The organism is Acuticoccus sp. I52.16.1, assembly GCF_022865125.1.
In the GTDB taxonomy this organism is placed as follows: domain Bacteria; phylum Pseudomonadota; class Alphaproteobacteria; order Rhizobiales; family Amorphaceae; genus Acuticoccus.
The window spans coordinates 1-50,674 of record NZ_CP094831.1; the positions used below are offsets into that span (position 1 = coordinate 1).

Below are 50,674 nucleotides of genomic sequence, written 5' to 3' on the forward strand. Positions count from 1 at the left end.
CGATGCGCACGGTCGACGAGGTGCGCGTCGCGCTGGGCGAACTCGCCCCCGCCGAGGCCGAAGAGCTCAACGCCAACCTCCTCGACCAGGTGCCGCTGCGCCGCGTCGGCGACACGCAGACCGTCCTCGTGCTCGCCGCCCTCGACCGCGCCCTCCCGCTCGACGTCGTCGCCGAGACCGAGCCGGCCGACGGCGAGCGCCTGAGGTCGCTGCTGATCGGCCTCGACGGGGCGTGGTCGGACGGGGGCGAGGTCGGCGAGCCGGACGGGCGCGCCGCGCGCCGCATGCGCTTCGGCAGCCGCAACGACGCCGCCTCCCGCGTGCAGCTGTGCGCCGTGCAACTGCGTCTCGCCGTCCCCGGCACCATCCGCCTCACCCGCCTCGCCATCGAACCGGCGGCCTGAGGATGGGAGCGCCTCCGGTCGCGGCGAGGGCGCCGCACAGATCAGGATCCGAGCGATGATCGACGACGCGCTGAGCATCGATGGCGTGCTGCTGCGCTTCGGCGGCGAGGATACGCTGCTGGGCATCATCGACCTGGTGCGCCGCGCCCCCTCGCCGAACGCCGTCACCGCCATCCGCCGCGAGATCGCCCGCCGCATCGCCACCGGCGACGACGTCGCCACCTACCGCGCCGTCGACGCGCTGCTCGGCTACGAGGCGGGCAGCGTCAAGGCGCCGGTGCTGGTCGCCGCGCTCGCCGAGAGCGTGCGCGGGGACAGCCTGCGCGGCGGCCTCGCCGCCTATCCGCCCTACAACGTGCTCGCCTATGTCGGCGCCAACCTTCCCTCGGTCCACGACGCCACCTTCCGCGCGCTGATGCTGGAGGCGACGGCGCGCAACCCCGAGCTCGCCCTCTCCGCCCCGGTCTGGGCCGGGCCCGAGGAGCGCGGCCCCGCCTACGGCCTGCTGCTCGGCCACGTGAAGCGGGACGGGCTGACGGCGCGCGCGGCGATGGCGCTGCTGCGCCTCGCCCGGCGCATCTCCGACGGCGTCTTCGCCACCACCTTCAACGCGCTGTGGCTGATGATCCCGGCCTCCGACCCGGCCAGCGCCGAGGTGATCGAGGCGCTGGGCGTCGCCCTCCTGGAGGCCGGCGCCCAGGAGAGCGGGCTCGCCGGCATGCTGACGGCGGCGCGCGAGCGGGCGCCCACCCCGGCGCTGACCTACACCTGCGCCATCATCGACACCCGCTGCGAGCGCCTCGAGGCCGCCGCCCGCGCCTTCCGCAGCCTCGAGGGGGACGCCGCGTTCGGCGCCAAGGCGCGCATCGCGGCGAGCCGGATCGACCTGCTGCTCGCCTATCGCGGCTTCGCCAAGGCCTCGCCTCGGCGCCAGCGCACCGAGCTGGCCGGCCTCCTCGCCACCGCCGCGGCGGCCGAGGCGCCGGTGCCGCAACCGCTGGCGCTGGCGCTCGGCATCGTCGCCCTGCGGGCCGAGATGCTGGAGGTGCTGCCGGAGCTGAAGGCCGTCGCCGCCAAGACCGAAGGCGGCGCCGAGGCGCTCGCCGGTGCCCTCGCCGAGGCCTTCGAGGAGGAGCTGCGCCACCCCGCCGCCAAGCCGGAGAAGCTGCCCGCCGGCGTCGAGGCGCGGCTGAAGCGCATCTGCGCCGGTTTCCGCCGCGCCGGCCGTGGCCACGCCGCCTACATGCTGCGCACGCTGCTGGGCGCGCCCGACGGCGTCCAGAACCCGGTCGAGGCGCTCGACCATTACTTCGCCGCCGTCACCGCCGGCGACCTGATGGAGGGCCGCCCCGGCCTCGCCCCGATCACCCGCCTCTATGCCGACACCCTCGCCGGGGTGAGCTGGCCGACGAGCCCGGCAGGCCTGCCGTGGCCCTACTACGAGCTGCCCAACCTCTCGGGCGCGCGAAACGACTGGCCGCGCATCTCGATCATCGTGCCCTCGTTCAACCAGCGCCAGTACGTCGAGGAGACGATCCTCTCGATCCTCCATCAGGGCTATCCGAACCTGCAGATCATCGTCTACGACGCGGTCTCGACCGACGGCACGACCGAGATCCTGGAGCGCTACCGCGAGGCCTTCGACATCCTCGTCGTGGAGCCGGACGCGGGCCAGTCGGACGCCATCAACAAGGGCATGGCCCGCGCCGACGGCGACCTGCTCTACTGGCTCAACACCGACGACATGCTCGCCCCCGGCGCGCTCCACGCCGTCGGCGCCACCTACGCCGAGACCGGCTCGGACGTCATCGCCGGCTACTGCATCGAGACCACCAACCGGATGATGCGCCTCCTCAACCTGCCGCAGGCCGAGGAGCGGGACTTCACCCCCGACCAGATCACCGACCTGTTCGGCCGCTGGCTGAAGGGCGATTACTTCTACCAGCCGGAAGTCTTCTTCACGAAATCCATCTGGGACCGGGCCGGCGGCGCCGTGCGCCAGGACGCGCACTTCGCCATGGACTTCGAGTTCTGGCTGCGCTGCACCCGGCTGGGTGCCACCTACACCCGCGTGCGCGCCCCCATCGCCTTCTTCCGCAAGCACGCCGAGCAGAAGACCGACGACCTGCCCGACTGCATCGACGAGCAGGCCGGCATGATCGTCGAGAGCGGCTTCGCCGAGACGCTGCCCGAGCGGCGCGCCGCCGTCGCCCGCCTCGCCCAGCGCTTCGCCGAGACCGGCACCCGCGTCGCCGTCGTCTCCAAGCGCTATTCGAAGATCTTCGCCGCCAACGTCCACACCGAGCTCGACACCCACGAGACGCGCTACCAGGTCGAGTTCTACGACAGTCCCGAGGCGTTCGACCCCGCCCAGGCCGACCTGATCATCAACCTGTGCCACGTCCTCGCCGACTATTCGGACACGCTGCGCTACCGCCATCGCGGCTTCCAGGGCCCGATCGTCGGCTGGTTCTGGGACAACCATCACACCTATTTCGAGAACGCGCACGCCGCCCGCGTCGCCGACTTCGTGTGCCCCAGCCACGTGCTCTTCGCCGACTATCTGCGCAATCGCGACGCCGTCTTCATGGAGACGGTGCCCTTGTGCGTCACCCAGTGGACCGCGCGCAACGCCCGCACGCTCTACCGGCGCTGGGGCCTGTCGGCGCGCGACGACCGCCTCTACGGCGGGTTCGTGCGCTACAACATGGGCTCCAAGCGCAACCAGCTGGTGCTCGACCTCATCGGCACCGACCGGCCGCACGCGCTCTATCTGCTCGACGAGATGAACCTCGCCCCCTACTTCGGCAAAAGCGCCGGCGAGCGCTTCGCCGACTGGTGCCGCTACAAGACCTCGCTGTGCCTGCCGCTGCGCAACGACCTGTCGCAGCGCTTCTTCGACGCCTGGCTGACCGGGCAGATCCCGGTGGTGCCGCGCGGCCTGGTGCCGGCGCTGGAATTCCTCGGCGCGGACGCCCTCGAGCGCCACGTCGCCGTCTTCGAGGACTACAGCCCCGACGCCGTCCACGCCGCCCATGCCGAGGCGCTGGAGAAGTTCGACGCCGCCGGCCAGGCCGGCGCCGACGCGCGCCACGCCCTCGCCCGCGACCACCACATGTTCGCCAACCGCGTCAGCGAGATCATCGACAAGGTGCTCGCCGCGGCCGGCTGACCCGCCTCGCCTCGCCCCCTCCCGTGCCGCGTCCCGGCGCGGACACGATGCCGCGTCCCGGCGCGGCAAGGCCGGAGGCAGACACGATGCCGCGGCCCGGCCCGCCGCCGGCAGGCAGCAACGCCCGCCACGCGCGCCGAGTCCGCCGGGAATGCGGGAAACTTTCGTTTGGGATTGGGATAATTCCAGACTATGACGGCGCGATGTAGAAGTATTCAAAATCCATAATACTTGCCGAGACTTGATTGATCTTCCCCGGACCCTTACACGAAGACGGACGGCCCTGAAGGATCGGCGCGACGCCCTCCCCGACCGGCCGCCTTCGCGACGTCCCGGACGGGTTTTCATGATCGTTTGCCACTGCAACATCATCAAGCGGACCGAGATCCGCGAGGCCGTGCGCAGCATCCTCGCCGCCGATCCCTCCGGCCGGCTGGAACCCCAGTACGTCTATCGCGAGCTGCAAAAGCGCGGTCGCTGCTGCTCCTGCTTCCCCCTCGTCTCGTCGATCGTCGAGGAGATGCTGCAGGAGGCCATGCACGAGATCGAGAACCCGGTGTTCGGCGCCCGCGCCCCCAGCGCCGCCGTCCGCGGCGCCTGACGGCCCGTCCGCCGGCCTCCCGCACGTCCGCCTCACGCCCACGGGTCGCGGCCGAAGCCCCTCAGTTTCTTGAATTACTCTAAATAAAATGTGTTGACGGGCCCCCTCGCGAGCCGGCATCACACCCCTTCGACGATGCGGCCAATCAGGGGGCAGGAATGAAGGGCAAGCCAATCGTGATCGAGCGCCTCAACCAGGCGCTGTTTCTGGAACTCGGTGCGGTCAACCAGTACTGGTTGCACTACCGCCTCGCCGAGGACTGGGGCCTGGGCAAGCTCGCCGACAAGGAGCGCGCCGAGTCGATCGAGGAGATGCACCACGCGGACAAGCTGGTGCAGCGCATCATCTTCCTCGAAGGCCACCCCAACCTGCAGACGGTCGCCCCGCTGCGCATCGGCACCAACGTGCGCGAAGTGCTGGAGGCCGACCTCGCCGGCGAGTACGAGGCGCAGAAGACCTACGCCGAGTCCCGCGAGATCTGCGACAAGGAAGGCGACTACGTCTCCAAGGAGCTGTTCGACCAGCTGCTGATGGACGAAGAGGGCCACATCGACTTCCTCGAGACCCAGCTCGACCTCCTCAACAAGATCGGCGACGAGCGCTACATGCTCCTCAACGCCAAGTCCGCGGACGAGGCCGAATAGAGCGCCCGCCGGCGGCGAGGCCCCGCGGGGTCGTCGCCGACCGGCCGGGGCCCGCGGGCACCCCGATCGACGGATTCGATCCTTCGAGGAGCCCGAGGGAGAAGGGCGCTAGAGCACGTTCAATGAACTTGCGTTCGCCGCCCGCGCTCCAGACGTTTGGTATGCGCGCGTTCCGGGCGGAAAACCGGCTCCACTTTTCCTGAACGCGCTCTAGGCGTCGGGGAAGCCGGCGAGGCGGTCCAGGCGCGCGACGACGCCCGGGTAGCGGTCCAGGAAGGCGAGCTCGGCGTCGATGCCGGCGCGGAAGGCCTCCAGGTCGCGGGACTCCAGAAAAGCGCGGTAGAGCAGCGTCAGCTGGTCCCGCGCCGGGCTCAGCTCGGTCGACAGCACCGGCTGGCAGCAGAACTCCGCCCGTCCCGTGCGCCGCGCCACATAGGCCGAGACCGTGTCCGCGTCCGCCCCGTCGAGGCACAACAGGTCGTCCGCGCTCCGGGCCAGCGGCAGCATCCCCTGCACGTAGCGCGCCCACAGGACCCGCGCGAAGTCGAGCCCGAACCCGTCCCGGCGCGACAGGCTCTCGGCCACCCGCGTCGGGTCGCGCAGCACCAGGAGGTGGGTCGGCGCCACGCCCATCCGCGCCGCCGCCCGCTGCCACACCGGCACCGTGCGGCAGATGCGGGGATCCTTCAGCACCCACCCCGCCCCGTTGCCGATCGGCGCGGTCTCGCCCTCCGCCTCGCCGCCCTCCGCCTCGCGCCCGCCGGCGTCGAGCGCCACCAGCAAGTGCTGCAGCGTCCGGGCGTGATGGTCGATGAAGGCGGCGCTGCGGGTCTCCAGGCCGGTGGGGCCGAGCGCCGACCAGCTGAGGCCGAGGCGCGACAGGAGGTCGTTGTGCCAAGCGACCAGCTCCAGCGGCTCGTAGTGGCCCTCCGGGTTGGAGCGTGCCGACCCGGCCATCGGCGTCCCCGGCACGACGAAGCCGTTGCGCACCATCTGCCGCGCCAGGAAGCTGGTGCCGGAGCGGTGCATGCCCACCACCAGCGTCATCGGCGCGCGCGGCGCCTGGTGCGGCAGCGCCTCGGGACGCTGCGCGGTGATCTGCGCCAGCACCTTGGCCCCGTCGGTCGGGCGCTGGTTGTCCTCGCTGCGCAGCGTCGCGATCATGGAATCCAGCGCCGTCGGCTGCATCAGCCGCGGCAGCGTGCCGAGGTAGACCGGCGGCCGCTCGGGCGCCAGCACGAAGGGCCGCCCCGTCTCCTGCTCGAAGGCGGCCTTCAGCGTCTCGCCCGCCCCGCGCACCTTGGCCGACGTCGTCGTGCCGCCGTGGTGCTGGTGGAAGGTCGCCTCGCCCAGCGGCACGACCAGCGGCCGCCCCTGCTCCGACAGGACGCGGGTGTAGAAGTCGCAGTTGGCGAGCCCCCCGCCCGGCAGCGTGATCGCCTCGTCGTAGCCGCCGAGCGCCTCGAACAGCTCGCGCGGCACCATCAGCGCGCACGACTCGGCCATCGGCCCGAACCAGCCGCGCCGGCTGGACCCGGCCCAGCACGAGACGTTGAAGAGCTGCGGCGGGCGGTTGGGGAAGTCGATGCTCTCCAGCAGGCCGTCCTCGATCGCGGCGCTGTGGGTGCCGTCCGGCACCGCCACCTGCTGCGGCCGGCGGCCGAGGTGGCGCCCGTGCACCGCCATCACCGCCCGCTGACTGATGCGGATCGTCTGGCGGGCTCGCTGCAGGATGCCCGCCGAGAGGATGCGCGCCCCGTCCACGCAGATGAGGACGTGCGTGCCTCGCGTGCGCCGAACCGCCCGGTTGATGGCCACCGGGAGGGGGAAGTTCTCGCTCTCCAGCGTGTAGCGGAGGTTGGTGGGAAAGCCCGCCCGGTCGGCCTCGGTGAGGGTCTCGTCCGAGGGCATCTCGGCCAGCTCGATTTCGTAGTGCTGGGGGTCGAGGTGCTGGTAGGCGGGGGCGAGCGAGGCGACGGTGCGCGGCAGCTCGCGCCGCATGCGGTACCCGATCACCACGACGGAGATCTGTGGCGGTTTGGCGGCCGCGCTCATCGCGCCGGCCCGCGGAGGGCGGAGGTCGGGGGCGAGGGGATCGGGCGCGCGAGGATCGGGAGGCGCGCAGGAGCGGGGGCCGGGCGGCGGTCAGCCATCCGGCGAGACGGTCTTGAAGGTCGTGCCATGGAGGAAAAAAGAAACGCGAGGCTCATGCAAAAAGTAGCGGTCCCGACCCGACCAGGACCAGAAAGACGAAGGCGTTCCGCGCAAGGCCGGCAATCAGACCCCGCGAGCCAGCCCGTCATGGGCCGCGCCCGGCGAACCCCGAGAATGCCCCAGCCTCCGGCACTAATCAATCGTGGCGATAGGGTGGCTCAAGATGAATTGACCATCCGTTAGGGTTGAAAGACCGACGTCCGCGTCACCGCAACCAAGAGTTTGCCGCCCGAGATCCTCCACGCCGCCCGCCGGGGCCGATCAAACGAGACCCGCCGGGTCCATGATCCAGCAAATATTGCATTCCTGAACGATCGAGCCGAGCCTTCGACTATCCCGACAGAATTCATTTCTTATCCTGGCACAAAGGACGCCCGGGATCGACAAACCAGGCCAAGGCTCGCCGGAAGAATGCCGCCGCGCATGAGAACGGCACCGGAATTGACGCCGGTGTGACAAGAAAATCTCTACCTGCGATAGAGAAAATCGGCCCTCTTTCGCGCGGCGCGGCGCGGCGCGGTGGCCGGGCGGGGCGGGACGCACGCTCAGCGCGGCGGCGGCGCGTCCACGAAGATCGAGGCCGCGCCCTCGGCGAGCCCGGCCCGCCAGTCGACCCCGGTGCTCTTGTAGGCCAGTTTGTGGCGAAACTGGACGATCTTGCGCACCTCCTGCACCGGGTGGACGACGAAGCCGTCGAACCAGGGGCGCTGCTCGGGGGTGCGGTACATGCGCGTCATGATCGCCGGCCCCGTCACGGCCCAGACGTTGTTGGAGATGCGCTGCTCGATGTTCTCGACCGCCTGGCGGATGACCTTCTCGTAGAGCGGGTCGCGCGCGGCGCGCACGAAGAGGAAGTCGTTGGCGATGCGCACCTCGCGCGTCATCAGCATGCCGCGGGGAGCGTCGGCGATGAAGCCGGCGAGGTTGCCGCCGTTCTCGCTGTCGGCGTCGACGTAGACGCCGCCCTCCTCGTAGAGGGCGCAGTAGCGGAAGAGGTCGGCCTGCATGGCGGGGATGGCGCAGGCGCGGTAGGCCGCGAGGGTGCGCGCCTCGAAACGCTGGGCGATGTAGGCCTCGGCGTCGGCCTCGGTGAAGCGTCGGTAGACGAAGTCGGGATCGGCCTTCCAGGTGTCCATGAGGGCGGCGACTTCGGCGGGCGGCTCCGGCGAGTTCCAGAACTGAAACAGGTTGTGGGCGATCATGCGGGCTCCCGGCCAGGACGTCGCCTCTTCATAGCCACAATCTCCCCTCCGGCGCGAGCCATCGACGGGATAGGTCCGGTTTATATGGTTTACACCGCTCCGGTCCGCTTTGAACCTCTGAACCGATATTCATGAACCGGACGGGGGCCGGTCCACGAAGGGCACACCCGAACCGTACCGGTTCGGGTGATCTTTTTCGGTGCTACCGCTTCGCTGCTCGAGCACGCCCGACCCGTACCGGTTCGGGTGATCTTTTTCGGTGCTACCGCTTCGCTGCTCGAGCACGCCCGACCCGTACCGGTTCGGGTGATCTTTTTCGGTGCTACCGCTTCGCTGCTCGAGCACGCCCGACCCGTACCGGTTCGGGTGATCTTTTTCGGTGCTACCGCTTCGCTGCTCGAGCACGCCCGACCCGTACCGGTTCGGGTGATCTTTTTCGGTGCTACCGCTTCGCTGCTCGAGCACGCCCGACCCGTACCGGTTCGGGTGATCTTTTTCGGTGCTACCGCTTCGCTGCTCGAGCAGGCCCGAACCGAACCGGTCCGGGTGATCTTCGTCCGTGCTGTCGCTGCGCTCCGCGAGCTGGCCCGAACCGTACCGGTTCGGCCGGTCTGCCCGGGTGGTGCGATGGTCCGCGACCACCATCCCCGATGGGCCGGCGCAACGCCATGTCGACAGCCCCGGAATGAAAAGACGCCGGGGCGCCGGGGGCGCCGGCTCAGTAGCAGACGCGTTCCTTGACGATCACGTAGGCGCCGCGGCGGGGGGACCAGCGCTCGGTGCGCTCGATGTAGCATTCGCGCTGCACCACCACCCGGGGCTGCGACGCCGCGCTCGCGGCCATCGCGCCGAGGGCGAAGGCGCCGAGACCGATGGCGGCCGCCGTGCCGGCATGGCGGCGATGGCGGTGACGATGACCGACCGTCTCGACGTCCGAGGCGGCGGCGATGGCGGCGGTGCCGGCGGCGGGGCCGAGCGGCGCGGCGCTGGCCGGGCCGGTGACGGCGACGGAGCCCAGGGCGATCGCGAGGGCGGTCGAAGCGGCGATGATGATCTTCGTCATGTTCGTTGCGTCCTTTGTTTTCGGCTCCTGCCGACACACCGAAGATGGCGCCGACCGCGAACAACCACTGTGCGTTGCGTCACACGCGGCACGTTCGCCGCAAACCCGGGCGCCGGCAGCCTCCCAGCCCCCCAGTCCCCCGCGAACCGGGTGCCGCGAATTTCAGGCGCCGGCCAGCAGGCGCAGCGCCCGCAGCGCCGGGCCGACGTGGCCGCGCCGCAGCCGGGCGACGACGCGGCGCGCCTCGCCGCGCTTCAGCCGGCGGTGGATCGCGCGGGCGTCGGCCTCGGCGATGCCGCCCGCCGCGCGCACCTCGCGGAAGATCGTCATGTAGTCGGCGAGGTCGCGGGCGGAGCGGTTGTAGGCGCGGCTGAGCTGGCCCTCGTGCAGGCGGATCGTGGTCAGCGTGTCGTGGAGGTAGGCGATGGGCGCTTCCTGGAGGGTGCGGACCAGGAGGTCGTAGTCGGCCGCGTGCTTCAGGTCGGGGCGGAAGGGGTGGCGCTCGAAGTGCGCGGTGCGGGTGAACGAGCCGCTGATCGTCCAGTAGCAGCCGCGCTCGAAGGCCCGCCTCACCGCCTGCGGCGAGGGGTGGGTCAGGCTGACCGCGCCGGTGCGCTCGCCGCGGCGGTGGAGGGTACCGGCGGCGTCCATATGGTCGACGTCGGCCCAGAACATGGGCACCTCGGGGTGGGCGGCGGCGAGCGCCAGGAAGCGGGCGCAGTGGTCGGGGGCGAGCGTGTCGTCCTGCATCAGGACCACGGTGAAGGGCGTGTCGATGGTGGCGATATGGTGCCGCAGCGAGGCGTAGAGGCCCATGTTGGCGGGGTTGGTGCGGACGGTGACGCGGCGGTCGCGGGCGGCGGCGGCGTGGGCGATGGCCGGTGAGGCGTCGCGGCTGGCGTCGTCGACGAGGAGGAGGCGCAGGTTGCCCGCGCTCTGGCGCAGGACGCTGCCGATGGCCGCCTCCAGGTAGGGCGCGCCGTCGTAGACGGGGATGACGACGCTGACCGGGGGTGTGGACCGGGCCGGTGGGGTGGGTTGTTGGTCTGGGGGCATGGTCTCGTCTGGGTCTGGGTCTGGGTCTGGGTCTGGGTCTGGGTTTGGGGTCGGATCCGGGGCCGGGGATCTGGCCGGGGTCATGGGCTGGAGCGTGGTAGGGCGCGGGTTTGCGGCACGGGTCGCGCGAGCGGCCGGTGGAGGCTCGAACGGCATCACTCGCGAGGAGGAGCGCGGCGATGGAAGGCGGATTGTCCGCAGGGCACCGGGTCGGCCTCGCGCGGGGTGGCGCGCCGGGCGCCGGGCGTCTCGTCGGCCGCCATGCGCCGCGTGATCCGCCGTGCGCCCGCCTCGTCGACGGCCCCCGGCGTCCCCCCGCCCCGCCCCGGCTCGACGACCCTGCCCCGAGCCGTCTCCACCTCCCGCCCCACGCCGCCCACTCGCGCCGCCGCCGCTGCCGCCGCCGCTGCCCGCGTCGAGACGCCCACCGCTGCCGCGCCCACGTCCCTCTGCGGGGCACCCGCCCGACCCGAGGCCGCCTCCCGCAGCGGGACGCTCGCCCGTGCCGAGACCACCTCCCGCTGCGGGGCGCTCGCCCGTGCCGAGGCCACCTCCCGCGGCGGGACGCTCGCCCGTGCCGAGGCCCTCTCTCGCGGCGGGACGCTCGCCCGTGCCGAGGCCCCCTCTCGCGGCGGGACGCTCGCCCGTGCCGAGGCCACCTCTCGCGGCGGGACGCTCGCCCGCGCCGAGGCCACCTCCCGCAGCGGGGCGCTCGCCCGTGCCGAGGCCACCTCCCGCAGCGGGACGCTCGCCCGATCCGAGGCCACCTCTCGCGGCGGGGCGCTCGCCCGTGCCGAGGCCACCTCTCGCGGCGGGACGCTCGCCCGTGCCGAGGCCACCTCCCGCTGCGGGGCGCTCGCCCGTGCCGAGGCCCCCTCTCGCGGCGGGGCGCTCGCCTGTGCCGAGGCCGCCTCCCGCGGCGGGACGCTCGCCCGACCCGAGGTCACCTCCCGCGGCGAGATGCTCGCCCGATCCAAGGCCGCCTCCCGCGGCGGGGCACCCGCCTGATCCGAGACTGCCCCCCGAGGCGAGACTGCCCCCCGCGGCAGGGCGCTCGCCCGTGCCGAGGCCACCTCTCGCGGCGAGGCACTCGCATGGGCCGTGGCCATTTTCCGCGACGGGGAGCTCCGGGGCGGGACGGCACCCTCTGGTGCCGAGGCCGCGTCCGGCGGGGCCAGAGCCTTCCGGACCTCGGTCGCCCTTCGCGTCGCGGGCCCGGGCTCCGCGCTTTCCCTGTGTTCGGGAGAAGCAGCCGGCCGGGGATCCCCCGACCCAACTCGCGACGAGGCGCTGGAGCGGCTGGCGGCTGCGTTCGGCCTCCCGCCCGTCCCACCGATGGCGGCGGGTCCGGGGCCGCGCGGCTCGGCCCCGGACCCGCCGAGCGCCGCCGCGGACGGCATCGCCCGTGCCTCCCGGCCCCCACTCGGACGATCCCGCCGCGACGAAGCGGCGCCCGCCGTGGCATCGTGCGGCTCGGCCTCCCGCCCGCGCCGTCCGGTCCCCCGCACCCGAGTGCCCGACGGTTCGAACAGAGCACCGCGTTCCTCCGCCGCGTGTGTCGCAAGGGGCGCCCGCTCGCGCTGCGGCTCCGCCCGTCGCGCGCCGCTGGCGTCCTCCGCCGCGGCCGGCCGGCGCCGCGGGGCCGCAGCGACCGCGCGCGTGGCGGGCGTGTCCGGCGCTCCGGTGGATCCTCGGCCCGCGTCGCCCCGCTGCCGAGCCCGGCCGCCGGATGCATCGCGGTTGCCCCCCTTCTCCGCCCCCGGCGCTTCGGCGCCTCTCCCGTGCGCCGCGGCCTGCGTCCGGTGCCACAGGGGCGAAGCGTCTCGCCGCATGGGTGACGGGCCCGGCGATCCGGCGACCCCGGCGTGTCCCTCGGCATCGCGCGATCGCCGGTCCGAATGTTCGGCGCGCCCCTCGGCATCGCCCGGCCTCCGGTCCGAGGGTCCGGCGGGCGCCGCGCCGCGCCTCGGCGAACCGGATACCGCCAGGCCCTCGGCCCCGCCTCCTTGGAGCGCGGCCGGCGGACTATCCCGTGAGGGCGAGGCGGAGCGCGGCTCGGCGGCGGGGCCCGGCGATCCGGCGGTCCCGGCGTGTCCCTCGGCATCGCGCGATCGCCGGTCCGAATGCTCGGCGCGCCCCTCGGCATCGCCCGGCCTCCGGTCCGAGGGTCCGGCGGGCGCCGCGCCGTGCCTCGGCGAACCGGATACCGCCAGGGCCTCGGCCCCGCCTCCTTGGAGCGCGGCCGGCGGGCTATCCCGCGAGGGCGAGGCGGAGCGCCGCTCGGCGGCCGGGCCCGGCGATCCGGCGGTCCCGGCGTGTCCCTCGGCATCGCGCGATCGCCGGTTCGAATGCTCGGCGCGCCTCTCGGCATTGCCCGGCCTCCGGTCCGAGGGGCCGGCGGGCGCCGCGCCGCGCCTCGGCGAACCGGATACCGCCAGGGCCTCGGCCCCGCCTCCTTGGAGCGCGGCCGGCGGACTATCCCGCGAGGGCGAGGCGGAGCGGGGCTCGGCGGCGGGGCCCGGCGGCCTGGACGTTCCGGCTTGCGCCCCGGCACCGCATGGCCGCCGGGCAGGGCGTTCGATGGGGGCCCCGTGGCCCGGTCGGTCGGCCGCCATCTGGATCCGCGCGGCTCTTGCCTGCCTGGCGGGCGGCGTCGAGAGGCGTGGGGCCGAGGCGGCAGGATGCTCGGCAGACGGGGGCGGTGACCCGGTCTGGGCATCTCGTGACCGATCGTCCGGGTATTCGGCGGTGGCTTCCTTGCGGGGCGCGCCGGAGACCGCGGGGGATCCTGCGCAACGTTCCGGCTTCCCGGCCGGCCTCGAACGCTGCGGCGGCGGAGCGGCACGTCGCGCGAAGGACGGGCCGGGGGGATCGGCGGGTTCCCCGCGCTCGGCGCTTGGCGGATGGAGGGGGGGAGGCGCGGTGGCGGGGGCACCGTGGTCCGGAGAGGCCGTCGCCGGCCGGGACCGGGGGTGTTCGTCCTGCGCCGCCGTCGCAGACTGGCGGGGCCGGGGGGATGGGGCGGGCGGTATGCGGCGCGCGGTCGTCGGCTCGGAGCATCCGTCGTCTCCTTCGCCGTCTCGGGCTCGAGCCTCGCCCCGATCGCCCTGCGGTGCGGGGGAAGGGGGGGCGGCTCTTTCGGGCGCCGCTGGCCTTGCCGCCACCCGGACGTCGCCGCTTCGGGGCTGCGATGCGGGGGCGGGGCTGGCGGCTTCTTCGGGCGCCGTCATTCCGGCCTTCACTGGGGCGTCGCCGTGCTGGGGCTGGGGCGCGGGGGTGTGGAGGGCGGTTCCTTCGGGCGTCGCCGGCTCCGTCTCGGCTCGGACGTCGCCGCGGCCGGGCCGGACTGCGGGCGAGACGGTTCGCGGCGGCCGGGTGGGGCTGCTGCGTTGCGCGGTGCCTTGGAACCGAGTGGCGGGGACGGCGGGAGGGGGCGTGCCGGGCTGCATCTCCGTCTGAGGCGGGGCGGCCTGCAAGAGGACGCGTGGCCGGCTTCGCGGCGAAACGGCGGGCCCGACCCGTTCCCCTCCGACCCGGCCTCCTCCGACCCGTGCCCCTCCTCCCCGTGCCCCTCCTCCCCAGACCCCGCTCCCTCGTGCCCCCTCTTCCCGTGCTCCCTTTCCTCGTGCCCGCCCTCCCGGTCCCGGTCCCGGTCCTTGCCCTGGTCCTTGCCCTGATCCTTGCCGGGCGGGTGTCTCCCGCACCGCCTCCCCTTGCGCCTCGGGTCGTGCCGGGGCGGGGCGCGGGGGCGGCGTCCGGCGCACGTCGGCCGCCTCCGCGGGACGCGAGACCGGCGGCACCGTGCGCAACGCCGCCAGCACCAGCGCCGTCCGCCGCAGCCGCCGCGCCGACAGCCGCCGCGCCCCCCGCTCGACCGCGATCCGCCGCACCGAGGGGAGCGCCAGGCGCATCGCCGCGAACACCCCCACGGTCGCGAGCGCCGTGTTCACCAGGAAGAACACCGAGGACAGCGGCCGCACCAATCCCAGCCCCACCGTGAACCACAGCGCCGCCGTCATCAGCCGTCCGTGCCGCAGCGCCCGCCCCGCCCGCCGGTCGATCGCGCTCACCGCCAGCCCCAGCACGAAGAGCCCGCCCGCCACCCCGGCCGCGCCGAAATTGGCATAGAACTCCACCACCTGCCCGGCGCCGAACGTCGCCCCGCTGGAGAAGCTCTGCCCGGTGTGCGCGGCGAGGAAGTCGCTGCCGCCCAGCCCCGGCTTGCCCGGCCACACCACGCGCGGGATCCACGCCACCAGCGCCAGCACCAGCGACTGGCCGTAGAGCCACAGCCCCTCCACCGCGTCGTGATACTCGGCCACCTTGCCGACGAAGACGCCCTGGTTCAGCCGCACCACGAGGTGGTCGAGGCTGGCCGCGTCGAACGGGTCGAGCAGCCTGACGTGGCCGAGGGCGTGGGCGACGGCGCCGATCCGCTCGCCGATCCCGGCCCCGCCCCAGATCGCCGCCCGCAGCTCGGTGCGGAACGACATGTAGACCACGAAGACCGACAGGAGCGCGTAGAGGACGCCGAGGAAGAGGCCGGCGAAGAGGGGGGTGGAGAGCCGCCCCCGCCGCAGCGCCACCAGCGCGAACGCCGAGACGATGACGAAGGCGGCGAAGCCGAAGGAGAGGAAGCCGGCGAACAGCAGGTAGAAGGCCGGAATCGCCGCCGCCAGCGCCATCCACGGCAGCAGCGTGCCCTCCCGCACCCCCACCCGCACCATGTAGGCGCCGAGGCAGACGTAGACGACGGCCGCGTTCTGGCCGACCTGCTGCAGTGCGTCGATCATCGGCAGCGGCAGGCGCACCCGCGACAGGACGAGCCCGGTGAGGGCCAGCAGCCCGACGAGCTGCATCGCCATCGGGTCGAACGCCCGCCCGGCCGGCCTCGGTCCGGCAGCGAAGGCGGAAGGGGGAGAGAAGACGGAAGCACCGTTCGCCTCGGCCCGAACCACGGCGGGGGCGAAGGCCGGCCCGCCGGCGCGAGGGCGGGCGCGGTGCGGCGGAGCGCCCGGCGCCCCGGCCGCCTGCCGTGACGCCGGGCGCCCCCGCATGGAAGATCCCTCCGCGGGTCGTCGCGCCCCGCTCGTCCCCACCCCGCTCGTCCCCACCCCGCTCGTCCCCACCTGGCTCGTCCTCGCCCCGCCTGTCCTCGCCCGGCCTGTCCTGGTCTCGCCGGCGGTCTCTCCGCCGGGCCCCGTGCCGCCCGGTCGCCGGTCGCCTCGCCCCTCTCCGCTTCGTCTCGGCGCGCCGGGTCCATTCGTGCGGGGTCCAAGCGCGCCGGGTTCATTTGCGTCGGGTCCATGCGCGTGGGGTCCATGCGCGCCGGGTTCTTGGGCGCCGGGCTCCCGTGCGGCGCGTTGGTGCGCGTCGGGATCGGGTCCGTGCGGCGCCTGCCCTCGTGGCCGCTCGCCTCTCGCCCCCCGGGAGGCGTGCGTCCGCACGAGGCGCAAGGGGGCGAAGCGCAGCCGTTCGGGGCGGCGAGCCGGGCCAGGGCGGATCCTGTCGGAAGGGGATGGGCCGGAAGGGGATGGAGCAGCACGGAACGGGCCGAGACGCGCTCGGGCCAGGCGGCTGCCGGCGCTGCGCCGGAATGCGCCGGGCGGGGCGGTGGAGGCTCGGCAGAGAGGGCGCGGCCGGGGCCGCCCGCCGGCGTGCACCAGGACTGCCCCCACCGTGAAGGCGACGATGCCGAGCACCGTCAGCGCGATCCCGCGCACCACGGTGGCGGGCGTGAAACCGTAGCCCAGGAGATAGAGGTAGAGGTCGCTCTGCGGCCGCAGGTGGGTGTAGCCGGGCACCATATAGGCCAGCGCGCCGACATATTCGAACGTCATCGCGAAGAGGAAGGCGAGGGTGAGGCCGACGCCCCCGCGCCGCCTTTGCGCGCTCGCCCGGAAGACGACGAGGATCGCCGCGAGCCACACCAGCGCCAGCGCGCCCATCGCGACGCTCGGGCTCATGGGCGGCGGCCCTCGGCGGCCGGGCGAGCGGACAAGGCGGGCGCACCGCCCCCGAACCGACCGCTGCAAGACTTGTCGCCGCAAGGCCGCCCGTTTCGGAGCCGCCCGCCGCTGGGCCGATGATCCCCGGCGGCTCTCCGGGCGGTGGCCGTTCTGGTGGCGGTTCTACGGATCGGCCGGGCGTTCGCCGGCCGTGCGGCGGCCTGCTGCGGGGGCGTGGGCGCAGGGGCCGGCCGGGCGGCACCTCGCAAGGGCATCCCAACGTCGCTCAAGCCAGACCCCCAAAGCTCTGCTCGCGTGGGTTCGTGTCGATCACCACCCTAGACGAGTAACGAGCCTCATACTATACCCTTAGTTGTATAGGCGGCGACCATGTTCCACGACCCCGCGCGAAACCCGGCCGGGCGACGGCCAACGACCTCCCTCGCAAAGCATGCGCGCTCGGCGCAGCCTCGCCTCGCGGCGCGTCCCGGCCCCGCCGTGAGCGCGGCGTCAGAAGCTCCAGGCGGCGGGGTCGGCGATGTAGGCGCGCTGGTCGGCCAGCAGTGCCGGCACCGCCGGCCAGGCCTGCGGCGCGCCGGCGGCGACGGCCCGCGCATTCCAGTCCCAGTGCTCCTGCGGGCCGGCACCGTTGAGCGGCGCGCCGTCGCCGAAGGTGCCCAGCCCCGAGAGGTCCTTCAGGCGGAAGTCGCCGCTCGCCGGGTCGCCGGCGAAGATCTCCGCCGCGGCGCCGGCATAGTCGTCACGGTCGAGGAAGACGCTGTTGGCGTCCGTCCCCGTCGCGGCGATGAAGGCGGCGAAGTCGTCGTAGGTCGTCGACCCCAGCCGCCAGGAGGCGTTCGGGTTGCCGACATAGAGGTTGTTGTCGGCCGTGATCGAGTAGGCCGCATTGGTCGCGTTCACCGCGCTGTAGCGGATGAAGCCGTTGACGTTCTCCGGATAGTCGCCGCACTCGGGGAAGAAGAAGACGTTGTTCTCGATCGTCGCCGACACGGTGCCGGGCGAGCCGTAGCGGCTGATCTGCAAGGCGGCGGTGACCGCCGGGCCGGCGTTGAACACGAACGCGCAGTTGCGGATCACGATCGACCCGTTGCGCCCCCAGCGCAGCACGAAGTCGGCGATCGAGGCGTCCTCGACATAGAACACGCAGTGCTCGACGATGGTGTCGATGTCGCGCGTCTCGGTGCCGCCGGTGCCCATCATCATGTAGTCGCCCGAGGCGCTCCAGACCGGGTCCTCGATCATCACGTGGCTGACCCGCGTCGTCGGCGCCACGATCGACACGCCGCGCTGCGGCCGCTTCACGTAGCAGCCCTTGACGGTCAGCGCCTCGGTCGAGGCGTCGATGCCGGTGGCGCAGTCGAGCGTGGCGCATTGCTCGAAGGTGACCGCGCCCCATTCGTTGGGCGAGCCGTGGGCGTAGAAGGCCTGCACCCCCTGCGCGGGCCGGTCGTTCACCACCATCACCCGGCGCGCGGTGCGCGTCAGGCCCGAGGGGTCGTCGCGGTAGATGGTGAACGGGTAGGCGCGCGAGGCGCTCTCGCCGCTGATGGCGAAGTCGCGGCGGATGCCGGCGCAGATGACGTCGGTCGCGTCGCCGTCGACCACGGCGTGGTGGAGGCCGCCGTCGCGCACCAGGAGGCGGCTGTAGCTCGCCGGCCCGGCCGACAGGTTGCCGTAGTGGCCGAGCGCGCGATGCAGCTCCAGCGGGCCGGCGAGGGCGACGCCCGTCACCCCCGAGCCGCCGTCGCCGGCGTGCCAGGCGATGTTGTGGTCCCGCGCGCCCGCCTCGTAGAGGACGCCGCCGATGGCCGGGTCGACGGCCGACTGGACGGAGATCGTGGTGGTGCCGGCGAAGCGGTCGGCGGCGTACCAGCCGCCGTTCGCCGAAAGGTCGGCGAGGTCGGCGGCGCGGCGCGGCTGGGCGCCGTCGGCGTAGACCTGCAGCGGCTCGGTGCCGCTGGGCGAGGGGGTGGCGCGCGTCCAGGACGCGGACCAGACGTTGGCGTAGGTGCCGTGCTGCGTCCACGGCCCGGCGACGACGCCCGCCCCGTCGAGGACCGGCGCGGCGCCCGAGCCGTAGGGCGTGACGGTGACGTCGGCGAGGGCGAGGTCGAGCTGCTCGCGCCAGGCGGAGCCCCTGGCGAGGCCGAGCGTCTCGCCGGCGGAGAGGCGCGAGAGGCCCTCGGCGAGGGTCTCGGCCGGGGTGCCGGTGGCGCCGGCGTCGTCGCCGGAGACGGCATCGACCTTCACATCAACGCTCGGCCCGCTGGGCGCGGGACGGGCACCGAGCGCCGACCAGAGGGAAACGTTGAGCATCAGCATCGGGGGCGTCCTGCGTTCGACCAAAGTCCGGCCAGTCTCGATCAGGCGGGCCCGCCGGGGATAAGTTTTCCCGCCTCGCGAGGGGCCGCCGCCGCGCGGACCGCCGCCCTCCACGGCGCCCCTTCGCGGAGGACCGCGAGGGCGAGCGGCCCACTCCTGCGGGCCGGCCCGCTGCGGGGCGGGCCGTCGCCGGACCGCGCGCTGCGAGACCGGCCTTTGCGAGATCGACCTTTGCGAGATCGACCTTTGCGAGATCGACCTTTGCGAGACCGGGCGCTGCGAGACCGGGCGCTGCGAGACCGGGCGCTGCGAGACCGGGCGCTGCGAGCGACGGGGGCGACCGGGGCTGACCCGGTGTGCCCGCAGCCGCAGCCGCCGTCGGCGTCGTCCGCGCCGGCATGCGGGGCGGTGATGTCCGGTCGCAGCCGGCCTGTCCCGTCGCCTCTTTCCCTGTCCCTGCGCCGCCTCCCCCTCCTCCCGTCCCCGTCCCTGCTCTTCTCTCGTCGACGGGCGATCGGCCCTCATCCCGCCGGTTCGGCTTCATGGGGGGCGCGGCGATGAGGACTCCCCCCGCCACCGATGGCGGCGGCGTCGACGTGCTCGCCGTCATCCGGGCCCCGCTGGAGGCCTACCCGCCGTCGCTCAACCAGGTGCGCCTGCTCGCCCGGCACGGCCTTCGCGTCACCGTCGCCGACCTCGCCCCGACCCTGCCCGCCGAGGACGCCCTCGCCGCCGAGCCCGGCACCGCGCGCGTCAGCCTCGGCGTGCAGCGCGCGCTGGAGGGGCAGGACGTCGCCCTGGCCCGCCGGCTCTGCGACCATGTCCGCTTCGGCCACGGGGTACGCCGGCTGGCCGCGCGGCTGCGGCCGGCCGTCGTCCTCGCCTACGACCCGGCCGCGATCGCCGCCGTCCGGCGTCCGCCGGGAGCCGCCCTCGTCGCCCACTTCCACGAGCTGCCGCTCCCCGCCACCGCCGGCGGCGGCCCGCTGATGCGCCGCGCCGCCCGCCTCGCCGCGCGCCGCGCCGCGGACGCCGACCTCGTCCTCTTCCCCGACCCCGCCCGCGCCCGGATCTACGCCGAGGCGACCGGCCTGCCGCGCCCGCCGGCGGTCGCCTTCAACTGCCCCCTCGCCGTCCCCGACGCGGCACTGCCGGCCGACGCGCTGCGCCCCCGCCTCGCCGCCCTCGGCGTCCCGGCCGAGGCGCCCGTCGTCCTCTTCCAGGGCTGGATCGGGCCGAGCCGGGCGATCGCCGAGACGATCCGCTCGATGCCGCTGTGGCCGGCGGCCGCCCGCTTCGTCCTCATCGGCCCGGTGCGCGGGGCCCAGCGGGAGGCCCTGACGGCGCTCGCGGCCGCGACCGGCGTCGCCCGGCGCGTGCTCTTCCTGGGACCGCTCCCCTATCCGGCGCTGCTGGCCCACACCGTCGGCGCCGACGTCGGCCTCGCCCTGGTCTCGCCGCGCCACGAGGCCGAGCCGGCCTGGCGCTACACCGCCGGCGCCGTCAACAAGCGCTTCGAGTACATGGCCGCCGGCATCGCCCAGGTCGCCTCGACCGGTCCCGGCATGGCCGAGATCGTCGCGGCGCCCGGCGCCGGCCTGCTGGTGGACCCGGACGATCCGGCCGCCATCGGCGCGGCCGTCGCCCGCCTGCTGACCCGCCCCGAGGAGCGCCGCGCGATGGCCGCCCGCGCCCGCCGCGCCCACCTGGAGCGCTTCTCCTACGAGGCCCAGTTCGCCCCGGTGCTGACCCGCATCGAGGCGCTCGCCGCCGCGCGCTGCCCGGCCCGGCACCCCCTCCCTCCCGTCATCCCGAGGCCGGCATGAAGATCCTGATCCTCTCGCACGGCGACGCCGCCGCGCTGGAAGCCTCCTACGGCCGCGCCTTCGCGGCGCTCGGCCACGAAGTCACCGTGCTGAACCCGATGCCGCGGCTGGAGGCCGACCCGATGTGGCGGCACCGCGCCGCGCGCCGCCTCTTCGAGCGCGCCATCCTCGCCCGCCACAACGCCGCCTGGTTCGACGAGGTCGCCGCCGTCCCCGCCGACCTGACCTTCGTCGCCAAGGGGACATGGGCGCTGCCGGGCTTCTGGCGGCGCTACAAGGCGGCGCGGCCGGGGACGGTGCTCGTCTGCATCAACGCCGACGACCCGCTGACGACCTACAGCCGGGGCGCCAACCGTCGCTGGATCACCGAGTCGATCGGCACCTTCGACCTCTACTCGACCTACAAGAGCGCCCTCGTCGCGCCGCTCCTGCGGGCCGGCGCGCGGCGGGTCGTGCGCATCCCCTTCGCCTGGGATCCCGACCTGCACCCGCCGTCCCCGGCCGGAGGCGGGCCGGACCTCGTCTTCGTCGGCAACGCCGACGCCCACCGCGAAGCCTTCCTCACCGCGATCGTCGACCATCCGGCCGCCGCCGCCTGGCGCATCGAGGTGCACGGCCTGTGGCCCCGCGTCGCCAGCCCGGCGCTGCGGGCGGCGATCCGGCCCGGCCAGCTCACCGGCGCGGCGATGGCGCGGTGCGTCGCCTCCGCGCGGCTCGCCCTCAACATCATGCGCCGGCAGAACGAGGGCGCCCACAACATGCGCACCTTCGAGACCGCCGGCTGCGGCGGGCTGATGGCGAGCCAGTATTCGGCCGAGCAGCACGCGGTCTTTCCCGCCGGCGAGGCGGCGGTCTACTTCGCGGACGCCGGCGAGGCCGTCGCCGTCCTCGCCGCCGCGCTCGCCGAGCCGGAGCGTCTCGCCGTCATGCGCGTCCGGGCCGGTGCCATCGTCGCCCAGCACACCTATGTCGCGCGGGCCCGCCAGCTCCTCGCCGCCGCCGAGGGCGTCACGTTGAAGGCCGCGGCATGAGCGCGGCGCTCCACGTCAGCCTGCTGCAGCGCCGCTCCTTCGCGGGGCAGTTCTCCATCGAGGGGATCGCCGCGCACCTTGCCCGCGATCTCCGCGCGGCGGGGGTCGACGCGTGCCTCCACGTCGCCCCGGTGCACAGCCGCGGCCTCGGCCCGCGGCTCGCCATCGCCCGCTTCGCCCGCGCCCACCAGGGCGACGTCACCCACATCACCGGCGACATCACCTTCGCGGCGCCGGCGCTGAGGGCGGCGCGCACCGTCGTCACCTTCCACGACTGCGAGCCGCTGGAATGGATGAGGGGGCCGCGCCGCGAGGTGCTGCGCCGGTTCTGGTACGACGCGCCGGCGCGCCACGCCGCCGCCGTCACCGCCGACTCGGCCCACACCAAGGCGCGCCTGCTGGTGCACGTCCCCGGCCTCGAGCCGGACAAGGTGCACGTCGTGCCCAACGCGGTCGCCCCGGTCTTCCGGCCGCGGCCGCAGCCGCCGCGGGAGGGGCCGCCGGTGGTGCTGCAGGTCGGCACCAAGCACAACAAGAACGTCCCCCGCCTGCTCGCCGCGCTCGAGGGGCTCGACGTGGTGCTGCACATCGTCGGCCCGGTCGATGCGGCGCTGGGGGCCGACCTCGCCCGCCGCCGCATCCGTCACCGGGTCTTCCAGGATCTCACCGAGACGGCGCTCGCCGAGTGCTACGCCGCCGCCGACGTCGTCGCCTTTGCCTCGCTGGCGGAGGGGTTCGGGATGCCGGTGATCGAGGCGCAGGCGATGGGGCGCCCGGTGGTGACGAGCCGCACCACCTCGCTCCCCGAGGTCGCCGGCGCGGGCGCCCACTTCGTCGACCCGCAGAACGTCGGCGACATCCGCGCCGCCCTGGTGCGCGTCCTGGGCGACGCCTGCTGGCGGGCGCGGCTGGTGGAGGCCGGGTTCGCCAACGCCCGCCGCTTCACCCGCGAGCGCGTCGTCGCCCTTTATGGGGCTCTCTACCGGGATCTCGCCGAGGCGGCCGGGCCGGCGGCGGCGTACGGCCGGCGCTCGCCGCCGCACCCGCCTCCACGAGAGGCCCGGTGACGGCGCCCCCGCCCCCGCCCGTACGCCGCCTCCGACGCCACCGGCCTCCGCACCCGCCTTTGCCGCCGCACACGCACGCTTCCGGACACGTCCCCGAACACGCCTCCGCACACACCGGCGCCCTGCCCCCCGCTTTTCCGGCGCGCCCCGCCGTCCCACCTCGCTGGCGGGGCGGCGGAGGTGCTCTGGGCTATGCCGCGAAGTCCGGTGTGCCGGGCGTGGGGCGGCGGGGGACCGGCGCGATCGCCGGGCGGGCGCTGCCGCGGAGCAGCGCCGCGTCTTCGCCCATGCCGGCGGTGGCGACGGCGAGGAGGCGCTCCACCCCGTCGGCGAAGCGCTCCGGACCGAAGCGCCTCGCCAGCGCCAGCGATACCGGGCGCGCCACCTGCCAGGCGGCCTCGTCCCAGCCCATCAGCGCGTCGAGGGCGCCGGCGAGGGCGCCCGTGTCGCCCGCCGCGAAGCGCACCGCGTTGGCCGGCGTGGCGAAGTCGTCCGCCGCGCCGACCCCGTCCGACAGGGCCAGCGCACAGCCCGACAGCGCCGCCTCGTGGACGCTCAGCCCCCAGTGGTCGCACAGCGAGGGGAGCACCAGCGCCCGGCTCTCCCGCAGGATCCCCGTCAACGCCTCTGGCTGCACGAAGCCGCGCACCTCGATCTGCGGATGGGCCGGGATCGCCTCCCGCTGCGGCCCGCTCCCGCACATCACCAGCGACCAGCCCGGATGCCGCGCCGCCACCCGCGCGAACGCCTCGGCGAGGCCCAGGACGTTCTTGCGGGCGACGAACTGGCCCACGAAGAGGAGCCGCCGCGGTCGCGTCTCCAGCGGCCCGCCGTCGCCGAAGACGGACGGGTCGGCGCCGTAGAAGCCCGTCACCGTGCGGTCCGGGTCGTAGCCCATCGCCCGCGCGAAGCGCTGACCGGAGGCGCCCGGCACGAAGATCCCGGCAAAGCGCGGCACGAAGGCGAGGCGGTGACGCACCGGGTCGACGGTGCGCTGGCGCCAGGTCGGCCGGGCCGAGTTGTCGGCCATCAGCACCACCTGCCCGCCCGCGGCCCGCGCGTCGGCGGCGAGGCGGTTGAAGGCCGGCACGTGGTAGCCGCCCTGGAAGACGAGGTCCGGCACGGTCAGGCCGAGCGCGGCGAAGCTCGTGTCGGTGGTGTCCTTGATCCAGTGGGCGCGCTGGCCGAGCGAGCGCTCCATGCCCTCGATCGGCACGTACGGCCGCGTCGCGATCACGTCGACCTGGTGGCCGCGGTCGATGGTGGCGCGGATCAGGCGGGCGGCATAGTCCGGCAGGTGGCGCCAGAGGAAGGTGATGCGGCTCATGGCGTCACCTGCGCCGCGGCCGGGGTGGGGGGCGCGCCGGGGTCCGGCGGGCGGATCGTGCGGCGCTGCGGCGCCGTGGCGGCGACGGCGGCGAGGATCTCCCGCTCGGCGAGGTCGCGCATGGCGACCGCCCCCAGCGCCACGATCGCCCCGCGCCCGACCGCCACGCCCGGCCCGACGACCGCCCGCGCGCCGATCCACGCCCCGTCGGCGACGGTGATCGGCGCAGCACGCAGGTCGAAGCCGGGCCGGCTCCAGTCGTGGTTGCCGGTGCACAGATAGACCCCCTGCGACAGGCACGCATGGGCGCCGATGGTGACGGGGACGATGTTGTCGATCCACGCCCCCTCGCCCAGCCACGAGTGGTCGCCCACCGCCAGGCGCCACGGGAACTTCACCCGCACCCCCGGCTTAACGACGACGCCGCGCCCGATCCGCGCCCCGAAGAGCGCCAGCAGCCAGCGCCGGTGCCGCGAGCCGGGCACGAACGAGGCGACGAAGAGCGCCGAGAGGACCATCCACAGCGCTTCCACGAACGCCGGCCGGCCGCGGTCGAGACCGCCGCGATAGGACGCCAGGTCGGGGACGGCGATGTCGACCGCGGTCACGTCGACGGGATGGGCGTCGATCCGGGCGGCGTCGGCGTCCGCCCGCGCCCGCTCGGCATCACCGTCGTCGCGGACGCCCCACGGCGTCGCCCGAGGCGCGAGAGGGGCCCTGGAGGGGGCGGGGGTCGCCGGCACGAAGGACAGGCGGCGCGCCGCGGTGCCGGCTCCCGCCGCCGGGTAGAGGGCGCCCGCCTCGGGCAGCGCGCCGCCGGGGTGCCAGGTCTCGCTGGGGGTGCGTTCCATGGATCAGCTCCGCTCGCTCACGACGCCGCCGATCGCGGACCGCGCCTCGTCGCGGGGGCACGCCTCTGCCATGAGGCGGCCGATGCGGGCGAGGTGGGCGTCGTAGGAAAAGGACAGGGTGAAGGCGGCGCGCCGGATGCGCTCGGCCGGGGCGTCGACGACGGCGAGCCGGCCGAGCGTCGCCGCCAGGAGGTCCGGCAGCGGGGTGTTGTCGAGGGTCGGCGGCATCGCCACCAGGTCGCGTCCCGCGTAGGCCTCGACCCAGTTGGAGACGACGGCCTTGCCCGTCGCCAGGTACTCGAGGAGCTTGTGCGGGTTGGTGGCGCCGTCGCGGTCGCGGGTGCCGTCGTAGGCCATCAGCCACACGTCGACCCGGCGGGCGAGGTGGAGGATCGCCGCGGACGACATCGCCCCGGCGAAGACGACGTTGGGCCGCGCCCGCACCGCGTCCGGCGGCCCAGCCCCCGCCCCCGCCCCCGTCGTCGCGTCGCCGCCGTGGGGGCCGACCATGACGAAGCGTGTCGCGGGGAGGCGGCGGGCCATCGCGTCGATCGCGGCCCAGTCGATCCCCGGCCGGGCGAGGTTGCCGACCATGGCGACGACGGGAGGCCGCTCGCCGTCCGGCACCGGGTGTCCGGCCGCGGCAGGGTCGTCGCACACCGCCTTGGCGCGGGCGATGAACGGCTCGGCGAGGCCGTGCGGGATGACGGCGTGGGCGGGGGCTCTGGCGGCGGCGGGGGCGCGGCTGGCCGCGAGGCGCAGGCGGGCGAGGTAGCGCGGCGCGTTGGCGAGCACCAGGTGGGCGCCCTTGGTGCCGCGGCGCCCCGGCGGCAGGTCGTCGACCGGGTGGAACACGGCGAGGCGCGCGCCGAAGGGGGCGAGCGAGGCGAACTGGTAGGCGTTGTCGAAGTCCCAGACGATGTCGGGCGCCACGCCGATGGCCCGGCGCAGGCGGCGAGCCTCGAGACGCATCAGCGCGTCGAACAGCGGCCGGGCGTGGAACTTCAGGCGGTAGGGGGTGAGGGTCGCGTAGGTGACCCGCGTGAGGCCGGGGTGAGGGCCGGGGGTGAGGGTGATGCCGCGAACGTCCCGGCGCGGCGGCTCGATGAAGTAGACGCGGTGGCCGTGGGCGGCCAGGCGGCGGGCATAATGGTGCTTGGAGACCGGCGGCGCGTCCCAGCGCTGCGGCGAGATCAGGTAGATGGTCCGCGCTCGGCTCAGCATGATAGGCCCGTCGAGCGGCCAGCGCCGCCCGCCCCGGCGGCCTCCGCCCTGCTCCCCCGAGCCGCTCCCGCCACGCCCCCGTCCGGCGCCGGCGAACCAGCGCCGAACGCCGCAGCAGGCCCCCTGCCCGCCCTCGCCGGCCCACCGCCCGCGACCTCCGCGACAGGGTCCGACGCCCCGCCGGCCGAGGCTCCCGCGCGAACGTCCGGCACGGCGCAGGCCCGTGGGTCGGCGGAGATCTGCGCCGGAGCGCCGCGCGGGCGGGCGCGTATCGGTGCGCCGTCACGGGTCGCCGCCGGCGCCTCCAGGGAAGCACCGCGTGGTCCGTTGGCGGATGTTCCGGCTGGGCTCCTGCGGGAGGCGCAGGCCGGCCGGCCGCCGGCAGCCGCCGCAGACGCGGCGCTCCAGACGTCGCCGGCGGGTGCCTCCGCCCAGATGCCGGCGGATGGTCCTGCCGGGACGGCCGGAGCGGTGCGGGCCGGTGCGGCGGCGGAGACCTCGGCCGAGGGTCCCATGGGGGCACCCGCGGGCATCGTCGTCGTCGCGAGGTGGAGCGCCGGGTCGCCAGGGGCGCCGGCCGGGAGAGCGCTCAGGACGAGGGCGCGAGCCGGAACGCGAGGCGGAACACGAGGCGGAACACGAGGCGGGGCGTGCGCCGCTGGGGCGGACCGCGGCAGGGCCCGGGCGCAGGCTGCACGGGCCGCGGAACGCGCCGGAACGCGCGCCGGCCCGTTCGCGGCGAACAGCGTCGCCACCTCCTGCGCGACGGCGCTCCAGCCGTGATGCTCGGCGATGTGTGCCGCGTAGGCCCGGCCCAGCGCCGCGCAGCGCGCCGGGTCGGCGAGGAGGCCGGCCAGCGCCGCCCCGATCGCCCGCGCCCCGCGCGGCACCACCAGCGCCGGGTCGAGCGCCTCGACCAGGACGCGCGCGCCGACCCCCTCGGTGACCACCGTCGGCGTGCCGACGGCCAGCGCCTCGGCCACCACCATACCGAAGCTCTCGTTGATCGAGGGCACCAGGGCCGCGTCGGCGGCGGCCAGGAAGGCGAACTTGTCGCCATCCTCCAGCGGGCCGACGAAGCGGACCCGCTCCGCCGCCCCCGCCGCGGCGACCTTCGCCTCCAGCCCGGCCCGCAGCCCGCCTTCGTCGGGGCCGGCGAGGCGCAGGTGCAGGCGCGGATCGCCGAGCGCGGCGTCGACGGCGAGGTCGACGCCCTTCTTCCAGTCGAGCCGGGCGAGGAAGGCGACCCGCCGCCCCGCCGGCGCCCCGGCCCACAGCGCCTCGCCGCGCCCCCGGTCGAGCGTGGCCGGCGGCTCGACGCCGTTGGGGATCAGCGCCACCGCGCCCGTCCTCAGGCCGAGCGCGGCGAGCTCCGTCGCCTCGACCGGGCTGGTGACGTGGATCGCCGCCGCCCCCGCCAGCGCCCGCCGCTCGATCAACGCCAGCCACGCCCGCTTCACCAGCGCCGAGCGCGCCGCGATCAGCTCGCGCACCAGCATGCCGCGCGGGGCGAGCACATAGGGAGTGCCGGCCCGCCGTGCCGCGCCGGCGGCCGCCGGGCCGGGGTGCAGGAACACGCCGTTGATGTGCACCCCGTCGGCCCAGCGCGCCGCGGTGGCGAGCGCCTCGACCATCATCGGCGAGCGGTAGACCCGCCGCGGCGCCACCACGGGAAAGTAGCTCACCGCCACCCCGTCGCGCTCCACCGGCCGGCCGAGCGGCACGTCGAGCGTGCCCGCCCCGTCGACGTTGGTGGTGAAGACGCGCACCTCGTGGCCGAGCCGCACCAGCGCGCGGGCGAGCCCGTGGGTCGAGCGCACCGGCCCGCCATAGCGCGTCGCGGGGTAGTAGTTGGGGGTATAGAGAAGGAGGTTCATCGCCCCCTCCGAACCCGGATCGGACGCGCACGCCCTCCCCGGCGCCGGGACGCGTCGTCCCGGTCCTTCCAGCGAGCCGGCATCACACATTCTCCGCCTGACCGCGCGGGCGCGGCTCTGCGGCGTGGCGTCGACCGTCGGCGCGGGCGGGCCTCGGGAAGCCGGGCGAAGACCCCGGCGTCCGACCCCTCGGACCGCGCCGAAGACAGGCGCGACCCCGTGCGGCGACATTCCTTCGACGCCAGGCGCAGCGTTGATCATCCGCATCGACCGCCCACCCCGACGGCGTCGGCCTGGTGCGATGTGCGAACACCACCTTAAGTCGAAAACAGTATGAATTGCAATCTTGAATTATACTTGGGCGAGATTACAACCCGGTGATTGCCGCCCTCGCGGCCGCCGCGAGGGCCCCGGCCGCGCCGGTGAGCGCACCGGGGGCCGTGCCGCTCAGCGCCAGAAGAGGGCGCTGGCGCGGCGGCGCAGAGGTGCCGGCATCGCCCCCCGCAGGCGCTGCGCGGCCACGAGCATGTCGGCGGCCCGGCGCGGGCCCAGCGCGGCGACGAGGGTGCGGATCAGCGCCGGCAGCGGCTCGCGGTCGTCGCGCCGGCCGAACGCGGCGGCGAAGGCGAAGCACTCGTGCGGCGCCTCGCCCCGGTGCAGCGTGCCGACGCCCGCGTGCCAGCCCATGCGCGCCAGCACCCGCAGCGCCGCGTCGTCGATCGCCTCGGGGCACGCCCGTTCCAGCGCCGCCTGCAGCCAGCGCAGGTTCGCCGCGGTGCCGGCGAAATGGACGTGGCGGGCGGTGGAGATGCGCGGACCGGGGTGCGCGCGCCGGGCGTAGATCGGGTGCGGCGCGTAGACGAAGCGCCACCCCGCCAGCACCAGGCGCAGGTTGAGATTGTACTCCTGGCCCCGCCGCACCGCCGGGTCGAAGCCGCCGACCGCGGCGAGCGCGGCGGCCGGATAGAGCGGCGAGGTGGTCATCGGCCCGGCCTCCAGCATGAAGGCGAGCGGCACCGCGCCCGGCCGCAGCCCGGCATAGCGGGCGGGGCGCGGGGTGGGGGCGCCGCCCGCGTCCACCGGCACGTGGTCGCCGAAGACGATCCGGCGCGGGCCGAGCCGCGCCGCCGCCTGGCGCTGGGCGGCGAGGGCGCCGGGCAGGAGGGTGTCGTCGGCGTCGAGGAAGGCGACGAGGGGGGCGCGGGCGAGGGCCAGGCCGCGGTTGCGCGCCGCACAGGCCCCCCGGTGAGGGCCGGCCTCGAAGACGATGCGCGTCCCGAAGGCGGCGAGGCGGGCGGCCGAGCCGTCGCGCGAGCCGTCGTCGACGGCGATCACCTCGACCTCGCCGGGCGGCCCCTGGGCCAGCGCGCTCGCCACCGCCTCGGCGACGAAGGCGGCGCCGTCGAACACGGGGATGACGACCGAGACCGCGGGCCGCCGGCCCTCGCCGCGCCCGCTCGTCGGGCACTGGCGCGCCCCGTCCTCCCCGTGCCCGTCCTCCCCGTGCCCGTCCGCCCCGTGCCCGTCCGTCCCGTGCCCCCCGGCGGGCGGGGCGTCCTCGCCGCGCTCGCCCGGCGGCACCCCTTGCGCGCACACCGGGGTGGCCGCGTCGTCGGCGGCGGGGGGCGGCGGGGGCGTCATCGGGGCGCGCCCTCCTCCAGGAAGGCGAACACGGTGTCCCACATCGCCGCCGCGCGGGCCCGTTCGGCGGCCGCGTGGCGGGCGAGCGTGTCGCGCGCCGCGGGATCGGCCATTCGCGCGGTGAGTGCCCCCAGCGCCGCGTCCCAGGTGTCCGGCGCGGCGAGGTCGACGACGGCGTCGGCGAGGCCGTAGGCGGCCATCAGCTCGGCATATTTGTGCGACCAGCCGGCCGCCAGCGCCGGAACGTGCGAGGAGAGCGCGCTGACGAGGCCGTGAAAGCGCGAGGACACCACCCCGCAAGCCGCCGCCACGAGGCCCTTGGTGACCATCGCATCCGGGCTGTGCAGCACCGGGCAGGGGACGGACAGGCCGGAGTTGGCCGCCTCGGCGAGGGCGCGGTCGGCCGCCCCCTCGTGCACCAGGAAGACCGGGGAGAAGCCCGCCGCGCGCCCCGCCGCCACCGCCGCGCGCAGGAAGGCGAGGTAGCGCGCCCGGCCGTCGGCGGCGGCCTCGGCGGTGCCCCGCACCCCCGCGTCGAGCACCTTCTGGTTGGGGACGACGACGAGCCGTCCGTCGCCTCTTCCGCCACCGTCTTCGCCGGCGTCTCCGCCGCCAGATCCGCCGCCCCTCTCCGGCGCGGTGAGGAGGGTGGTGAAGTCGGGCGCCAGTCGCACCGTGGCGCCGGGCGCGACGCCCGCCTCCTCGAGGTAGGCCATCGACCGTCCGTCCCGCACGAAGGCGAGGCCGACGCGGTCCATCGCCTCGCGGATCGCCGCCGCCATGCCGGGGTTCCGGAACGGACCGTAGGCCTGTGGCAGCAGCACGGTGCGGCGCTCGGGAAAGGCCCGCAGCGGCCGCAGGAGGCGCGCGTTGAGCTTCTCGATCCCCCAGAAGTCGCCATAGGCGAAGCCCGACGCGTCGAAGCGCGCGGCCACCTCGCCCGGCGTGACCACGCCGAAACGGGCGAGCCGGCCGCGCCGGGCCGCGAGGCGGGCGCTGAGGACGTCGCGCCGGCGGCGGATCTCGGACGGCCAGGCGGTGCGCGCCCCGTGGGCGAGGCGCACGTCGAGCGGGACCGCCTCGGCGAGCGCCAGCCGCGCCTCCGGGCGCCGCGCCTTCAGCGCCGCCTTGGCCGCCTCCAGCATCAGGACCGCGCCCTGGTTCTCGTGGTGCACGCCGACGATCTCGAAGACGGGAGGGGCGGCGGCCATCGTCGATCAGCCGTAGCGCAGGAGGTCGCCGGGGGCCTTCTTGGCCGAGAACGGCACCAGCCCGTCCGGGTCGGGGTGGCCGATGGCGATCAGCATCACCGGCCGTTCGTCGGCCTCCAGGCCGATGAGCGCGGCGAGCGCGGCCTCGCGCGCCTCGATGTCGGGCCAGTTGACGAGACAGCTCGCCAGGCCGAGCGTCTCCAGCGCCAGCACGAGCGCCATCGCCGCCAGCGCACCGTCGATGTAGACGAGGTGGCGGTCGCGCGCGTCGAAGAAATGGCGCTGCTGGCCGACCAGGACGGCGATCATCGGCACGTTGTGGGCGTAGCCGCGGGTGCCCATCGCGGTGTCGGCGACGGCGCGGACCATCGCCGCGTCGTCGAACACGCGGAACACGAAGGGCTGGCGGTTGCAGGCGCTGGGCGACTGCGCGGCCACGGCGAGCGCCCTTTCGAAGAGCGCGCGGGGCACGGGCTCGGGCCGGAACCAGCGCACCGAGCGACGGCGGCGGGCGAGCGCCAGGAGGTCGGCGTAGGCGACGGGGGGCGGCTCGGCGAGGTCGCGGGCGTAGGGGATGCGCGGGGCGGCGGCGTCGCGCGTGCGCCCGGCGGTCGAGTGGTCCGCCGCGGCGGGGGTGCCTTCGTGCGGTCCGGCTCCGCGCGGTGGCGGCGGCAGGGCGGCGAAGCGGACCTCCTGCTGCGCGAAGACGGGGTGCGGCGCGCACGCCGCAAAGGTGCGGGCGAGGACGTCGTGGGCCCAGATCAGCGTATCGTCGACACCGGCCGCCTCCCCGCCGGCCCTGCCGCCGCCCGTCGCCGCCCGGTGCGGCGGCGCGGCACGGGTCGCAGGGGCCGGCATGTGAGAGGCCGGCGCCCGAGAGGCAGGCGGGCCTTCGCTCCCCGCCTCGCCGCCCGCCCTCCCGGCGGCCGGGGGGACGGGCGCGGTCTCGTCCCCGCGCCGGCGGGCCTCGGCGGCGACGTGGGCGTGGCGCAGGGCGTAGGCGTCGACGGTCTCGGCGATGTAGTCGAGGGCGAAGACCGCGCGGCGGGGGCGCATGGCGAGGCCCTTCTCCAGCATGTGGATGCGCCGGCGCAGCAGCGCCTGGTTGCGCGCCTCGGTCCGCACCTCGTCCCGGTAGCGGCGGATGCCGGCGAGCACGGCCTGCTGCTCGCGGGTGAAGTCCTCGCACAGCAGCCGGTAGAGGAGCCGCCCGGCCGGCGAGCCCGGCCGCACGCGCGCCAGCAGCGCCCGGCGGGCCTCGTCCCACCCGGCCCGGACCGGGCGCACCGCCCGTCGCAGGATCGCCGGGGCCCCTCCCCCGCCGCGCGGCAGCCGTGGCATGACGAGCGGTCTCATCCGGCCGGCAGCCGTCGCCGCGCCGCGGGCCGTTCGGCGGGCCAACCCTCGCCGGCGGCCGCCGTCCGCGCGTTCGCCGCCGCATATGGCGGGTCCGCCGCGGCGCCTGACCGGCCGATGTCCGGCGCCCGGTCGCCCGCTCGCGGCCCCGCGCGCCCAGCCGCCGCGCACCCAGCCGCTGCGCCCTCCTCCGATCCGCGCGCCCCCAGTTCGCCCTCCCCGGGCGCGGGCCCCGCCGCTGCGCGCTCCTCCGATCCGCGCGCCGCCGGGGCCAGGGCGCGCACCGTCCAGTCGAGCGCCGGGCAGACCGCGCCCGGCCACACCGGCTGGATGCCGCTGGTCGCCTGGTCGTCGGCCGGCTCGATGAAGATCTCGCCGATGTCGGTCGGCGGGATGTGCACCGCCTGGCCCGGCACGCGGCCCGTGATCTGGAGGAAATAGGGAATGCGGTTCAACAGGTTGCCCGGCACCACGCACTCGCTCTCGTAGACCCCCGGCCCCTCGAGGTCGGCGCCGCGGCCGGGCAGGTCGCTGGAGGTGAAGGCCACCTCCCCGCTGGCCGTGACGAGGCGCAGATGCAGCCGGAAGCCGGCGATGGGCGCGCGGAGCTCGGTGCGGATCGCGATGCGGATCGGCTCGCTGGAGAAGAAGGTCGGCCCCTCGCCGGTGGCGCCGCGCACGCGCACCGCGCGCAGCTTCACCCGCGCGTCGCCGGGGGCGCCCTCGCCGGGGAAGGTCCACTCCCCGCCCGCCGCCGCGCCCGACCCGCCGCGCGCGGCGGCGAGGTAGTGCGCGCAGGCCACGTCGATCGCCGCATCCAGCACCAGACGGCCGCGCTCCAGCACCAGGCCGCGCCGGCACAGGTTGCGGATCGTCCCCATGTTGTGGCTGACGAAGAGGACCGTGCGCCCCTCGCCCGACACGTCCCGCATCTTGCCCAGGCACTTCTTCTGGAAGGCGGCGTCGCCGACGGCCAGCACCTCGTCGACGATCAGGATCTCCGGTTCCAGGTGCGCGGCGACGGCGAAGGCGAGACGCACCGCCATGCCGCTGGAGTAGCGCTTCACCGGCGTGTCGAGGAAGGGCTCGACGCCGGAGAAGTCGACGATGGCGTCGAACGCGGCGCGGATCTCGGCCCGCGTCATGCCCAGGACGGCGCCGTTGAGGTAGATGTTCTCGCGCCCGGTCAGCTCGTGGTGGAAGCCGGTGCCGACCTCCAGCAGACTGGCGACGCGCCCGGCGATCTCCGCCTCCCCGGCCGTCGGCTCGGTGATGCGCGACAGGATCTTCAGGAGGGTCGACTTGCCCGCCCCGTTGCGGCCGATGATGCCGACCACCTCCCCCTCGCCGATCGTGAAGTCGACATCGCGCAGCGCCCAGAACTCCTCCACCGCGTCGCCGGCGACGAGGGGGCGCCCGGCCAGCAGGCGCCGCGTGGTGCGCCCCAGGGTCGCCGCGCCGCGGGCGAGCGCGTCGCGCAAGGTGGTGGCCCGCTCGGCCCGCCCGTGGCCGATCTCGTAGGCCTTGCCGAGGCCCCGTGCGGCGACGACCCCCTCCCCCATCCTCAGACGAGGTCCGCGAAGGTCGCCTCGGTGCGGCGGAAGACGGCGAAGCCCAGCCACAGGAAGGCGGCGCTCACCAGGACACCGAGGGCCAGGCCCGGCAGGTAGAGCGTGACGTCCGCCCCCAGGAGGCAGAAGCGGAACCCGTCGATCACCGAGACCATCGGGTTGAGGCTGTAGAGGAGCCGCCACTCGGGCGCGACGACCCCGCTGGAGAAGCCGACGGGCGAAACGTAGAGCCCGAACTGGACGATGAAGGGCACGACGAAGCGAAAGTCGCGGTAGCGCACGTTGAGCGCGGTCAGCAGCAGCGCCGGGCCGAAGCTGGCGGCGAGGGCGAGGAGGACGAAGGCCGGCAGCAGCACCACCCGCCCGTCCGGCACGACCGCGAAGAGCGCCATCAGCCCGAACATCAGGACGAGGGCGATCGCGAAGTCGACCAGGGCGACCATGGCGCTGGCCGCCGGGGCGATGACGCGCGGGAAGTAGACCTTGCGCACCATGCCGGCGTTGGCGACGAGGGTCTGCGCCGCCTCGGTGAGGATGCTGGCGAAGAGGAACCAGGGGAGCATGCCGGCGAAGACCATCACCGGATAGGCGACGCCGCCTTCGCTGGGCAGCCCCGCGACGCGGCCGAAGACCACGGTGAAGACGATCATCGTCAGCAGCGGACGCAGGACCGCCCAGCCGACGCCGATCACGCTCTGCTTGTAGCGCACGGCGATGTCGCGCCAGGCGAGGATGAGGAAGAGCTCGCGGAAGGCCCACAGGTCGGCCCAGTAGTTGCGGCTGGCCCGCCCCTTGGCGAGGATCAGGCGGCGGACGGGTCGCCCGGCGTCCCGCCCGCCCGCCAAGGTCGATATCGCCGCCGCATCGGCCCGCCGCATGGTCCACCCCAGGAGATTGTAGATCTCAACTATTGCCCGTTATGATTGAATTAGGCCGACAATCATAGCCGTCCGCCTGAAAAACGTGCCGGCCCTTCGCGCGAGGTTCGGGGCGCGGTCCCGAAAGCGCGGGTTTCGGCACCTGTCCCCGGCCGGATCGCACAGCCGGATCGCACAGCCGGACCCTGGAGCCGAGCCGCGCCCCGTTGACGCGCCCGCCCCGTTGACGCGCGGGGGCGTTGACGCGTTGGAACGGGAGACGGGCGCGCCATTGCCCCGCAAGGGGAATGGGCCCAAGAGCCCGACGTGAAACGTTGCCGCAAAGGGCACAGACGATGAGCGATCTGACGGACGATGCGCGCCGGACCCTCGGCGGCCTGGCGATGCGCTACTCCCTGCCCGCCTCGGCCGTGGAGGAGATGGCCCGCGCCGTGGCCCGCGGCGGCGGGACGATGGCGCAGTTCAACATCCCGGAGCTGGGCGGCTCGGGCCAGTGGATGGCCGGCGGGATGACCATGGTGGGCGACATGTTCAACCACGGCCTGAAGGCGCAGGTGGACGGCCTGTGCGCCGAGATCGTCGCGGCGATGGCCGGGCAGCCCTTCTTCCGCACGCCGCAGACGCCGGCGGGGAGCGCGTGGTGGCCGGCCGAGCTCGGCCAGCCCTCGTCGAGCGGCGGACAGAACAGCGTGCGCTACGCCTATTTCCCGCAGGCGCGGCGCATCGTCGTCGATACCGGGGACGGCGGCCCGGTGATCGTATTGGACACGCTGGACCACAATATCGGCGGCTTCGGCCAGCAGCAGAGCGGGGGCTACGGCGACCCGTTCTCCGGCGTCACATTCTCCAGCCAGTACGGCCAGTTCGCCCTGTCCTCGCTGCCGCGGGTGACGCCCGAGGCCGCGCCCGCGCCCGCTCAATCCCGGCACGCGGCCCCCGACCTCGCCCCCGACCCCGCCCCCGCCGCGCAGCCCGAGGTCCGTCCCGAGCCGATGGCGGAGCCGGCGGCCCCCTCTTTTTCCGCCGCACCCTCCTCCGCCGCATCTGGGTCCGCCCCCTCCTCCCCGGCCCCCGTGCCGGGCATGGCGCCGGGCATGGCGCCGCCTCGGGCGGAGGGGCTCGACATCCTCGCCACCATCGAGCGGCTCGCGGCGTTGCGCGACGCGGGAGCGCTGACGGAGGAGGAATTCGTGGCCAAGAAGACCGAGCTGCTGGGCCGCCTCTGAGCGCGTGAGACACCCGTGCGCGCCTTGTGCACGGGCTGCTCCCACCTTGCTCACAGTCAGTGAACTGCGCGCATCCAGTCTACGGCGTGTGAACCGTGAGCGAATGGCGCACGGTTCACACACCGGCCGCACCCTGTTCACAGTGTGTGGACTGCGAGCGGCCTGTTCACGGTTCGTGAGCCGTACACAGGATGCTCACGGCCCGCTCACAGGATGTGAACCGTGAGCGGACGGCTCACTGTCCGTGAGCCGTCCGCAACCCGTGCGCTGTTAGTGATCCGTTAGCGGCGAGGGGCGAAGATGGGCGCCGTGACCCTCGAACGGGAGTTTCGGCGTGCCCACGATCGTTTTTGCCAGTCCGAAAGGGGGGGTCGGCAAGTCCACCTCCGCCGTGATCCTCGCCACCCAGATCGCCGCCAAGGGGGCGAGCGTGACCCTGATCGACGCCGACCCGAACAAGCCGATCTCGCGCTGGGCCTCGCTGCCGGGGGTGCCGGAGACGCTGACCGTCATCGCCGACGTCACGGAGGAGGGGGTGATCGACGCCATCGAGGAGGCGGCGGCACGCTCGGCCTTCGTGATCGTCGACCTGGAAGGCACCGCATCGATGATGGTGGGGTACGCGGTGTCGACCGCCGATCTCGTCATCGTGCCGACGCAGGGCTCCGCGCTCGACGCGGCCGAGGCGGTGCGGGCGATCCGCCTGGTGCGCAACATGGAGAAGGCGACGCGGGGCGCGTCGATCCCGGCGGCGATCCTGTTCACGCGCACCAGCGCGGCGATCCGGCCGCGCTCGCTGGCGGCGATCGCCGCCGAGTTCGCCGAGCACGGGGTGCCGGTGATCGCCACGCAGATGCACGAGCGGGAGGCGTTCCGGGCGGTGTTCGCCTACGGCGGCACGCTGAGCGATCTCGACCGCGGCCAGGTGAGCAACGTCGACACGGCGCTGCGCAATGCGCGGGCGTTCGCGGCGGAGGTGATCGGCATGCTGCCGGCGGCCGGTGCCGCGGCGCCGGAGCGGGAGGTGGCGTGATGACGAAGTCGCGGATGAGCATCTTCGGCGACGAGGCCGATCCGGAGTTCGACGTCTCCGCCTTCACGCCCAAGCCACGGCCGCAAGGGCGGGAGGACGTGCCGACGCGGGGGCCGGGCGCGCCGCAGGAGGTGCGGGCCCTGGCCGAGGCGATGAACTTCAAGAGCCGCGAAGCCCCGGCGCCCGTGCCCGCCGAGCCCCGACCCCGCGCCGAGCCCCGCAAGCCGCGGCGTCACCGCACCGGCCGCACCGCGCAGCTCAACGTGCGCACGACGCCGCAGACCGTCGACGCGTTCTACGCGATCGCCGACCAGGAGGGTTGGCTGGTGGGACAGACGGTGGAGCAGGCGCTGGCCGCCCTGCAGCGCGAGCTGGCCGCCCGCAAGGCGTGAGGGGAGGGGGCCCGGAGCGGGCGCCCCGGAGGGGCGGGGCGCGTCCCTCTCAGCCCCTCCGCCGCACGGCGTCGACGCCGGCGCGGCGCAGCTGCGGCATCAGCACCGCGGCGAGGGCGAGATAGAGCGCCACCCCGAGCCCGACCGCGGCGAACATGGCGAGCGCGCCGGCCGCCTCGCCGCCCAGCGCGTCCAGGAAGAGGGCGACGGCGAGGCCCATGACAGCCGCCGCGCCCCAGGGGACGAGAAAGCCCGTCACGGCGCCGCGCAGCGACACGTGCAGGCGCGTCAGCATCGCGCGGGCGGCCCACAGGCTCTCGGCGAGGTCGGCGACGAGGCGGGCGAGACCGGCGCCGATCCCCGCGAAGCCGAGGGTGACCGCCACGCCCAGCCCCAGCACCAGCGCGCCGAGGCCGATCACCCGCTGACCCACCAGATAGGCCGGCACGCTGCGCGCGTTGAAGGCGGTGGCGACGAGGTCGAACGGCAGCAGCACCGAGGTGCCGATGGCGATGAAGACGGCGATCTCGGCCGCCTCGTCCCAGCCCGGCCCCGCGACGATCGCGAACAGCGCGCCCGAGATCGCCGCCAGGCCGAGGAAGACCGGGGCGATGGTGGCCGTCGCCACGCTGATGATGAGGGCGAAGCGGGCGGGAAAATCGGCCTGATCCTGGGCCTTGGCGCGCATGAACTCGAAGGCGGTGTTGTGGGCGATGCCGCGGAAGAGCCCGCGCAGCGGCTCGGTGAGGCGCAGCGCCATGTTGAACTGGCCCACCGCGGCGACGCTGAAGAAGGCCGCCACGGTGTAGTTGATGACGAAGTAGGCGCTCTCGGTGGCGACGCGCTGCATGAAGGTGAACATCGAGTAGTGGCGCATCTCGGCGAGGCGGGCGCCGGAGAAGCGCGGCACCACGAGGAGGCGCGCGGTGGCCACGAGCACGCCCGCCTCGACCACGAGCATGACGCAGCGCATGACGACGATGGCCCACGGCCCGGCGCCGAGGAAGGCGAGCGCGACGGCGACCGCCGACCCGGCGAGCGCCCCGGCGAGGTTGGCCCGGGCCATCGCCTGGAAGGCGCGGCGGCGCCGCAGGTAGGCGACGAGGATGGTCTGCACGGTCTGCGGAAAGACCACCAGCGAGGCGACCAGCAGCAGCGGCCAGAAACGCGCGTCGCCGAACACCGGCCCGATGGCGAGCGCCGCCAGCGCCATCAGGGCGAGCGCCAGCGCGCTGCCGGCGAAGGAGACCGCCGTCGCCGTCTCGAGGTGCTGGCGCTTGAGCACCTTGCGCTGCGCCAGCACCTCGGCGAACGGCATGCCGCCGGTCAGCACCGCGAGGAGGATGGCGATGCTGTTGGCGAGGCCGGCGAGGCCGAAGTCCTCCGGCAGCATCAGCCGGGCCATGACGATGTTGGCGCCCAGCAGGACGGTGACGCGCATGAAGGCGCCGGCGACGAGGGCGCCGACCCAGGTCGCCGCGCGCCGGGCGATGCCGCCGCCGGACGTGATCCCGCCGTTCACGCCTTCCGGCCGTCGCGGTCCGCGGTCCGGCGCCCGAGCGGGGCGGCGAGGGCCTCACCGGCCGGAAGGCGTGAACGGCGGGCTCGGTGTCTGGCGGTGTGCGCCGGTGCGGCCATCGGGATCTCCTCGCCACGGCGAAAACGCCCTCGCCGCTCCGCCCCACCTTGGCGCGGCGGCGCGCGATTTGTCGAGCGGTGCGGGCCGCTCGTCCCCGCGTCCACCCCCGCGTCCGCCCCCCGCGTCCACCCGCACCCACCCCGGCCGACAGGGACGCGCGGGGCGGGCCGGGAGGAGGGGGCGGGGCGCATGAGCGAGGCCACCCGGCGGCGCGCCGGCCGCGCCCGCACCGCAGGCGTGGATGACGCCCGCCGGGGCCGCGACAGGGGCGCGCCGCTGGGGCATGCTCGCGCCGTCCGGAGCCGGAACCCATGGTGAGCTTCAAGCCGCGCAAGGACTTCGCCGCCCTGCGCCTTCACGACAAGAACGCCTACCTCCAGGAGGTGGCGAACGCCTTCCAGCAGGAGGCGGGCGAGGAGCCCGTGCTGCTGTCGAAGGTCGCCCTGTCGCGCCTGCGCCGGTTCTACTCGCGCCGCTCCTTCGCCGACCTGAAGCTCGAGGAGATGGGCGACGGGCTGATGCGCGACACGCTCATCCGCATGGCCGAGGCGATCCACGGCAAGGAGCTGAAGAAGGTCCTCTCCTCCGAGATGCCGGCCACGCGCGAGGAGGCGGGCGCCGCGCCGCCGCCCGCCCGCGCCGGGACGGGCGGGCCGGCCGGCCGGCCGGCGAGCGCAGGGGGCATGACGAGCGCGGCGGGCGAGGCGATCCCGCCCGGCCGCATCATCCGCCTCGCCCCCGACGACGACGCCCAGCTCGACTTCTTCGTCCCCCAGCTGCACGACGCGCCGCTGAAGGACGAGATGAACCTGATGGACATCGCCCCCTTCGCGCTTTCCAAGGTGCGGCGCGACGGGGTGATCCGCTACGAGCTGAAGGATTCCATCATCACCATCGAGGGCGGCGCCGAGGTCGGCCTCGCCACCTCCTACGACTACGACATCTTCCTCTCGATGGTGTCCTATCTCGCCGAGGAGGTGCGCCGCTTCCGCATCGAGGAATCCAAGGGCCGCCGCCCGTCGCTGCCGCCCCCCACCTACCGGCCGAGCGCGACGCAGATCCTGCGCTTCTGCCGCCGCGGCACCGGGGGCAAGCAGTATCTGGCGCTGGAGGCCGCGCTCGACCGGCTGCAGGCGACGCGCATCAAGATCACCAACCTGTCGGGCGGCAAGCGGCGCGAGACGCAGTCCTTCCCGCTGATCGGGCGCTACACGGTGATCTCGCGCACCGGACAGGACCACGTCGACCTCGTCGAGATCGACGTGCCGAAGTGGGTCTATGACGGGGTGGTGCAGCCGGACGGCAAGCCGACCATCCTGACGCTCAACCCGGATTATTTCCTGATCGCGCAGCCGATCGCGCGCTTCCTCTACCGCCTGGCGCGCAAGGCGGCGGGGACCGACACGGCGCACTATACGCTCGACGACCTGCACTACCGCTCCGGCTCGTCGCTGACGCCGGCCAAGTTCCGCCGCAAGGTGGAGGAGATCGTCGAGCGCTCGCAGACCGAGCCGCTGCCGGACTACGACCTGGCGCTGACGTCGGGCCGGCGGGGGCCGGTGCTGCACATGATCCGCCGCGCAGAGGAGCGCACCGAGGCCTGATCGCCGCGCCCCGGCGATGCGCTTCCGAGGCCTTGCGGCGCCTGATAAAGTCGGCGCCGGGCGGTGTCGGGCAGCCGTATCGACAGCGGCCGGTCCCCTCGGCCCGGAGCCGGGCGTCGGCGGTTGGGAGACGAGATGAGCGACCTCACGTGGATCGACCATCTGGCTCGGCGCGAGAAGGCGAACGCGGCGCGACAGGCCGCGCGGGGGGAATGGCTCACGCTGTGGACCGCGCGCGTCCTGCTCGTCGCCACCTACCTCTTCCTCCTCGTCGGGGTGAGCCCGCTGTCGGAGGACACGGGCCTGTCGGCCGACGGGGACATGAAGCGCCAGCTCGTGCTGCTGCTGCTGGCGGGCATCGCCGCTCCGCTGCTGCTGGTGCGCTGGCGGTTCGTTATCGCCCTCCTCGCGCAGGCGTGGGCGCTGCTGCTGGTCTATGCGGCGATCGCGGCGACGACGCTCTGGTCCGCCTATCCCGGCGTCACGATCCGCCGCCTCGTCGTCTACCTCATCTTCCTGGAGATCGGGCTGGCGCTGGCGGCGGTGCTGCGCAGCCCCAAGCTCTATTTGCCGCCCCTCGTCATCGCCTTCACCGTCACGCTCGTGGGGGATTACGCGGTGACCGTGCTGGTGCCGGACCGGGCCTTCACCGCCATCGGCCTCCAGGGGCTGCACCCCGGCAAGAACACGCTGGGCGCGGTGATGCAGATGATGGTCATCGTCCTCTGCGCCACCCTCCTGGCCGTGCGCACGCCGCTCTTCTTCTGGTCGCTCGTCGTCCTCGTGGTCCTCGCCTTCGGGCTCCTCGTCCTGTCCCTGTCCAAGACCTCGCTGGCGTTGGCGCTCCTTCTCGGCGTGGTCGTGATCCCGAGCTTCGTCGTCCTGCAGAGCAGCCGCATGGCGCTGCTGGCGGCGTTCGCCGCGGGCATCGTGCTGTGCGGGTTCGTCGTCTTCGTGACGGGGGCCTTCTCGCTCGGCGCCGCGGACTGGGCCGAGATCATCACCGGCGACGCCACCTTCACCTCACGCGACGAAATCTGGAGCGCCATGACCCGGCACATCGCCGCCGCGCCCTGGTTCGGCTACGGCTGGGGCGCGCAATGGTCGATGCTGCCGGTCTATCATCCGCTCTGGAACTACGTCGGATTCTGGACGGACAACGACCAGGACCTCAATATCCTGCGCCAATCCCACAACGGATATTTGGACATCATGGTGCATGGCGGGCTCTTCCTCGCCAGCTTCGTCACGATATTCTTTCTCCGGGTGATCGCTCTGTTCGTGGCCTCGTTATGGCAGGGGCCGACCAACCGCTGGAGCCTCGCGGGGACGGTCCTCGTCTTCGCCTCCGTCGTGGCGCTTCTGTTCAATAACATGACCGAATCCAGCCTGTTCTTTCCCGACAAGCTGATCGGGCAGATTTTCATTCTTTTCGTTTTGGCATTTCACGCTTGGCAGATTGATCAAAATAGAGGACACATTCACTAATATTATGTCTTCGACATGGTGGAACCATGGTCAGCACGACATTGAAAAAGGCCGCGGCCCACATTCTGGGGCCCAAAATGATGATCCGCCGGCGTCTTCGCTACGAACTCGCCGCCGGTGAGCCGGAGCTTCACCTCCTCGCACTGTTTGCCGATGCGCACAGAAGCTTCGTCGATGTCGGCGCCAACGAGGGCGTCTACGCCTGGCACGCTCGGGGATCCTTCCGGCACCTTTATGTCGTGGAGGCCAATCCCAGCCTCGCCGCCACGCTGCGGCACCTCTTCTCCAGGGCGGAGGCCACCGTCATCGAGAAAGCCGCCTCCGATCACGCCCAGCCGGCGACGTTCACGATCCCGGTCAAGGCGGGCGAGGACGTGCACAGCCGCGGGTCGCTCGAAGCCCAGACCGACCCGGACTATGCCAACCGCTCCATCACCGTTCGGGCCGAGCGGCTCGACGCCATGGACCTCGAGAGGGTCGGGCTGATCAAGATCGACGTGGAAGGCCACGAGATGGCGGCGGTCGAGGGAGCGTCCGGCATCCTCGAACGCGACCGTCCCGTCCTCATCGTGGAGTGCGAGGAGCGCCACCATGCGGGGGGCGTGGCGACCCTGCTCGCGCACATGAGCGCGCGGGACTACGACCCGTACTACCTGCACCGGGGACAGGTCCGCCCCGGTGCGTCCTACGACGTCGCGGCACTCCAGAACCCGGACGCGCAGAAGGCGCCGGGAGCCCATCGCTCGCCCGACTACGTCAACAACTTCGTCTTCGTGCACCGGGCGGACGAGAAGAACCGCGCCGCGCTCCTCGCCGGGGTCCGGCCGCCACAGTCCCTCGCGCCGTCGTAGATCGCCGCCGCGAGGCTCGTGACAAAAACAGCGTACTTCGGTCCGCCCGGATCGACACTTTTGGCCCGTCGGCCGACCGGGCGGAGGCGTCGCCGTGCCGCTCAGCGGCGAGGGCGGCGCGAAAAGGTCTGACAAAAACAGCGTACTTCAGTCCGCCCGAATCGACAATTTGGCGGGCGAATCGCCGGCCTCCGATTCGTGCCAAAAATCGCGTACTTCGGTCCGTCCCAGAAGTGTCGAAGAGGGGCGCGGGAAGGGGCTGTGGACATTTTTTTTGTCACGCCGGCGCGGACCGTACTTCGGTCCTCCAACGCCGTACATCGTTCCGTCAATCGCGTACATCGTTCCGTCAAAACCGTACTTCGGTCCGTGGAGGCCCCGTAACCCTCTGACGCAAAAGGTCGATTTCACCCCTAAAACTAGAGAAAAACTAGAAAAACATATAAAACCTGACAAAAACGCCCGAACCGACGATTTTCGCGACGCGCCGACACCCCGTTCGGCCCCCCTCCGGCGCCACAAAAACGTCACCCGCCCCTGGACATCGATGACGCGATCGGCCAGCCTGACGACGCTCGATGGTGCCGATTCTTCACCGCCCTGCCCTGCCCCTCCCTCGATCGCGGACGGGTCGTCACGGGCCACCATCAGCCCGTCACTCTCCCCACGCACACCCCCCATCGCACTCCCCGTCGTCGCCTCTTCCCGTCGCCGAGAGACCACTCGCACACGCTTCGCCTGTGGGCAGCGCGGAAAGGTCGAGACGAAGACCTTCGTCGGCGGCGGCGCCCCGCCTCACCGCCACACCGTGTCGGTCTCAGAGCTTGAAGCGGCCGCGCAGACGCTTGATCTCGATCTGCACCGCCTCGTCCTCCGGGGAGAGGCGACCGGCCTCGGCGAGACGGCCGCGCGCCCCCTCCAGGTCGTTCTTCTCGGCCAGCTCGCCCGCCCTCAGGCACAGCCTCAGCGCCTCCACCGCGTTGAGGAGGTCGGAGATCAGGAGCACGGTCGCATGCGCCGCCTCCACCTGCCGCTTGGGGTCGAGGGGGTGGTCCTCGCCGCTGGGCACCGGCGTGTCATAGAGCGTGGTGCCGAACGTCTCGTTGACCCAGGCGATATCCTGGCGGGTCTTCTCGTGCACCGTCCGCCGCACCTCGAGCGGCAGGCTGAACTTGTTGCCCGGCAGCGCCTCGAAGGTCAGCGTCTCCTTGCCGGTGCGCCGGCCGGAGCGACCCTCGGGGGTGAAGAGCGGGCGCGCGGTGTTGAGGTGGCTCATCATCCGCGCCGCCTCCATCGACAGCGACTCGTTGTCGATCTTCGCCTCGGCGAGCACCGCCGCCTTCGCCGCGGCGCCGAAGCCGAGCCCCTCGCAGAACTCCGCCACCAGGCCGCCCTCGGCCTTCACCGCCGCGCCGAAATCGCGGATCCGCACCGCCTCGCGGCCGAACGCGCCGATGGCGTTGCGCAGCCGGCCCGACCAGTTGGGAAGCTGCGGCTTGTTGTGCAGCTCGCCCAGCGTCATCCCGCCCTTCAGGAGCTGCTGGCTGACGCTGGTGGTGTAGCCCAGCGGCTCGCGCAGGTAGTAGATCACCTCGATCTCGTCGACGTACATGGCGAACCACTCGCGCAGCCGCTCCAGCTCCACGCGCGACAGGTTCGCCGCCCCCTCCGCCGAGACCAGGAGGCGGTCCCAGTCGTTGTTCTCCAGGTCGTGCACCAGGCTCGCCCGGTAGTGCGCCTGCAGCGCCACCACCTGCTCGGGCGTGCGGATGTCGGCCATCTTGTTGGAGATGTGCCGGGTCGGGTCGTCCATGAAGAGCGAGCAGATCGCGTTGGTGTGGTTGGCCGCGATCGAGGGATAGAGGATGCCGTCCTCGGCAAGCAGCGTCCGGCGCGCGGCGAAGCACGCGTTCTGGATCGAGGTGGTGCCGGTCTTGGGCATGCCGGCATGGAAGAGGAGCGTGCGGGTCATGGCGGGAAGCTCGCAAGGGCGATCGGCGAGGCGAGGCTCGCGAACGGCCGGGTCAGGGACAAGAGGACGGGACGGGTGTCGGCGCCGGAGGGGCCGTCGCGGTCGTCAATCGGGGCGACTTTCGCGGCGGCGCACCTCGGCGGCGTGGCGGCGCCGGGCATAGGCATAGACGTCGAGGTAGGCCTCGACCATGGAGCCGGACTGGAACTTGTCCGCGACGCGGGCGCTGAGGCGGCGATATTCGGCCCGCACCGCCGGGTCCAGCATCCGCCCCATCTCGTCGGTGAAGGCGGCCGTGAAGGCGGCCGTGTCGCGCTGGACCGGTACCAGAACGCCCCCCAACCCCTCCTCCAGCGACAGCATGGCCGCGATCTCGCCGATGCGGCTGGCGATGATCGGCACCCCCTCCTGCGCCGCCTGGATGAGGCACAGCGGGTTCGACTCGCCCGGATAACGCGTCGGCAGGATCGCCACGTCCGACAGCGCGTAGATGCCGTTCACCCGTGACTGGTAGCCCAGGAAGGTGATCCCCGCGGCGGCCCCCTCCGCCGCGCCGCCGCCGGCGTCCTCGCGGGGGCGGGTGGCGAGGGTGCGCGCGACCTCGGTCTTCTCGCCCTCGCCCACCAGCAGGAGGTGCATGGGAACGTCGCGGTGCGCCGCCTGCAGCGCGCGGAAGGCCGTCACCGCCACGCGCCAGCCCTTCCGCTCGATGCCGCGGGCGACGAAGGTGAAGACGACCGCGTCCTCGGCGATCCCCATCTCGCGCCGGCTCTTCTCGAACGGGGCGGTGTCGCGCACCATGGCGTTGCCGATCTTGAACAGGCGGTCGCGCGGCAGCGTCTCCTCGGTGAAGATCGCGAGGTTCTTGTCGGCCGTATAGACCGCTGCCGAGACGTTGCGGGCGAGCGCGGCCAGGTAGTGGGCGACCTGCGGCCGGGTGCGGTCCAGGAAGTCGTGCGAGCCGTGCAGCGTCACCACGTAGGGGGCCGCCTGCAGGCTGGGGTCGAGGCCGAAGAACGAGCTGTCGATGGCGTTGATGTGGCTGTGGACGACGTCGACCCCGGTGCGCCGCAGGAAGGCGTCGCGGCCCATGATCGCCATGTCGGCGACGTCGTAGATGGCGACCGACGGCGGCAGCATCGCCCGCATCTCCGCCTGCACCTCGGTGAGGTTCTGCGCCAGCATGGTGACGATGAACCCGCGCTCCTGCAAAAGCGCCGCGAGGCGGATGGCGAACACCTCCCCCCCGCCCGAATGGAAGCCGAGGAAGCCGAGGAGGATGTGCGTGCGGGTGCGCGGCTGGGCCGTCACGGCCTCGACCGAGAGCACCTCCTCGAAGACGAGGTGCTCTTCCCCCGGGCGCGTCCCCATGCCGAAGTGGTCGTACTCGGCGCGCACCTTGTCGAGGAAGCTCCGCCGCGTCGCGCGGGGGATCGGCCACGTCTCGCACAGCGCCAGCATCACCGCGGCATACTCGCGATAGTAGAACTCGCGCGCGAAGTTGGAGGCGGAGGTGTTGGTGCCGTGCTGGCGGAAATGGGCCAGCGCCGCCGGCTCGTAGACGATCTGCCCGCCGCCGGCGATCTGGCTGTAGAGGTACCAGTCGCCGGCGATGCGGAAGCTCCTGGCGCGCGTCCAGACCGCCTCGGGGAGCCGCTGGCGGCGGAACATCGCCCCGCCGACGTTGGCGATCACGTTGCGCACGCCGAACGCCGCGGCGAACCACTCGGCCGCCGGGCGCTTGATCGGGACGGTCCAGTCGCGCGCCTCGGCGCTCTGGCGCAGGCCCTCCATGCCGGCCATGAACGCGCCGGCGGCGTCCGCGAACTCGATTCTGCCGAACGCCATGGTGACGCTCTCGTCGCGGAAATGGGGCACCAGCGCCGCGGCGAAGCCGGTGTCGCAGAAGTCGTCGCTCTCGCAGATCCAGACGAGGTCGCCGGTCGCCAGCGCCAGCCCCTTCTGCCACTGCGCGAAGACGTTGCCGGCGTTGGTCTCGTTGGGCACGATCCGGATCGGCCGCGCGCACGTCGCCGCGAAGCGCTCGACGACGGCGAGGCTGTCGTCGGTGGAGGCGTCGTCGAGGACGATGATCTCGATGTGCGGGTAGGTCTGGTCCGCGATCGAGGCGAGGCGCTCCTCCAGGAAGCGGGCGTGGTTGTAGTTGGGGACGATGGCGCTGACGCGCAGCGCCGGATCGGGGCGCAGCGCGTGGTAGGCGTCGGGCGCGCGCAACTCGGCCTTGCCGTGCCGGTGGTAGTGCCAGAAGGCGCTGCGGTTGAGGCCGGCGAGGTCCGGATTGGAGCGGCGGTAGAAGTCGGGATCGAAGGTGGGGGTGGGCCGGTGACCCTCGGCCTCGCCGATCGCCAGATAGTGCGTCAGCGGGTCGAGATCGCTGTCGGCCGCCTCCGGGTAGGTGGCGAGGTAGAAGGCGGCGTCGAAGTGCGGGGCGACGACGGGCTTCTCGATCTCGGCGCGGGCGAGGGCACGGGTGCGGGCCGCCTCGCGCGCCCGCGCCGCCGCCTTCGGCGACAGGACGATCGGCCCGGAGGCCAGACCCTGGGTGCGGGCGAGGTCGTACCAGAAGAGGTTGAAGGCGGCGTCGCGCAGCGCCGGGTTGCCGGCGCGGTAGAGGACGGGGTCGAAGTCGGGCACCGGGCGGCGCCCCTCCTCCTCGCCGTGGCGCACATAGTGGACCACGGGGTCGAAGCCGGCGGCGGCGACGTCGGGATACATCGCCAGATATTGCTCGGCATCGATGAAGGGGCGCAGGCGCTCCACCAGCTGCGCCTCGTCGGTCGCCGGGTCGAGCTCGAGGGGCGGGGCGGGGGCGCCCTGCCGGCCCTCGAAGATCCCCGCCGAGAGGTAGTGCCAGAAGAGGTTGTAGGGGGCGTGGGCGAGGTCGGCGTGCTGCTGGCGATAGAAGACCGGGTCGAAGTCGGGGCTCGGCGAGCGGCCCTCCGCCTCGCCGATCTCGATGTAGTGGGTGACCGGGTCGAGGCCGCTGTCGGCGACGTCCGGGTAGGCGGCGAGGTAGGCCTCGGGGTCGAAGTTGCGGGCGATCAGCTCGGCGCGGGCGGCGCGGCTGTCGGCCGGCTCGGCCTCGAGGCCCTGTTCCCGGCCGAGGGTGAGATAGTGCAGGAAGAGGTTCGCCGCCCCCGCCACCGCGGCGCCGTGGCGCTCACGGTAGCGGGCGGGGTGGAAGTCGGCCCGCGGGGCACGGCCCTCGGCCTCGCCGAAGCGGACATAGTGGGTCAGCGGGTCCATCCCCGTGGCCCGCACGTCCGCGTTCTCGGCGAGGTAGAAGTCGGCGTCGAAGTGGGCGCGCAGGGTCGCCGTCTGCGTCTCGGTGAGGGGCGCGGGCGCGGCGATGCCGTCGGCGGGGGGCGCGTCTTGGTCGGATCGATCGGCGCTCACACGCCCTCCTCGCCTCGTCGTTCGGTGCCGCGGGGGCCGACCCCCGCATCGTTTGGCCGGCGTGCCGGGACCTCCTGTCACCTGACCGAATTGGCAGGCGGGGGCAAGTCCGCCGGGCCGGCGGGTGGAACCCCGGCGGGGCGGCGCGATTTTCCGAGGGATCGGACGACACCGCAGGAGGAGCTGAGCGATGCCACGCCGAGCCGCAGGACGCGCCATCCCCGAGGAGGAGATCGAGTGGCGCACGTGGAACGACCAGATCGAGGGCGAGTATCCGGGCGTGACCTGGGGCAGCGTCTTCAGCGAGACGGCGGCGCCGGGGATCGGCCTGTTCGAGATCGCGCCGGGGGCGGAGCTGCCCAAGCACCACCACACGCCGGACGAGATCTATTTCGTTGTCTCCGGCGAGGGGACGGTGAAGATCTACAACCGCACGCACCGGCTGGCGCCGGGGACCACGGTCCACATCCCCTCCAACGCGGCGCACGTGACGGTGAACACCGGCGAGAGCCCCTTGCGGATCCTCTACATGTTCCCCGGCGCGTCGTTCTCGCAGGTCGACTACGTGATCGACGCGGCGCCCGCCGCGGCCTGAACGCGAGGGGCGTGCGGGTGAGGCGGTGTCAGCCGGCGGTCGCGGCGGTGCCCCGGTGCTGCATCCAGCGCCAGGCGGTGGTGATCAGCGTGTCGGGGTCGGAGTGGCGCGGGCGCCAGTCCAGCAGGCGCGCCGCGGCGGCCGGCTCGGCCACCAAGAGCGGCGGATCGCCGACGCGGCGCGGCCGGATCTCGCGCCGCACCGGAAGGCCGGTGACGCGCTCGGCGTGGGCGAGGATCTCCAGGACCGACGAGCCGCGCCCGGTGCCGAGGTTGATCGCGCGGAAGCCGGCGAGCCGGCCCGCCAGCAGCCGCTCGATCGCCGCGACATGGGCGCTGGCGAGGTCCACCACGTGCACGAAGTCGCGCACGCACGAGCCGTCGGGGGTCGCATAGTCGGTGCCGTTGACGCCGATCACCCGCTCCGGCCGCCCCGCCGCCATCAGGACGAGGGGGACGAGGTGCGTCTCGGGGTCGTGGTCTTCGCCGATCTCGGCCTCGAAGCTCGCCCCCGCGGCGTTGAAGTAGCGCAGCGCGACGGCGTCGAGGCCGTAGGCGGCGGCCGCGTCGGCGAGCATCGTCTCGACCATCAGCTTGGTGCGGCCGTAGGTGTTCACCGGCAGGCAGGGCGTCGTCTCGTCGATCGGCAGCCGCTCGGGATCGCCGTAGACCGAGCAGGTCGAGGAGAGGACGAAGGCCTTCACCCCGTGCGCCAGCGCCCGGCGCACCAGGGTCAGCGAGTTCGCGACGTTGACGTCGTAGAAGAGCAGCGGGTCGGCGACCGAGTGCGCCACCTCCGACAGGGCCGCGAAGTGGACGACCGCGGCCGGCTGCCAGCGCGCGAAGACGGCGTCGAGCCGCGCCGCGTCGGCGAGGTCCCCCTCCTCGAACGGGCCCCACCGGACGGCCGCGCGGTGGCCCTTGAGGAGATTGTCGTAGACGACCGGGGTATGGCCGGCGCCGGCCAGCGCCTTGGCGGTGTGCGCGCCGATATAGCCGGCACCGCCGGTGACGAGGATGGTCGCCATGAAAACCTCGAGTGGGGGCGCTCAAGTGGGGGGCGGGGGGCGGAGTCCGGCTCTCAAAGTTCCGTGACGACGATCTTGTGCAGGCCCACCGCCAGCGTGCGCGCGTCGCCCTGCGGGGTGAGGTCGACCTTGGCGCCGATCGAGAGCTTCACGTCGCTGTAGGCCGCGCCCGCCGGGCCGCCGACGGCGTCGAAGGTCGCGCTCTTCACGATCATCCCGTCGACCCGCTTGGTCTCGTCGTAGCTCGCCGGGGTGCGCCCGTCGCAGCTCACCTGGAAGGCGTTCAAGGTCTTCTCGTTGATGGAGATGGCGATGTAGACGTCCACCCGGCGGGGGCGGCGGCGGGTGATGGGCAGCGTCAGCACCGCGGTGTCGTCGCGGCCCATCCAGTGGTAGTTGAGCCCGTCGCCGCGCACCTCGTTGGCGTAGAAGGCCGGATGCTCGAAGGCGGCGTCGAACCACAAGGTCGCCGAGGCCTGCTCCTCGAGGCCGCCGGCGGTGTCGGCCACCAGACCCACGTTCTTGGCGAACAGGGTGCTGAGCGTCGTCTCCAGCGCGCCGAGGCGAGCCTCGACTGCGGCAATTCTGCGTTCCTGGTCCAAGCTCGCGCCCCCTTCGCTCGGGCCGTCGCCCCGTCCCGGCGCCCAGCGCCCGCCTGGGCCGCGGATATCCGCTTTGCCGGGCAACATCAATACAAGACGCCGCCGTGGCGCAATCTGCGCGCGAGGGGCGAGCGCCGCCGGCGCGGGCCGCGACGTCATCAAACGCTTGGAAGGGGCACCGGCTAGTGCTAGCCGACCAGGAGGCGGGTTCCGGCAAGGTCTGACACCACGGTGACGACGTTCGACGAGCGGCTCGATTTCTCCAGGGATCGGGCCGACCATCTCCACGATGCACTGAGCACCTTGGTGCGCACGCGCGCC

37 protein-coding genes are annotated in these 50,674 nt (G+C 73.7%); 17 read left to right on the forward strand and 20 right to left on the reverse strand.

The genetic code is table 11. The features are described from left to right. The first annotated feature begins 2 nt into the window (after nt 1-2). The 4 genes from MRB58_RS23865 (at nt 3) to bfr (ending at nt 4,821) form a co-directional block, all read left to right on the forward strand. Nucleotides 3-404: a hypothetical protein gene (locus MRB58_RS23865; protein ID WP_244782266.1), complete on the forward strand. Its 402-nt coding sequence runs from the start codon at nt 3-5 to the stop codon at nt 402-404. A 55-nt stretch (nt 405-459) separates the two neighbouring features. Continuing rightward, nucleotides 460-3,576 (forward strand): glycosyltransferase family 2 protein, encoded by a 3,117-nt coding sequence (locus MRB58_RS23870; protein ID WP_244782267.1) that lies wholly within the window; start codon nt 460-462, stop codon nt 3,574-3,576. A 346-nt stretch (nt 3,577-3,922) separates the two neighbouring features. Beyond that, complete coding sequence (locus MRB58_RS23875; protein WP_244782268.1) at nt 3,923-4,177, forward strand: bacterioferritin-associated ferredoxin; 255 nt, start codon at nt 3,923-3,925, stop codon at nt 4,175-4,177. Between the two features lie 158 nt (nt 4,178-4,335). Beyond that, the gene (gene bfr, locus MRB58_RS23880) at nt 4,336-4,821 is read left to right on the forward strand and encodes a bacterioferritin (protein WP_244782269.1); all 486 of its coding nucleotides are present in this window, start codon (nt 4,336-4,338) and stop codon (nt 4,819-4,821) included. Nucleotides 4,822-5,031: 210 nt separating this feature from the next. On the opposite strand, the gene MRB58_RS23885 is transcribed toward bfr, so the two are convergent. From MRB58_RS23885 to MRB58_RS23905, 5 genes are all read right to left on the reverse strand, one after another. Beyond that, nucleotides 5,032-6,876, reverse strand: a complete 1,845-nt coding sequence (locus tag MRB58_RS23885) for a hypothetical protein (protein WP_244782270.1) — start codon at nt 6,874-6,876, stop codon at nt 5,032-5,034. 704 nt (nt 6,877-7,580) lie between these two features. Further along, nucleotides 7,581-8,237 carry a glycosyltransferase family 32 protein gene (locus MRB58_RS23890; RefSeq protein WP_244782271.1) on the reverse strand — a complete coding sequence of 219 codons (657 nt, stop codon included), beginning with the start codon at nt 8,235-8,237 and terminating at the stop codon, nt 7,581-7,583. 129 nt (nt 8,238-8,366) lie between these two features. Further along, complete coding sequence (locus MRB58_RS23895; protein ID WP_244782272.1) at nt 8,367-8,882, reverse strand: hypothetical protein; 516 nt, start codon at nt 8,880-8,882, stop codon at nt 8,367-8,369. 73 nt (nt 8,883-8,955) lie between these two features. Continuing rightward, nucleotides 8,956-9,300 (reverse strand): hypothetical protein, encoded by a 345-nt coding sequence (locus tag MRB58_RS23900; RefSeq protein ID WP_244782273.1) that lies wholly within the window; start codon nt 9,298-9,300, stop codon nt 8,956-8,958. A gap of 162 nt (nt 9,301-9,462) precedes the next feature. Continuing rightward, entirely contained in the window at nt 9,463-10,356 is an 894-nt protein-coding gene (locus tag MRB58_RS23905; RefSeq protein ID WP_244782274.1) for a glycosyltransferase, read from the reverse strand. Between the two features lie 261 nt (nt 10,357-10,617). Between MRB58_RS23905 and MRB58_RS23910 the strand changes: the two genes are divergently transcribed. The 3 genes from MRB58_RS23910 to MRB58_RS23920 all read left to right on the forward strand — a co-directional run bounded on the left by MRB58_RS23910 (nt 10,618) and on the right by MRB58_RS23920 (nt 15,395). Further along, nucleotides 10,618-11,364 carry a hypothetical protein gene (locus tag MRB58_RS23910; RefSeq protein ID WP_244782275.1) on the forward strand — a complete coding sequence of 249 codons (747 nt, stop codon included), beginning with the start codon at nt 10,618-10,620 and terminating at the stop codon, nt 11,362-11,364. A gap of 2,793 nt (nt 11,365-14,157) precedes the next feature. Beyond that, complete coding sequence (locus MRB58_RS23915; protein WP_244782276.1) at nt 14,158-14,484, forward strand: hypothetical protein; 327 nt, start codon at nt 14,158-14,160, stop codon at nt 14,482-14,484. A gap of 179 nt (nt 14,485-14,663) precedes the next feature. After that, nucleotides 14,664-15,395, forward strand: a complete 732-nt coding sequence (locus tag MRB58_RS23920; protein WP_244782277.1) for a hypothetical protein — start codon at nt 14,664-14,666, stop codon at nt 15,393-15,395. 1,419 nt (nt 15,396-16,814) lie between these two features. Here the strand turns inward: MRB58_RS23920 and MRB58_RS23925 are convergent. Further along, on the reverse strand, nt 16,815-18,647 hold the full coding sequence (locus tag MRB58_RS23925) for a DUF5123 domain-containing protein (protein WP_244782278.1): 1,833 nt from the start codon (nt 18,645-18,647) through the stop codon (nt 16,815-16,817). A gap of 557 nt (nt 18,648-19,204) precedes the next feature. Between MRB58_RS23925 and MRB58_RS23930 the strand changes: the two genes are divergently transcribed. The 3 genes from MRB58_RS23930 to MRB58_RS23940 are packed head-to-tail and all read left to right on the forward strand — an operon-like array spanning nt 19,205 to nt 22,571. Next, the gene (locus MRB58_RS23930; RefSeq protein WP_244782279.1) at nt 19,205-20,473 is read left to right on the forward strand and encodes a glycosyltransferase family 4 protein; all 1,269 of its coding nucleotides are present in this window, start codon (nt 19,205-19,207) and stop codon (nt 20,471-20,473) included. After that, nucleotides 20,470-21,504: a glycosyltransferase gene (locus MRB58_RS23935; protein WP_244782280.1), complete on the forward strand. Its 1,035-nt coding sequence runs from the start codon at nt 20,470-20,472 to the stop codon at nt 21,502-21,504. The genes MRB58_RS23930 and MRB58_RS23935 overlap by 4 nt, the downstream gene beginning before the upstream one ends. Beyond that, nucleotides 21,501-22,571: a glycosyltransferase family 1 protein gene (locus MRB58_RS23940; RefSeq protein ID WP_244782281.1), complete on the forward strand. Its 1,071-nt coding sequence runs from the start codon at nt 21,501-21,503 to the stop codon at nt 22,569-22,571. The genes MRB58_RS23935 and MRB58_RS23940 overlap by 4 nt, the downstream gene beginning before the upstream one ends. 190 nt (nt 22,572-22,761) lie before the next feature. Here MRB58_RS23940 and MRB58_RS23945 read toward each other — a convergent pair whose 3' ends face one another. The 9 genes from MRB58_RS23945 to MRB58_RS23985 all read right to left on the reverse strand — a co-directional run bounded on the left by MRB58_RS23945 (nt 22,762) and on the right by MRB58_RS23985 (nt 34,507). After that, a complete protein-coding gene (locus MRB58_RS23945) occupies nt 22,762-23,898 on the reverse strand; it encodes a glycosyltransferase family 4 protein (protein ID WP_244782282.1) in 1,137 nt (378 codons plus the stop codon). Next, nucleotides 23,895-24,749 (reverse strand): WcaF family extracellular polysaccharide biosynthesis acetyltransferase, encoded by an 855-nt coding sequence (locus MRB58_RS24875; protein WP_256461751.1) that lies wholly within the window; start codon nt 24,747-24,749, stop codon nt 23,895-23,897. The genes MRB58_RS23945 and MRB58_RS24875 overlap by 4 nt, the downstream gene beginning before the upstream one ends. A gap of 3 nt (nt 24,750-24,752) precedes the next feature. Then, complete coding sequence (locus tag MRB58_RS23955) at nt 24,753-25,973, reverse strand: hypothetical protein (protein WP_244782283.1); 1,221 nt, start codon at nt 25,971-25,973, stop codon at nt 24,753-24,755. Further along, complete coding sequence (locus tag MRB58_RS23960; protein WP_244782248.1) at nt 25,967-27,850, reverse strand: glycosyltransferase; 1,884 nt, start codon at nt 27,848-27,850, stop codon at nt 25,967-25,969. Before MRB58_RS23960 ends, MRB58_RS23955 begins: the two co-directional genes overlap by 7 nt. A 447-nt stretch (nt 27,851-28,297) precedes the next feature. Then, on the reverse strand, nt 28,298-29,491 hold the full coding sequence (locus tag MRB58_RS23965) for a glycosyltransferase family 2 protein (RefSeq protein WP_244782249.1): 1,194 nt from the start codon (nt 29,489-29,491) through the stop codon (nt 28,298-28,300). Beyond that, nucleotides 29,488-30,702 (reverse strand): polysaccharide pyruvyl transferase family protein, encoded by a 1,215-nt coding sequence (locus MRB58_RS23970; RefSeq protein ID WP_244782250.1) that lies wholly within the window; start codon nt 30,700-30,702, stop codon nt 29,488-29,490. The genes MRB58_RS23965 and MRB58_RS23970 overlap by 4 nt, the downstream gene beginning before the upstream one ends. 6 nt (nt 30,703-30,708) lie before the next feature. Further along, entirely contained in the window at nt 30,709-32,043 is a 1,335-nt protein-coding gene (locus tag MRB58_RS23975; protein WP_244782251.1) for a nitroreductase family protein, read from the reverse strand. Nucleotides 32,044-32,054: 11 nt separating this feature from the next. Further along, the gene (locus tag MRB58_RS23980) at nt 32,055-33,620 is read right to left on the reverse strand and encodes a polysaccharide ABC transporter ATP-binding protein (protein ID WP_244782252.1); all 1,566 of its coding nucleotides are present in this window, start codon (nt 33,618-33,620) and stop codon (nt 32,055-32,057) included. Between the two features lie 2 nt (nt 33,621-33,622). Continuing rightward, nucleotides 33,623-34,507: an ABC transporter permease gene (locus MRB58_RS23985; RefSeq protein WP_244782253.1), complete on the reverse strand. Its 885-nt coding sequence runs from the start codon at nt 34,505-34,507 to the stop codon at nt 33,623-33,625. A gap of 335 nt (nt 34,508-34,842) precedes the next feature. On the opposite strand from MRB58_RS23985, the gene MRB58_RS23990 reads away from it, so the two are divergent. The 3 genes from MRB58_RS23990 to MRB58_RS24000 all read left to right on the forward strand — a co-directional run bounded on the left by MRB58_RS23990 (nt 34,843) and on the right by MRB58_RS24000 (nt 37,158). Next, the gene (locus MRB58_RS23990; RefSeq protein WP_244782254.1) at nt 34,843-35,733 is read left to right on the forward strand and encodes an SHOCT domain-containing protein; all 891 of its coding nucleotides are present in this window, start codon (nt 34,843-34,845) and stop codon (nt 35,731-35,733) included. 334 nt (nt 35,734-36,067) lie between these two features. Then, entirely contained in the window at nt 36,068-36,766 is a 699-nt protein-coding gene (locus MRB58_RS23995) for a ParA family protein (RefSeq protein ID WP_244782255.1), read from the forward strand. Then, nucleotides 36,766-37,158 (forward strand): stability/partitioning determinant, encoded by a 393-nt coding sequence (locus tag MRB58_RS24000; protein WP_244782256.1) that lies wholly within the window; start codon nt 36,766-36,768, stop codon nt 37,156-37,158. The genes MRB58_RS23995 and MRB58_RS24000 overlap by 1 nt, the downstream gene beginning before the upstream one ends. 49 nt (nt 37,159-37,207) lie before the next feature. On the opposite strand, the gene MRB58_RS24005 is transcribed toward MRB58_RS24000, so the two are convergent. Then, the gene (locus tag MRB58_RS24005) at nt 37,208-38,680 is read right to left on the reverse strand and encodes an oligosaccharide flippase family protein (protein WP_244782257.1); all 1,473 of its coding nucleotides are present in this window, start codon (nt 38,678-38,680) and stop codon (nt 37,208-37,210) included. Between the two features lie 428 nt (nt 38,681-39,108). Here MRB58_RS24005 and MRB58_RS24010 point away from each other — a divergent pair, with 428 nt between their 5' ends. The 3 genes from MRB58_RS24010 to MRB58_RS24020 all read left to right on the forward strand — a co-directional run bounded on the left by MRB58_RS24010 (nt 39,109) and on the right by MRB58_RS24020 (nt 42,740). Beyond that, nucleotides 39,109-40,401, forward strand: a complete 1,293-nt coding sequence (locus MRB58_RS24010) for a replication initiator protein A (RefSeq protein ID WP_244782258.1) — start codon at nt 39,109-39,111, stop codon at nt 40,399-40,401. Nucleotides 40,402-40,536: 135 nt separating this feature from the next. Next, on the forward strand, nt 40,537-41,889 hold the full coding sequence (locus tag MRB58_RS24015) for an O-antigen ligase (RefSeq protein ID WP_244782259.1): 1,353 nt from the start codon (nt 40,537-40,539) through the stop codon (nt 41,887-41,889). Nucleotides 41,890-41,966: 77 nt separating this feature from the next. Then, a complete protein-coding gene (locus MRB58_RS24020) occupies nt 41,967-42,740 on the forward strand; it encodes an FkbM family methyltransferase (RefSeq protein ID WP_244782260.1) in 774 nt (257 codons plus the stop codon). Nucleotides 42,741-43,557: 817 nt separating this feature from the next. On the opposite strand, the gene MRB58_RS24025 is transcribed toward MRB58_RS24020, so the two are convergent. Together MRB58_RS24025 and MRB58_RS24030 are read right to left on the reverse strand one after the other, a co-directional pair. Beyond that, complete coding sequence (locus tag MRB58_RS24025; protein ID WP_244782261.1) at nt 43,558-44,712, reverse strand: hypothetical protein; 1,155 nt, start codon at nt 44,710-44,712, stop codon at nt 43,558-43,560. Nucleotides 44,713-44,817: 105 nt separating this feature from the next. Then, a complete protein-coding gene (locus MRB58_RS24030) occupies nt 44,818-48,129 on the reverse strand; it encodes a glycosyltransferase (protein ID WP_244782262.1) in 3,312 nt (1,103 codons plus the stop codon). A gap of 190 nt (nt 48,130-48,319) precedes the next feature. Here MRB58_RS24030 and MRB58_RS24035 point away from each other — a divergent pair, with 190 nt between their 5' ends. Beyond that, a complete protein-coding gene (locus MRB58_RS24035) occupies nt 48,320-48,724 on the forward strand; it encodes a cupin domain-containing protein (RefSeq protein WP_244782263.1) in 405 nt (134 codons plus the stop codon). Nucleotides 48,725-48,752: 28 nt separating this feature from the next. On the opposite strand, the gene galE is transcribed toward MRB58_RS24035, so the two are convergent. Both galE and MRB58_RS24045 read right to left on the reverse strand, forming a co-directional pair. Beyond that, a complete protein-coding gene (gene galE / locus MRB58_RS24040; RefSeq protein WP_244782264.1) occupies nt 48,753-49,751 on the reverse strand; it encodes a UDP-glucose 4-epimerase GalE in 999 nt (332 codons plus the stop codon). Nucleotides 49,752-49,804: 53 nt separating this feature from the next. Continuing rightward, the gene (locus tag MRB58_RS24045; protein WP_244782265.1) at nt 49,805-50,353 is read right to left on the reverse strand and encodes a hypothetical protein; all 549 of its coding nucleotides are present in this window, start codon (nt 50,351-50,353) and stop codon (nt 49,805-49,807) included. Between the last annotated feature and the right edge of the window lie 321 nt (nt 50,354-50,674).

What these genes read in the sequence shown, in the direction of transcription:
- MRB58_RS23865 (WP_244782266.1), top strand. Translation starts at nt 3, where the DNA reads ATGCGCACGGTCGACGAGGTGCGCGTCGCGCTGGGCGAACTCGCCCCC.
- MRB58_RS23870 (WP_244782267.1), top strand. Translation starts at nt 460, where the DNA reads ATGATCGACGACGCGCTGAGCATCGATGGCGTGCTGCTGCGCTTCGGC.
- MRB58_RS23875 (WP_244782268.1), top strand. Translation starts at nt 3,923, where the DNA reads ATGATCGTTTGCCACTGCAACATCATCAAGCGGACCGAGATCCGCGAG.
- bfr (WP_244782269.1), top strand. Translation starts at nt 4,336, where the DNA reads ATGAAGGGCAAGCCAATCGTGATCGAGCGCCTCAACCAGGCGCTGTTT.
- MRB58_RS23885 (WP_244782270.1), bottom strand. Translation starts at nt 6,876, where the DNA reads ATGAGCGCGGCCGCCAAACCGCCACAGATCTCCGTCGTGGTGATCGGG.
- MRB58_RS23890 (WP_244782271.1), bottom strand. Translation starts at nt 8,237, where the DNA reads ATGATCGCCCACAACCTGTTTCAGTTCTGGAACTCGCCGGAGCCGCCC.
- MRB58_RS23895 (WP_244782272.1), bottom strand. Translation starts at nt 8,882, where the DNA reads ATGGTGGTCGCGGACCATCGCACCACCCGGGCAGACCGGCCGAACCGG.
- MRB58_RS23900 (WP_244782273.1), bottom strand. Translation starts at nt 9,300, where the DNA reads ATGACGAAGATCATCATCGCCGCTTCGACCGCCCTCGCGATCGCCCTG.
- MRB58_RS23905 (WP_244782274.1), bottom strand. Translation starts at nt 10,356, where the DNA reads ATGCCCCCAGACCAACAACCCACCCCACCGGCCCGGTCCACACCCCCG.
- MRB58_RS23910 (WP_244782275.1), top strand. Translation starts at nt 10,618, where the DNA reads ATGCGCCGCGTGATCCGCCGTGCGCCCGCCTCGTCGACGGCCCCCGGC.
- MRB58_RS23925 (WP_244782278.1), bottom strand. Translation starts at nt 18,647, where the DNA reads ATGCTGATGCTCAACGTTTCCCTCTGGTCGGCGCTCGGTGCCCGTCCC.
- MRB58_RS23930 (WP_244782279.1), top strand. Translation starts at nt 19,205, where the DNA reads ATGAGGACTCCCCCCGCCACCGATGGCGGCGGCGTCGACGTGCTCGCC.
- MRB58_RS23935 (WP_244782280.1), top strand. Translation starts at nt 20,470, where the DNA reads ATGAAGATCCTGATCCTCTCGCACGGCGACGCCGCCGCGCTGGAAGCC.
- MRB58_RS23940 (WP_244782281.1), top strand. Translation starts at nt 21,501, where the DNA reads ATGAGCGCGGCGCTCCACGTCAGCCTGCTGCAGCGCCGCTCCTTCGCG.
- MRB58_RS23945 (WP_244782282.1), bottom strand. Translation starts at nt 23,898, where the DNA reads ATGAGCCGCATCACCTTCCTCTGGCGCCACCTGCCGGACTATGCCGCC.
- MRB58_RS24875 (WP_256461751.1), bottom strand. Translation starts at nt 24,749, where the DNA reads ATGGAACGCACCCCCAGCGAGACCTGGCACCCCGGCGGCGCGCTGCCC.
- MRB58_RS23955 (WP_244782283.1), bottom strand. Translation starts at nt 25,973, where the DNA reads ATGCTGAGCCGAGCGCGGACCATCTACCTGATCTCGCCGCAGCGCTGG.
- MRB58_RS23960 (WP_244782248.1), bottom strand. Translation starts at nt 27,850, where the DNA reads ATGAACCTCCTTCTCTATACCCCCAACTACTACCCCGCGACGCGCTAT.
- MRB58_RS23965 (WP_244782249.1), bottom strand. Translation starts at nt 29,491, where the DNA reads ATGACGCCCCCGCCGCCCCCCGCCGCCGACGACGCGGCCACCCCGGTG.
- MRB58_RS23970 (WP_244782250.1), bottom strand. Translation starts at nt 30,702, where the DNA reads ATGGCCGCCGCCCCTCCCGTCTTCGAGATCGTCGGCGTGCACCACGAG.
- MRB58_RS23975 (WP_244782251.1), bottom strand. Translation starts at nt 32,043, where the DNA reads ATGCCACGGCTGCCGCGCGGCGGGGGAGGGGCCCCGGCGATCCTGCGA.
- MRB58_RS23980 (WP_244782252.1), bottom strand. Translation starts at nt 33,620, where the DNA reads ATGGGGGAGGGGGTCGTCGCCGCACGGGGCCTCGGCAAGGCCTACGAG.
- MRB58_RS23985 (WP_244782253.1), bottom strand. Translation starts at nt 34,507, where the DNA reads ATGCGGCGGGCCGATGCGGCGGCGATATCGACCTTGGCGGGCGGGCGG.
- MRB58_RS23990 (WP_244782254.1), top strand. Translation starts at nt 34,843, where the DNA reads ATGAGCGATCTGACGGACGATGCGCGCCGGACCCTCGGCGGCCTGGCG.
- MRB58_RS24000 (WP_244782256.1), top strand. Translation starts at nt 36,766, where the DNA reads ATGACGAAGTCGCGGATGAGCATCTTCGGCGACGAGGCCGATCCGGAG.
- MRB58_RS24010 (WP_244782258.1), top strand. Translation starts at nt 39,109, where the DNA reads ATGGTGAGCTTCAAGCCGCGCAAGGACTTCGCCGCCCTGCGCCTTCAC.
- MRB58_RS24015 (WP_244782259.1), top strand. Translation starts at nt 40,537, where the DNA reads ATGAGCGACCTCACGTGGATCGACCATCTGGCTCGGCGCGAGAAGGCG.
- MRB58_RS24020 (WP_244782260.1), top strand. Translation starts at nt 41,967, where the DNA reads ATGATGATCCGCCGGCGTCTTCGCTACGAACTCGCCGCCGGTGAGCCG.
- MRB58_RS24025 (WP_244782261.1), bottom strand. Translation starts at nt 44,712, where the DNA reads ATGACCCGCACGCTCCTCTTCCATGCCGGCATGCCCAAGACCGGCACC.
- MRB58_RS24035 (WP_244782263.1), top strand. Translation starts at nt 48,320, where the DNA reads ATGCCACGCCGAGCCGCAGGACGCGCCATCCCCGAGGAGGAGATCGAG.
- galE (WP_244782264.1), bottom strand. Translation starts at nt 49,751, where the DNA reads ATGGCGACCATCCTCGTCACCGGCGGTGCCGGCTATATCGGCGCGCAC.